Raw genomic sequence first — 54,540 nt, 5'->3', positions numbered from 1 at the left:
TCTCGCGCATGGCGGCGTTCCAATAGAGGTCGTGGGTCTCCCCGGCCGCGAGCTGCGCCTCGGAATAGGCGTGCGGGCGCGGATCCTTGGCATGCTCGGCCAGGGTCTTGCGCGCCCAGTCCGGGATCGCCTTGTCGTAGGCGTCGTAGCCCTCCGTGTAGAAGACGTGGTTCATCGCGAGTTCGCGCCGGACGATCAGTTCCTCCAGGTAGGCGCCGCGGTCGTCGGCGTCGCCGCTCCCGTTCTCGCGCACCGCGAGGGCGATCTCCACCGGCGAGATCTGCCCGAAATGCAGATAGGGGCTCATATGCGAGGCGGCGGCCGCCTCCGGCCTGTTGCGGCCGGCGCCGTAGCCCTCGAAGCCGTCCTTCAGGAACGCCGTCAGGCGCTTGCGCGCTTCGGTCTCGCCGCCGACGAAGCGCCGCACCGGCCCGACATCCCGGTCGAGGTGCATCCCGGCCAGCACCGCTTCGGGATCGGAGACGTCGATCGCGCTCTTCAGCTTGAGCGCACCGGCCGGGTGCTTCGGCTTGCGCGGCTTCAGCTCCGCGATGAACGGATCCCACAGCCGATTGAGCTTCGGCCGCAGGGTCCGGGCGGCATATTCGTGCTTCGGCGAGGCCCTCTCCACCGGAACCACCACGTCGCCCTCGACCTGGACGATCCGCGTGGTCACGGCCTCGACGATCTCCGCGTACCAGCCCTTCTGGATGGCGAGATAGCCGCGGTCGAGCACCAGGAGCGCGGCCTCTCCGGCGAGGTCGATGGCGACCCGCGCGGGGGAGCCTTTGCGCATCACGAAGCCGATCCCGCGCTTCTCCAGGCCGGCCTTCGCGTCCGCGAGACCCTGGAGCAGGAAGGCGTAGTGCCGGGCATTGGCCTCGGGGAAGCCGCTCGCGCCGTCGAGCAGGCCGAAGCAGGCGACCACCGGCACGCCGAGGTGGTTCGCCTCCTCGACGGCGAGTTCGAGGGCCGGATTGAACGTCGCCCGGTTGGCCTGCTGCAGGAGATACAGGACGTAACGCCCGTCCTCGCGCGGCGCGACATCGTTGAGGACCCGGACCCGCTCACCCTGAATCGCCATGCTCACCCTGACCCTTGCTGGACGCGTCGCGCCCGAGGCGTTCCCGTCGGCCTGGCCGGACAGCTAGAGCGGGCGATGCATTCGTCTCTGCGCCAAACGGCGTCGAGACGGCGCAGTCGAACGGCCCGGCGGGCAGTGATCCGATCGGGCAAAGACCTGCCTCTTCAGCCACTTGCACGGTGATAGACCGGGACTGAACAGGCCAAATCTGTCTTCGTCGGCCCTCCGGCCGCCTGCGACATTTTCAGCACAGCACCCGATCGATGCGTGTGCGGGCGCACAAAAGGACAGCCCTGCTGTCCTGACGGCCTTGAATTTTTCTCCCATGGGCGCAGATTGTGCAGCGCGGGATGGCGATGGCGTCGCGATCCCGCTGCCCTTCTTGGGCGTTTCCTCCCTAGACTTCGGGCCGCTCCTTCGGGAGTGGCCTTTTTTCTGTCCGGATCGTCGCCGGGCCGCCTCTGTCACCGAAGCGGGCCCGATCGGCTGGATCCCGCCCGGACCTGACGTCATGCTGTTGCCGAGCGCCGGGACAGGCGCCGGAGGACACGCCATGAGGATCCTTTCCACCGCGCTGCCGGCGCTCGCATGCCTGCTCGCCCTGGCGGGCCCGGCCCTGGCCGCAGAGGTCCCGCGCTTCGCGGTCGACCCCGCCTGGCCGAAGCCGCTCCCGAACGACTGGATTATGGGCCAGGCCTCCGGCGTCGCCGTGGACGCGCAGGACCATGTCTGGGTGATCCAGCGGCCGCGCACCCTCACCGACGACGAGAAGGCCGCGAGCCTCGATCCACCCCGGACCAAGTGCTGCAAGCCCGCCCCGCCGGTCCTGGAATTCGATCAGGCCGGCACCCTGCTGCGCAGTTGGGGCGGCCCCGGCGCCGGCTACGACTGGCCGACCAACGAGCACGGCATTCAGATCGACGGCCAGGGCTTCGTCTGGATCGCCGGCAACGGCGACGAGGATGGGCAGCTCTTGAAGTTCACCCCGGAGGGCCGATTCGTCCTGCAGATCGGCAAGTCCGGCCCGCAGACCGACAGCCGCGACACCAGCCGCCTCGGCAAGCCCGCCAACGTCGATTTCGACATGGCGGCCAACGAGGTCTACGTGGCGGACGGCTACTACAACCACCGGATCATCGTGTTCGACCGCGACACCGGGGCGTTCAAGCGGATGTGGGGCGCCTACGGCAAGCCGCCCACCGACGACAAGCTCGGTGCCTACGATCCGGCGGCAGATCCGCGCCGGCAATTCGCCAACCCGGTCCATTGCGTGCGCATCGCCCAGGACGGGCTGGTCTATGTCTGCGACCGCACCAACGACCGGATCCAGGTCTTCCACAAGGACGGCAGCTTCGTGAAGGAGTTCTTCGTCGAGACGGCGACCCGCGCCAACGGCTCGGTCTGGGAGCTGGCCCTGTGGCCGGACGCCGACCAGACCTACCTGCTCAACGCCGACGGGGCCAACAACGAGGTCCGCACCCTCGATCGCGCCACCGGCGCGGTGGTCGGGGCCTTCGGCCGGAACGGCCGCATGGCGGGCCAGTTCCACTGGGTCCACAACCTCGCGGTCGATTCCCAGGGCAACGTGTTCACCACCGAGGTGGACACCGGCAAGCGGGCGCAGAAATTCCTGGCCCTGGGGAATGTCGGGCTGCGCAAGCGGGTGCCGTGACCGCGCAGGCGCGCCACAGGTCGGATAGAGAGGGGCGGAATTCCGCACCGGCGCAGGTGGACTGATCGACCATGCCGGCCCGCCCCCTCGTCCTGTTCCCCGATCCCCGCCTCGCCCGCCCGGCCGCGCCGGTCGACGCGTTCGGGCCGCCCACGCAGGCCCTCATTGAGGATGTGTGGGACACCCTGCTGGCCGCGAGCGCCATCGGCCTGACGGCTCCGCATATCGGCGTGCCGGCCCGCGTGGTGGTGATCCGGATGTCTCCGGAGGAAGACCGGCGGATCTACCTGAACCCGACGATCCTCTGGGCCTCCCCCGAGACGGCGACCCACGAGGAGGGCAGCGTCAGCATGCCGGGGGTGCGCGAGCGGATCACCCGACCCGCCCGCATCCGGTTCGGCTACCGCGACCGCGACGGCGTGGCCCATGAAGAGGAGGCGGAGGGCTTTCTGGCCGCCGTCGTCCAACACGAGATCGATCAGCTCGACGGCGTCTTCTGGATCGACCGCCTGTCGCGCCTGAAGCGGGAGCGTCTCCTCAAGCGGTTCGACAAGCGGCGGTCGGCGTAGGGCATCGTCCCGAAAGCCGGCGCCAACGCGGGACGATGCCCTATCCTCGTGCCCGCGCCCGGATCATGAAGTTGTCGTAGGTGTATTCCGCCACCTGGAACCAGAGGTACTCCTCGTTCCGGAAGGTGCGCATCGCCTCGTAGACGCGGCGGAAATCGCCGTTCTTGGCGGCGATCTCGGCGTAGACGTCGTTGGCGTTCTTGAGGGCGGCCTCCATCACCTCCTGGGGGAACGGCCGCAGCTGCGCGCCGCCGGCGACGAGCCGGCGCAGGGCCTGGGGGTTGCGCGCGTCGTACTTGGCCTGCACCTCGGCGCCGACCTGGGCGGCGGCGGCCCGCAGGATCGCCTGGTAGGATTTCGGCAGCGCCTTCCACGCCTCGGCGTTGAACCAGAAATGCAGCATCGCGCCGCCCTCCCAGAAGCCGGGATAATGGTAGACCGGCGCGACCTTCTGCAGGCCGAGACGCTCGTCGTCGTAGGGGCCGATCCACTCCGCGGCGTCGATCTTCTTCGCTTCGAGGGCCGCGTAGATCTCGGCGCCGGGGAGCGTCTGCGGCTGGACGCCGAACTTGGCGAGCACCTGGCCGCCCATGCCGTCGATCCGGAACTTGAGACCCTGGAGATCGGCGAGGCCCTTGATCTCGCGCCGGAACCAGCCGCCCATCTGGGCGCCGGTGTTGCCCCCCGGCAGGCAGACGAGGCCGGCCTTCGCGAAGACCTCGGCGAACAGCTCGGCGGCGCCCCCCGCCTGCCACCACGCGGCGGCACCCCGGGCGTTGAGGCCGAAGGGCACCGCGGTGGCCAGAGCGAAGGTCGGGTCTTTGGCCATGGCCAGGGTCGCCGGCCCGTGGCCCATCTCGACGGTGCCCGCCGCGACGGCCTCCAGGAGACCCTCCGCGGGGACCGGCTCGCCGGGGCCGAGGACCTGAATCTGGAACCGCCCGTCGGTGGCCTCGGCGACGATCCGGCTGAGCGCCTCCGGGGCACCGAACAGGATGTCGAGGGTCTTGGCATAGGCCGAGGACAGGCGCCAGCGCAGCGCAGGGGCGCCCTCCGCCCGGGCCGGAGCGGCGAACGTGCCGGCGGCGGCGGCGCCGAGGCCAGCGGTCAGCACGGTCCTGCGCCGCGTTCCTGTCGTGCGCGTGATGAGGGTCTCGTCCAACGGCATCTCGTCCGAGCGTGTCCGATCCGTCCGGCGCGGAATCGCCGGCCGCAGCTAGCATGTCCGTGCCGGTTCCCGAAAGCCGCGGGCGGCGGGGGCAGTTCCGTCGCGGCGCGAGACGGCCGGTCCTCCCGGCCGGGGCCGCGTCCCGGATGGTGCCCACCGGCGCCCGGATCGGGACGATCTGTCTCGATGATCCGGGGCTTCGTCCCGGTTCCCATGGCCGGGACGATGCGCTAGGCGCCGGGGATGCGCTCCGAGCCCGCCGTCACCCTGCACACCGTCTGCGGCCTCGAGGAGCTGGCCGGCCACGGCGGGCGTGGCGTCAGCCACGTCCTGTCCCTGCTCGATCCGGGCACGCCGGAGCCGGAGGCCTTCACCGCCTACGGCGCCCATGCCCGCACGACCCTGCACTTCCACGACTGCCTCGGCCCCGGCGATGGCCTGGTGCCGCCGGAGCCCGAGCACGTCGCGGCGATCCTCGGGTTCGGGCGGCAGCTCGACGGGCCGGCCCACCTGCTGGTGCACTGCCATTACGGCCTGTCGCGCTCCACCGCGGCCCTCCTGATGCTGTTCGCGCAGGCCGAGCCGGAGACGCCGGCCGAAGCCCTGGTCGAGCGCCTTCATGCCCTGCGCGAGCCGGCCTGGCCCAATGCCCGGATGATCGGATTTGCGGATGCGATGCTCGGCCGGGACGGGCAGCTCAGCGCAGCGGTGTGCCGGCTCCATGCACTTCAGCTGCGGGTGCGGCCGCACCTCGCCGAGCTCCTGCGCGGGTTGGGGCGGGGCGCCGAGGTCGATGCGGCGCAGAACGGATAGGTTTTCTGCCGTTACGCTCGTTGCGCGGCAACGGACGCCGCTTCACTTCCCCGCGGGGGTGAAGCTCCCGTCCTTCCAGACGTACAGCACGTAGCCCTGGGCGGTGACGTCGCCCTTGGCGTCGAACCCGACCGTGCCCAGCACCAGATCGAACCGCTCCGTGTGCAGCCCCTGGGCGATCGGCCTCGGCTCGACCGAATGGGCGAAATTGCCGGCCGCCACCAGCGCCTGCATGGCCGCGTAGCCGTAGACCGTGGAGCCGGTGGGATCGACGCCCTCGGCCTTGAAGGCCTTCACCACGCCGCCGGCGGCGGGCTGCCGGCTCGGGTCGAGGTAAAAGGTCATCAGCACGCCGTTGCTCGCCGGACCGGCGATCTTGGCGAAGTCCGGCGTGGCGATGGCCGAAGTCCCGAACCATTGCGGGCGGAAGCCGCGGTCGGCCGAAATCTTCACGAGGCGGCCCATCTCGGCGGCATCGCCGCCGTAATAGACCACGTCGATCCCCGCACCCTTCAGGCGGTCCGCGAGGGCGGCATCGTCGCCGTCGGTCGGCGAGAACGACACCGACAGCGCCTCGTTCACGCCGATCCGGTTGAGGTTGTCCTTGGTGGCGGCGGCGAGCGTGCGGGCCGCGGGCGTCTGGTCCTGGATCAGCGCGATCTTGCGGTCCCGGAACCGCTCGGCCAGCACGGCGGCGGAGAGCCGGGCCTGATCGTCGTCGCGCCCACAGACGCGGAACACGGTCGGCAGACCCCGGTCGGTGAGCCGGGCCGCCACCGAGGCCGCGGTGATCATCACGACGCCGTTCTGGGCATAGATGTCGGAGGCGGCGATCGAGGCGTTCGAGCAAACATGCCCGACGACGAGTCGCACGTTCCCGCGCACGAAGTGGTTGGCCACCGCCGTCGCGGTGTTCGAGTCGCAGGCATCGTCCTGCACGTCGAGGGTCACGGGCTGGCCGTCGAGGCCGCCCATGGCGTTGGCATCCCGCGCCGCCGCCTCGACCCCGCGCAGCACCTGCTCGCCCACCGCCACGTAGGGTCCGGAGCGCGGGACCGCCACGCCGATCACGACGTCGGCCGCCGCCGGCATGGCCGACAGGAGCGCGACACACAGGCTCAGGGAGATCAGCGCGGGCCGGAACGGCCCGCTGGCGGGGACGACGCGTCCGATCTTCATCGGGCTCTTCTAGGCATCCTTGCGCGCGGCAGCCACAGGCGGAGGGCGTACGGCGTCCGCGCCGCATTCCCGCACCGCACCCGAAGGCCATACGCGAGGATGCGGACAAACGCGATTTTTTTCCGCCGTGCGTCCCGGCGTCGTCCCGCCTTTACTTCGCGTAGTAGTAGGCGGTTGCGACGGAGGAGACGGGTCCGGTGACGCCGCTGAAGGCGGAGAGGACCTTGGACAGTTCGGTGAAGGGGGCGTTGGACACGTAGACGAGGTCGCGGTTGCGCATGCGGAACGCCTGGGAGACGAACAGGCTGTTGGGGTCGCGCATGTCGATGCGGTAGACCACGGGCACGAGCGGCGTGGCCAGCAGCTTGGAGCCGGGGTTGAGCCGGCGCACGACGCTGGCGGGCTCGAACCGGAAGATGAAGGTGCCGGCCGGGTCGGCGGCGAAATCCGAGAGGCCGCGCGCCTTGGCCAGGGCCTGGGCCAGGGTGATGCCGTCGGCCTGGAACGGCAGCTCGGTGGCCTGGCCGAGCGCGCCCACCGCCAGGAAGGTCTGGGGATCGCGCACCAGGGTGAGCACGTCGTTGGGCCGCAGGTAGATGTTCTCCTTGGGGTTGGACACCACGGTGGTCAGGGGCACGGTGGCGGTGACCGGCCCGCGCGACAGGCGCACGAAGGTCTCCGAGACCGGCGAGCGGTTGCCGCCGGCGGCCGCGATGACGTCGAGGATGCGGTCGCCGTGGCCGGAGAGCGGCAGGCGGGCGCCGGCGGCGCCCTCGCCGGTGACGGTGACCGCCTGGGAGATCGGGCGGGTGACCGAGACCAGCACCTGCGGCTGGATGGCCTTGCCGGCGAGTTCGTTCTCGATCAGGGACTGGACGTCCTGGGGGCGGCGGCCGGCGACCTTGATCCGGCCGGCATAGGGCACCGAGATGGCGCCGTCGCGCCCGACCGGCTGCTCGGGGATGAGGGCGGATTTGGAGCCGGCGGAGAAGCGGTCGGCGACCAGCGGCCCGGAGAACAGGCCGCCGGAGCCGGCCTCCCAGACCGAGACCGAGACCATGTCGCCGATGCCGATGACCGGCTCGGCCGACGACCGGTGGTCGCCGAAGGAGGCGAGCAGGCTGTCCAGCGGCCGTCCGCGCAGGGCCTCGACCACCGCGGGGGTGACGTCGATGATCTCGTAGCGCGCCAGCATCCCGCCATCCGGGGTGGCCACCTCCGCGCCCGCCTGGATCGCGCTCGCCGTCGGACCCGCCGCGGGCAGGTACGTGCAGCCCGACATCGCCGTGACGGCGAGCAGGACGAGGGGAAGTGTTCGCATCCAGATGTTGCCCATCGGTAGTGCAGAGCCCGTGCCTAGCCCATGGCGGCCCGGGTGTCCGTAGCGGGTGAGCCACACTCCGCCGGGGACGGCCGAGCTCGCGGTTTCATCCTCGCTAAGCACAGCTTTTTCGGGGCAGACGCCCGGAATCGACCGCGACGGCCTGACCGATCCGGCCCCGCCCGCCCCGGGATGATGGTGCGGTGGCCCGGTTTCCGGACGTCTGCAAGGCCCGGAACCGCCCCCGTCCGGCTCGGCGGCGCGATACGCCCATTTCCGGACAGCGCCTGATCCCCGGCGGTTCGCCAGAAAGAGCGTTCAAGCCCCACGGAGCGCCAGGCCCCTTCCGTGCGGGCCGCCGGCATCATGCGTCGCAGTCGGACACCACCATCATGGGAACAGAAGGTTTTTCCCCTCCCCGCACGGGCTACGGGCGACGCAGGTCAAGGCACGCGGCTCATGACGCAGCGCGACAGCCCTCCTCCCGTGCGGGAGAGGGGACCCGAGTCCCGCCGGTCTGACCGGCGAGCTCGCTGAGCCCTCAAACCTGTGCCGCCCGTAACCGCGAGGGGGAGAAGAGAGTGTCTCGGCCCGCGATGTGTGAATATCTTAGCCTCTGCGGGAGAGAGCGCGCGTCGCGTCGGCTTCGAGGCGGCGATCACCACTCAACGGGGCGCACCTGGGCGAAGGTCGCGAACGATGCCCGCATGGGGACGCTAATTGGTCTGGCTCACCGCGGTGCTGATCTGGTTGTAGACCCCGCTCATCCGGGTCGCGTAGAGGCGCAGGCTTCCGGCGGCGACTAGGAAGATCAGGGAGCCGATCAGGGCATACTCGATCGCCGTCGAGCCGCGCAGGTCGCGGGCGAACTGCATCATCGCGACGGCGGCCGCACTGGCACGGCCGGAGGGGGGCATCGATCGTGCGGCGCGCTGCTCCGCCCCGCGGCAGTTCGGTTCATGCATGATTGAAACCGTCCCCCACCGCGCTCCGCCGCCCCCGAGGCAACGCGGCCGATCCCCGTATTTACCCGACCCGCTATTGCCGCTGTCTTAAACCAGTCTCCGAAAGCGTATCCTTTCGGCAGGTTACGCCCGATTCCAACCCGGGATGGCGCGTCCGAAGGATCGGACGCGCCCTGAACCGGATCAGGCGTGGCCCGCCTTGTGCCGGAGATCGTCGATCCGCTTGGAAGCCTCGGCCTTGTCGAGGTCGGGGTCGAACGCCTTCGGCTCCTTGGCCTCCTCCGACAAGGTCTTCAGGTACGAAGCCTGGGCCCCGGTCATCGGCTCGCCGCCGGTGGTCCACTGATCGGGGTCCTTGATCTGGTTCGAGACGTCCTTGGGATCGGTCTTGGGATTCGCATCCGACTTTTCGGCGTGCTGGTCGGTCTTCGAAGCGGACTTCGCGGTGGACTGGGCCATGGTTCTCTGTTCCTGCAATGTTCTAACTCCCCGGGATGAACGCGCGGGTCCCGGGCCGGTTCCGGCCGACCCGCGGACCGCGCGGTTTCATGCAGCGGCCTTTCCTTCCCCGCCCCCGATCCTATTCATGATCCCCGGCGCCGGGTCGGCGCCTCGGAGCCACGGGGATCCGGAAGATGTCCCAGAGGGTGCAGACGCGCGAGACCGGACCGGCGACCGTGGGCGCGCAGGTGCTCGTGGTCATGGGCGTCTCCGGGTCCGGGAAGAGCACCGTCGCGGCGCTGATCGCCGAACGACTCGGCTGGCTGTTCGTCGACGGCGACAGTTTCCACAGCCCGGAGCACGTCGCGAAGATGCAGGCCGGCCGCGCCCTCGACGATGTGGATCGCGCGCCCTGGCTGGCGCGGATCGCGGTCTGGGTCCGGCAGAGGCTGGAGGCCGGGGAATCGGGGGTGGTGGTGTGTTCGGCCCTGCGCCGGGCCTACCGGGACGTCCTGACGGGCGGAAGCCGGCGGGTGCGCCTCGTCTATCTGGAGGGGGACAGGGCCCTGATCGCCGGGCGCCTCGCCGGGCGCCATGGGCATTTCATGTCACCCCTCCTCCTCGACAGTCAGTTCGCCGCGCTGGAGGTCCCCGGCCGCGACGAGCACCCGATCACCGTCGGCATCGCCGAGCCGCCCGCGGTGATCGCGGAGCGTATCGTGGCGCGGCTCGCGATAGAGACCCGCCCGCGGGCGGACGGGGAGTGAGCCGATGATGATGGGATCCGACAAGGACCAGGGAAAAACCCAAGGGATCGCCCTGGTGATCTCCGACGTCGACGGCACCCTGGTGACCGGCGACAAGCGCCTCACCCCCGGGACCGTCGCGGCCGTGGCGCGGCTGCGCGCGGCGGGCATCGGCTTCAGCATCGCCTCGGCGCGACCGCCGATCGGGCTGCGCGGCCTCGTCGCCGAGCTCGGCCTCGACCTGCCGATGGGGGCGTTCAACGGCGCCAGCGTGGTGCGGCCGGACCTGTCGATCCTCGAGGAGCGGACGATCCCGGAGGCCGCCGCGCGGGCGGCCCTCGACCGGCTCCTGGCGGAGGGGCTCGACGTCTGGGTCTTCGCCGAGGGCGCGTGGTGCCTGCGCGACCCGGACGGCCCCTATACCGACCTGGAGCGCCGCACGATCGGCGCGGAGCCCCGGGTCGTGGCCGATCTCGGCACGCTCACGGGCACGGCGGCCAAGATCGTCGGCGTGAGCCGCGACCCTGTCCATCTGGCGGCGTGCGAGGCGCGGATCGGGACCGCCCTGGCCGGGCGGGCCACCGTCCACCGCTCCCAGGCCTATTACCTCGACGTCACGCCGCCCGATCTCGACAAGGGCCGGTTCGTCGCCTGGATGAGCGCGCATCTCGGCATCCCGCCGGAGCGGATCGCGACCTTCGGCGATGCCGGCAACGATCGTCCGATGTTCGCCAACAGCGGCTTCTCGGTGGCGATGGGCAATGCCGAGGACGCCGTGAAGGCGGCGGCGCACGCCGTCACCGACGGCAACGACGCGGACGGCTTCGCCCACGGCGTCGCGCGCTTCATCCTTCCTTAACGCCCCGTCCCGGACGGTGGCGCCCGCTCGGGACGATGCCGGCGATGGGCCGCAGGTGCCCCCGGCGAATGACGCCGCCTGTGTCCGCCAGGGCACAGGGCGCGCCCGTACCCCGGCCGCCCACAGCTTGCCGAAGCGGGGCCGCTTTCCGGCCTCATTTCCCCGCGACCTAGCTTGACCACAGAGCAAGCAAGACCGGGTCTCGGAATGCATCGCCTTCTCCTGGCCGCCCTCCTCGCGGTCGTGCCGGCCGCCGCCTTCGGGCAGGCGGCGCACGACAACATCGACGCGTTGATCGAGCAGCAGGCCAAGGCGAACGGCGTTCCGGCAAGCTTCGTGCACGCGGTGGTCAAGCGCGAGAGCAACTACAATCCGCACGCCAAGGGCGGCAGTGCCCTGGGCCTCATGCAGATCAAGCACGCGACCGCACGCAGCCTCGGCTATACCGGCGACGCCGCGGGGCTCCTCGACCCGGCCACCAACCTCCGCTACGGCGTGGCCTATCTGGCGGGCGCCTACCGCACCGCCCAGGGCAATCTCAGCCAAGCCTATCAGTACTACAACCGCGGCTACTATTTCGCGGCCAAGCGGCAGGGCATCTCCACTGAAGTCGCGTCTGTTGTCGCCCCCGTGGCCGCCTCGGCGAGCGCCCTGGCGAGCCTGTTCGGCGGCGGCGTCGCGGATGCGGGCGCCCCGGCCCTGGCCTACGCCCCGACCGTCGCGGCGGTCGCGGCGCCGACCGAGGCGGTCGAGGTGCCGCTGCCCCCGCGCCGTCCCACCGCCCTGACCGGCACGATCCAGTTCGCAAGTCTGTCCGTCGAACCGGCAGCTTCGGCCTCGGTGGAGCCGGCGGCGCAGGTCCAGGCCGTCGAGGTGCCGCTCCCGCCGCGCCGGCCCGCCGGCTTCGGCGCCGGGGCCGCCGCGCCGGCCGAGATGGCGGAGCTGCGTCTCTCGCCCCCGGCCGAGGCCGTTCCCGGCCCGGCCGCGACGCCGACCGCCGCCTCGGCCCCGGTCGGCGAGACCGTCGAGGTGCCGCTGCCCCCGCGGCGGCCGACCCTTCAGATGCTGGCCGCCGCCGGTCCGCGGCGCGCGCTGGCCGGCGCGGCCCTGCAGGAGGCCACCGCCCTGCCGGTCGAGTAGCGCCGCACCCCGCCCCCCCCGCCGGCGCGATCCCGGATCGGGCGCGGAGGCGCTGCGCTGCCCACACAAGGATCATGCTCAAGCCTTGACCATCGCGGCGTTCCGCAACAGATAGACCGCGCCAGCAACGTGGTTGGATCGGTACGGCACGCGCCGCTGCCGGGTCGCAGCGGCCGGATACAGGTCGCGCAAGACAGATCTTTTGGGCAGGAATACGCGGGTCTCCGCGCGCAAGGTCGGGCCGCCTTCGTCCGGGCCGCGGAGCGCGATCGATCTCGAAGCGGTAGACATGCAGGGCACGGACTCTGCTTCCAGGCTGGCAGGAAAGCGGACGGCGCCATGACCGGCGTGGTGGAACAGGAATCTCTCTTTCTCACGGACCTCGGGCGCCGCGTCAGGCACGCGCGCACCGTGCGCGGATTGTCGCGCAAGGTCCTGTCGCAGACCTCGGGCCTCTCCGAGCGCTACATCGCGCAGCTGGAGGGCGGCCAGGGCAACGTGTCGATCATCCTGCTGCGGCGGGTCGCCAACGCCATGGGCGTGCGGCTCGACGACCTGATCACCGGCAACGACGCCCTGCCCGACTGGCCGGTGGTGCGCGACCTCCTCGGCCAGGCGAGCCCGGCGCAGATCGCCGCCGCCAAACAGGCCCTGTCCGGGGGCAACCGGCCCGAGGCGGGGGACCGTCCGCGCGTGGCCCTGACCGGCCTGCGCGGCGCCGGCAAGTCGACGCTGGGCAAGCTCGCGGCCGAGCGCCTGGGCTGGACCTTCGTCGAGCTCAATGCCGAGATCGAGCGGGAGAACGCCCTCTCGGTGCAGGAGATCTTCGCGATCTACGGCCAGGAGGGATACCGGCGGCTGGAACAGGCGGCCCTGCGCCGACTCACCGAGCATCCCGGGCCGCTGATCCTGGCGACCAGCGGCGGCATCGTGGCCGAGCCCCTGACCTACGACCTACTGCTCCAGGCCTTCTACACGATCTGGCTGCGCGCCCGGCCGGAGGAGCATATGAGCCGCGTGCGCGAGCAGGGCCACCTCGCCACGACCGGCGACCACGCCTCGGCCATGCAGGAACTGCGCGCCGTGCTGGCGAGCCGGGAGCCGCTCTACGCCCGCGCGCCCGCCACCGTGGATACCTCCGACATCCCGGTCCAGACGATGCTCGACCGGCTGACCGCGGCCATCGAGGCGCGGTTCGGGCAGACGGTCGCGACGGTCGAGTGATCCGGGCCGCCGGTTTTCGATGACAGCCCCGCGGGCGACGCAGGCTCGGGATTGCCCCGGCCCTTGATCGCCGCGGTGCGGCGCACCACGCTAGAGCGTGCGCCACGATTTCGCGTATGGCGCGGCCGCCTGCCCCGCACGGACGGGGTCCGCACGCGCCGCCCGGCCAATTCGGAGTCCCGGACATGAGCATCCGCCCATGAGCGCCAGTCCCGCCCGCAATCCGGGGGCCCGCGACCTCGCAATCCTCGACCCGGTCTGGTCGCGTCTGCGCGCCGAGGCCGAGGAATTGCTGCACACCGAGCCGCAGCTCGCCTCCTTCATCGTGGCGACGATCCTGAACCACACCACGCTCGAAGGGGCGGTCGCCCATCGGGTCGCGGCCCGCCTGGGGCACCCGTCGCTGCCGGCCGAACTCATCGCCCACGCCTTCCACGAGGCGATCACGGTCGACCCCGCGATCGGACAGGCCTTCCGCGCCGATATCGGCGCGGTGATCGACCGCGATCCCGCGACCCTGCGGGCGCTCGAGCCGGTCCTGTACTTCAAGGGCTTCCACGCGCTCCAGGCCTATCGTCTCGCCCACCACGTCTGGAACCGCGGCCGGCGCGACCTCGCCCTCTACATCCAGAGCCGCGTCTCGGAGGTGTTCCAGTGCGACATCCATCCGGCCGCGCGGATCGGGCGGGGCGTGTTCCTCGACCACGCCACAGGGCTCGTGGTCGGCTCGACCGCGGTGATCGAGGACGACGTGTCGATCCTGCACGCCGTGACGCTCGGGGGCACCGGCAAGCAGCGCGGCGACCGGCATCCCAAGATCCGCCGCGGCGTGATGATCGGCGCCGGCGCCAAGATCCTGGGCAACATCGAGGTCGGGGCCTGTGCCCGGGTCGCCGCGGGGTCCGTGGTGCTCCGGCCGGTGCCGGCCAACACCACGGTGGTGGGCGTGCCCGCCCGCGTCGTCGGCACTGCGGGCTGTGACGATCCGGCCCGGGCCATGGATCAGCTGGTCGCGCTCGACCAGTTCATCCATCTGGGCGATGGGATCTGACGGGCGACCGCCGCGCTTGCCGCTCCGCCGAAGCCGTGGCAAGCCCACGGCCCATCCGCGGCGCCAGCGCTGCTGGAGCATCGACCCGGGAGCCGGACCCCGGGCGATGCGGCCGAGCCATGATATCGCATCCTCAACCCCGGATTCCGGCGATCACCGTTCGGGACGATGCGTGAGGGAGACCAGACAGCGTGACCAAAGCCGAGACCGCGAAGCTCCAGGACTACCTGCGCCGCAAGTTCGCCAACAACAACATCCGCCTGACGGCGATGAAGACCGGCGATTCCGCCGAGGTGTTCATCGGCGAGGAGTCGATCGGCGTGATCGCCGACGACAAGGAGGATGGCGACGATTCCTTCGTCTTCCGGATGGCGATCCTGGACATCGACCTCGAGGAGGACGCCTGAGACGCAACCGCCCCACCCCCCATGCGAGGCGGCCTCTGTCCGCGGCTACTTGTGCATGGGTTAACGCTACCCGCTGGTATTACTTAACAGGCGGTAAACGACGTGACTAAACTGCGCGCAACCTATACAGGAGCGCGAATAATGGTCCTCACGCCCGCCGCCCTCGACTCGATCCGGACGCTGTGCATCGGCCTCGCGCTGTCCGGGCTGATCGCCAGCGCGTTCGAGCTGTTCGCGGCGCGGCGGGCGAGCTTCAGCCTTCTGGAGCGCGGCGGCTTGCCGGCGGTGGCGGCCCTGCCCATGCTGGCCTTCTCGGCGCCGTTCATCATCCTGCGCAACACCGTGCGCGGCCGGCGGATCGAGGGGCGGCCGATCCCGTTCGTGATGCTCGCCACGGTGATCGCCTGCGGCTGGAGCCTGCTCTCGGGCCGGGTCGCCCTCGACCTCGCGGCGATGCTGGTCGGCGCCTGAGCCGCCACGGCATCGTCCCATCCTTCTCCGCTGAGAAGCTGCGCTACGGCTCCGCGGTCGCCACCTGGGCCGTGCCGTCCTTTCCCTCCAGGGAGACCCAGGCCGGGCCGTCCTGGCCGGCGCGCTTGATGAAGCTGTAGCCGGTGCGCCGCCAGGGGCGGATCGCGTCGGTCTTGTTGTCGAGGATGAAGTCGCCCCGATCGGTGCGCACGGTCAGCACCGCGTGGCCCTCGTTGGTCTCGTCGATCACCACGGTCATCAGCAGGACACGCCGCGGCAGGCCGCGCTCCACCAGCATCCGCCGCTTCAGGAGCTGATAGTCCTCGCAATCGCCCGATCCGTCGTCGGGGAAGTCCCAACGGTCGACCACGCCCCAATGCGCCTGATCGGTGAGCGGCCGGATACGGGCATTGACCCGGCGGTTCACGCTCAGCAGCGTCCGCCAGACCGCCACGGTGAGCGGGATCACGGGCGGTTCCGACGTGTCGAGGGTGCATTCCTCGGGCATGCGCGCGCAGAAATTGGTCCAGCCCGCGATGGCACGCACGGATCCGGTGGGCTCCGCCGGGGACGCTTCGCCCGGCAGGACGAGGCGCGCATGCGCGTGGGTCGTGGCGCCGCCCAGGGTCAGCAACGTCCCGACCAGGCCGAAGCTCGCGGCTTGGCGCGCCCGGCGCACCGCATCCGTCCAGCCCCGCCATCGCAGGAGCCCGAAGGTCTGGCACGTGAGTCCGCCATCCGCGTGCCGCATGGTCCAAGCCCCCGCCGCCCGATGATGACGGAAAGGTGACACGCCTTTCTGCGGCGCACAATGGGCTCGGAGGGAGACTATAACGGCCAAACCCCATTGCGGGTTCCGTTTCGCGGCGGCGTTGCATCCGCAGAACTCCGCAACCTCGCATGCAGTGCGGGAATGCCCGATCTGCGCGTCGCCCGAAGCCCTTGCTTCGCGGCCGCTTTGCCGGCTTGTCAAACCGTGCCCCCGCGCTGGATTCGCGGCGGGTCGATCGATCGTAGCAAGGCCCCGGCCAATTCCTCCGGGACGCGGGCCAGAAACAGGACACGGACATCGTGATGCAGCCCGCCATCCAGCAGGTGATCAGAGCGCTCGCCGAGGATGGTCGGGCCGGCGCGATCAACATCGCCGAACACGCGGTCGAGTCCTACCTCGCCGGCGCGCCGAGCGCGGGCGACCGGGCCCTGTCCCGGGACATCCTGGTGCGCGACCTCGCCAGCCTCCGGGGCGTCGCCCCCCACCTCGCCGGCTTCATCGGCCGGGTCGAAGCCTACGTCGCGAAGCTCGCGCCCGCCCCGCTCAGCCGCGCGGCCTGAACCGGCCCCCGCTCAGCGGTTCGCGGTCGTGACCGGGGAGGTGACGCCGCCGAGGGAGACCCAGGCGACGGCGTCCTGGCTCTCGCGCTTGATGAACACGTAGCCGGTCTTGTGCCAGGGCAGGATCGCGCTGGTCTTGTTGTCGAGCACGAGGTCGCCCCGGTCGGTGATCAGCGTGAGCACGGCGTGGCCCTCGCCCTTCTCGTCGATCACCACGGTCATGCGCATCGCCCGGCGCGGCAGGCCGGCCTCGGCCAGCAGATGGCGCTTGAGCAGCTGGAAATCCTCGCAGTCGCCGATGCCGTCCTCGGCCAAGTCCCAGCGGTCGGCCACGTGCAGGTGATCCTGGTCGGTCATCGGCTCGACCGCCTTGTTGACCCGCCGGTTCACCGACACGATCGTCGCCCAGGTCGAGGCCGTCAGGCTGATCCGCGCCGGCTCGCTCCGGTCCACCGCGCACTCCGCCCCGTAGCTCTGGCAGAACGTCACCCACGCCGCGATCGGCTTGGCATCGCCGAGCACCTGGGCGCCTACCTCCAAGGGCAAACTCGCCAGCATCTGGGCTACGGCGGTCGCCGCGAGGCCGAGCAGAACCAGCGCCCCGGCGAGGGTCACCCGAACCGTCCTGAGAAGCCCCGCAGCCATCGAACCCGTCCCCGTTGTCGAGGCCAGGATTGCGCCGCAGAGCCTCCGCGGCGCTGAAGCGGATGCGCGCAATTTTATCGATTCGCCGACGGCACCCGGCTCTCGCCCGACACCGTCGACGGGCGGCTTGAGAAGCGCCGCGAATGCGCCGCATCGGGTTTGGAGGGTGTAAACCTTGACCGTTCGGTCAGGGCTCGGGACGCTTCACGAAGGCCGCTCCGGCCCCGAAGAACGCGGCGCCGGCAGCCATCCCGGCAAGGCCTATCTGCCAGGGCGCGAGCGCACGGTCCCGCTCCAGCGTCGCCGCCGCGGCCATCCCCGCATCTTTGGTTCGGCGACGAACGTCGGTGACGCGTCCATCGCGCGGAACACCCGCGTGGGCGGCCCGGCGCGATCGAGCATCAGGCGTCGACCTCTCGGCCATCACCCCTGATGCTCGCGCGTCCCGATCGGCATGAGCTGAGATCTTCCCGGCACGCCGGCCAGGGATGCGCCCCTCACCCTGCGGTCTGGTCGAGCTTGCGCTCCGCCTCGCCCTTCAGCTCCGGGAAATCCGCCTGGGTGTAGGCCCGGCCCCGGTGCGGATCCTCGGTCACGCCGTCGTGCTCTAGGCGGCGCAGCTGCACCCGTCGGATCTTGCCCGAGATGGTCTTGGGCAGGTCGGCGACGAATTCGAGCCCGCGCAGGCGCTTGAAGGTGGCGAGCCGCGCGTTGGTGAAGCGGAAGATGTCGAGCGCCGTCTCCGGCCCGGGCGAGGCCCCCGCCACCAGGGAGACGTAGGCCTTCGGGATGGTATGGCGCATCGGGTCCGGGATCGGAACCACCGCGGCTTCCGCCACCGCCGGGTGCTCGAGCAGCACGCTCTCCAGCTCGAACGGGCTGATCCGGTAGCCCGAGGACTTGAACACGTCGTCGGCCCGGCCAACGAAGGTGTAGCAGCCCGCCCGGTCCACGAAGGCGACGTCGCCGGTCCGGTAGAGGCTGCCATCCGCCCCCGTGAGCTGGCCCTGGCCGTCGTCGTAGCCCTGCATCAGGCCGGCGGGGCGGTGCGCGCCGAGGTCCAGGCAGACCTCGCCCTCGGCGGCCGGCTCCCCGTCGGCGTCCAGCACGCGCACCCGGTAGCCCGGCAGGGGTCGTCCGAGGGCGCCCGGCACCACCGGCTGGCCCGGGCTGTTGGCCATCAGGGCCGTGGTCTCGGTCTGGCCGTAGCCGTCGCGGATCGTGAGGCCCCAGGCGCTCCGCACGCGCTCGATCACCTCCGGATTCAGCGGCTCGCCCGCCGCGCAGACCTCGCGGAGCGCGAGTTGCTTCCCGGTGAGATCCTCCTGGATGATCATCCGCCAGACGGTCGGCGGGGCGCAGAGGGTGGTGGCGCCGGTGCGCTCCAGCTGCATCAGCAGGGCGGCGGCGTTGAACGGCGCCTGATTGATCACCAGGATGGTCGCGCCGGCATTCCAGGGGGCGAAGAACGACGACCACGCGTGTTTGGCCCAGCCCGGCGAGGAGACGTTGCAATGTACGTCCCCCGGCTGGAGCCCGAGCCAGTACATGGTCGAGAGCGCCCCGACCGGATAGGACCGGTGGCTGTGGCGCACCAGCTTCGGCTTCGCCGTGGTGCCGGAGGTGAAGTAGAGGAGCAGCGGATCGTCGGCCCCGGTGGGCGCGTCGGGCGCGAAGGTTTCGGACGCGCCGTGGGCGTCGTCATAGGCGCCCCAGTCCCCCGTCGCGGGCCCGGTGACGAGGCGGATCGCGTCACCCGTGTCGAGGCCCGAGAACCGCGCGACCTGCTCCGGCCCGGCCACGATCGCCCGGGGGCGGCCGCGGGCGAGCCGGTCGGCGAGTTCGTCCGCGGTGAGCAAGGTGGTCGCCGGGATGACCACCGCGCCGAGCTTCATCGCCGCCAGCATGGTCTCCCACAGGGCCGGAACGTTGCCGAGCAGCAGGAGCAGGGGGTCGCCGCGCTTCAGGCCGAGCCCGCGCAGATGGTTGGCGACACGGTTGGACCGCGCCGCGAGTTCGCCGAAGGTGAAGCGCTGCTCGGCGCCGCTCCCGGCCTCGACGATCCGGAGCGCGTCGCGGTCGCGGCTCTCAGGGCCGGCGAGTTCGGCGTCGAACCAGTCGAGCGCCCAGTTGAACGGCACCGGATCCGGCCAGGCGAAGGCCGAGACTGCGGCGGCATAATCGGTGCGGTGGGCCAGCAAAAGATCGCGGGCCTCCCGGAAGCTGGGCATGGTCGTTCCCCCGTCGAAGTCTTGTTCGATCTGTCAGCCTTTCCCCCGCCCGCCCCGAAGCGGCAAGGCCACGGTCAGATATTCTCGAACCGGGGCGGCCGCTTCTCCACGAAGGCGGCCATGCCCTCCTTCTGGTCCCGGGTGGCGAACATGGCATGGAACACCCGCCGTTCGAAGCGGAGGCCCTCCGCGAGCGTGGTCTCGTAGGCGCGGTTGACCGCCTCCTTGGTCATCATGGCGATCGGCAGCGACATCGACGCGATGGTCTCGGCCGCCGTCATCGCCTCGTCGAGGAGCCGGTCGGCCGGGATCACCCGGGAGACGAGGCCCGAACGCTCGGCCTCGGCGGCGTCCATCATCCGGCCGGTCAGGCACATCTCCATGGCCTTGGCCTTGCCGACGAAGCGGGTGAGCCGCTGGCTGCCGCCGATTCCCGGCATGACCCCGAGCTTGATCTCCGGCTGGCCGAACTGCGCCGTGTCGGCCGCCAGGATGATGTCGCACATCATGGCGAGCTCGCAGCCGCCGCCGAGGGCGTAGCCCGCCACCGCGGCGAGGATCGGCTTGCGCACGGCGGTGAACCGCTCCCAGTCGCCGAACCGGTCGCCCGCGTACATCTCGGCGTAGGTGGCGTGCTGCATCTCCTTGATGTCGGCGCCGGCCGCGAAGGCCTTGGCTGAGCCAGTGAGGACGAGGCAGCCGATCCCCGGATCGGCATCCGCCGCGGTCGCCGCGCGGATCACCTCGGCGGTGAGCTGGGCGTTGATGGCGTTGAGCGCCTTGGGGCGGTTGAGGGTGATCAGCAGCACCCGTCCGCGCCGCTCCGTCAGGATCGTCTCGTAGGACTCGGTCACGACTCACCTCCCTGTCCGCGCAGCATATGGATGATCGCGGAAAAGTCCTCGCCGCCGTGGCCGAGACCCTCGAACAGCCCATAGATCTGGGCGGCTTCGGCGCCGAGCGGCGTCGCCGCCCCGGAGGCGAGGGCGGCGGCCTGGGCGAGCCGGAGGTCCTTGAGCATCAGCGCGGCGGCGAAGCCCGGCTTGTAGCCGCTGTTGGCCGGCGAGGTCGGCACCGGGCCCGGCACCGGGCAATAGGTGGTCAGCGACCAGCACTGGCCCGAGGAGACCGAGGCCACGTCGTAGAGCGCCTGGTGCGACAGGCCGAGTTTCTCGCCCAGGGCGAAGGCCTCGCTGACGCCGATCATCGAGATGCCGAGGATCATGTTGTTGCAGATCTTGGCCGCCTGCCCGGCGCCGGCGGCGCCGCAATGGAACACGTTCTTGCCCATCGCCTTCAGAAGCGGCTCGGCCTTGGCGAAGGCCGCCGCGGCGCCCCCGGCCATGAAGGTCAGGGTCCCGGCCTTCGCGCCGCCGGTCCCGCCGGAGACCGGCGCGTCCACGGACAGGCAGCCGCGGGCCTCGGCGAGGCCATGGGCCTTGCGAGAACTCTCGACATCCACCGTGGAGGAATCGATCAGCAGGGTGCCGGCGGGCAGGGAGTCGGCGAGCTGCGTCCAGACCTCGACCACGTGCCGCCCGGCGGGCAGCATAGTGACCACGGCATCCGCGCCCTCGGCGGCCGCCAGGGCCGAGCCTGCGACCGCGATCCCCTCGGCCCGCGCCGCCTCGAGGGAGGCCGGCGCCAGGTCGAACCCGCGGACCCTATGCCCCGCCTTCACGAGGTTGGCCGCCATGGGCCCGCCCATGTTGCCGAGACCGATGAACCCGATGGTCTGTGCCATCCCGTCCTCCCTGCGTTGTTGATCGCCGTTCCCACCCGCGCCCTCATCCTGAAAGCGGACCGGATCCCCCATGCGCCGTCCCTCCCCCCTCTGCGGGGGGAGGGACGGCGCGGTTGGGAAACGAGCGGCGCGTCATCACGCCGGCCCCGTCCGCGACCCCGGAAAAACCGGCTCCGCCCGCGTCTCCAGCCACCGGGCGATCCGGGCGGGATCGACCGCGTCGAGGCTCGCGGGGTTCCAGCGGGGGGTCTTGTCCTTGTCGATCACTGCCGCGCGGATCCCCTCGCGGAAATCGCCCTCCGCCAGGACCGCCAATGAGGCGTGGAACTCGCGCTCCAGGCAGGCCTCCAGGTTCGGGGCGGCGCGGCCGAGGCGCAGCAGGCGCAGCGTCAGGACGAGGCTCGACGGCGCCTTGGTCAGCAGAGTCTTCCGGGTCGCCGCCGCGAAGTCCGCGCCATCCGCCGCCAGGGCCGACAGGATCTCGTCCACGCTGTCGAAGGCGAAGCAGCGGTCGATCACCGCCCGGTGGGCCGCGAGCGGCGCCGGGCCCGGATCTCGGGCGAGGCGCGCGATCACGTCCCGCACGCCCGCGTGCCCGGCATTGGGCCGCAATGCGGACAGCGCGTCGATCAGGTCGGGGAGCGCCCGCGTGGGCACTATCGCGTCGGCGAACCCACACGGAATCGCGTCGGCTGCCCCGACCGCCGCGCCGGTCAGGCCGAGATAGGTGCCGAGTTCGCCCGGCGCCCGGGGCAGCAGCCAGGTGCCGCCGACATCCGGCAGGTAGCCGATGCCGGTCTCCGGCATGGCGACCCGGGAGCGCTCGGTGACGACCCGGTGGGCGGCGTGTCCCGCGAGGCCGACGCCGCCGCCCATGGTGATGCCGTCCATCACGGCGACGAACGGTTTTTCGTAAGCCGCGATGCGGGCGTCGAGGCGGTACTCGTCCCGCCAGAACGCTTCCGCGAAGGCGGTGCCGGGGTTGTCGTACAGGCTGCGCAGGTCGCCACCCGCGCAGAGGCCGCGCTCGCCCTCCCCGGTCAGCAGCACCGCAGCGAGGCCGGGATCGGCGGAGAACTGGTTCAGGGCGGCGTCGATCTCGAGGACCATGCCGTGGGTGAGCGCGTTGAGCGCCTTCGGCCGGTCGAGGCGCAGGCGCCCGAGCGCGCCGACCCGCTCGACGATCACGTCACTCATCGCCGTCCCCCGGTCAGCGCGCGGGCGATGATCACCCGCATGATCTCGTTGGTGCCTTCGAGGATCTGGTGCACGCGCAGGTCCCGGACGATCTTTTCCACCCCGTATTCGGCGAGGTAGCCGTAGCCGCCGTGGAGCTGGAGCGCCTGGTTGGCAACCTCGAAGGCGGCATCCGTCACGTGGCGCTTGGCCATGGCGCAGAGCTGCGTCGCCGCGGGATCCTTGGCGTCGAGCGCGGAGGCCGCGTGGCGCAGGAAGGTGCGCGACACCTCCAGGCTGGTCGCCATGTCGGCGAGCCGGAACTGCAACGCCTGGAAGTCCGTGAGCTTCGCCCCGAAGGCCCGGCGGTCGCCCATATAGGCGAGCGCCTTGTCGAGGGCCGCCTGCGCGCCGCCGAGGGAGCAGGCGGCGATGTTGAGGCGCCCGCCGTCGAGCCCGCTCATGGCGATGCGGAACCCCTGGCCCTCCGCGCCGAGGCGGTTGGCCACCGGCACCCGGCAGCCGTCGAAGCGCACCGCGCAGGTCGGCTGGGCGTTCCAGCCCATTTTCCGTTCTTCCGCGCCGAAGGACAGGCCCGGCGTGCCCTTCTCGACGACCAGCGCCGAGATGCCCGCGGGTCCGGCCTCGCCGGTGCGGACCATGCAGACGTAGAGGTCGCTGACGCCGGCGCCGGAGATGAACTGCTTCTCGCCGGTGAGCACGTAATGGTCGCCGTCCCGCGCGGCGCGGGTGCGGAGCGCGGCCGCATCGGAGCCGGAGCCGGGCTCGGTGAGGCAGTAGCTCGCGATCGTCTCCATGCCCATCAGGGACGGGAGCCAGCGCCGGCGCTGGGTGTCGTCGCCGCAGGCGTCGATCATCCAGGCGCACATGTTGTGGATCGACAGGAACGCGGCGACCGTCGGGCAGCCGGTGCTGAGCGCCTCGAAAATCAGGGTGGCGTCGAGGCGCGAGAGGCCGGAGCCGCCGACATCCTCACGGACGTAGATGCCCGCCATGCCGAGGGCAGCCGCCGCCCGCAGGGTCTCGACCGGAAAGGTCTTGTCCCGGTCCCAGTCGAGGGCGTGCGGCGCGATGTGCTCGGCCGCGAAGCCCTGCGCCATCTCGCGGATCGCGGTCCGGTCCTCGTCGAGCCCGAAACTCATGGGCGTGGCTCCAACAGGTCACACGGGCAATCCCCCCCCTCTGCGGGGGAGGGTGGCCCCCGAGGGGGGTCGGGAGAGGGGAACCCGGCTTCAGGATGGGGCGGAGCGGATGTGAAGGCCAGCGCCCCGTCCTGCACCGTCGCTCCCCTCTCCCGCCCCGCATCCGCAGGGCACCCTCCCCCGCAGGGGGGGGAGGGTCTTTCGCCTACCGCATCGTCGGGATGGAGAACTCCGCCCCGCTCTTGATGCCGCTCGGCCAGCGCTGCGTCACGGTCTTGGTCTTGGTGTAGAACCGGATCGAGTCCGGCCCGTGCTGGTTCAGGTCGCCGAAGCCCGAGCGTTTCCAGCCGCCGAAGGTGTGGTAGGCGATCGGGACCGGGATCGGCACGTTGACGCCGACCATGCCGACGTTCACCCGGGCGGTGAAGTCCCGGGCCGCGTCGCCGTCCTGGGTGAAGATCGCAACGCCGTTGCCGTACTGATGGGTCGAGGGCAGCGCCAGCGCCTCCTCGTAATCCCTGGCCCGGACCACCGAGAGGACGGGGCCGAAGATCTCCTCCTTGTAGATCGTCATGTCGGGCGTCACGCGGTCGAACAGCGAGCCGCCCATGTAGAATCCGTTCTCGTAGCCCTGGAGCTTGAAGCCGCGGCCATCGACGGCGAGTTCGGCGCCCTCGGCCACGCCCTTGTCGATGTAGCTCGCGACCTTCTGCACCGCCTCCGCGGTGACCAGCGGGCCGTAATCGGCCGAGCCGTCGTGCGACGGGCCGATCTTGAGCGACTCGACCCGCGGGATCAGCCGCTCCATCAGGCGGTCGGCGGTCTTCTCGCCCACCGGCACCGCCACCGAGATCGCCATGCAGCGCTCGCCGGCCGAGCCGTAACCGGCGCCGATCAGCGCGTCGACCGCCTGGCCCATATCGGCGTCCGGCATGATGATCATATGGTTCTTGGCACCGCCGAAGCACTGGGCGCGCTTCCCCGTCTGGGCCGAGCGCACGTAGATGTATTCGGCGATGTGTGAGGAGCCGACGAAGCCCACCGCCTTGATGTCTTCGTCATCCAGGATGGCGTCGACGGCTTCCTTGTCGCCGTTGACGACGTTGAGGATGCCCGGCGGCAAGCCCGCCTCCAGAAAGATCTCGGCGATGCGGAGCGGCACGCTCGGGTCGCGCTCGGACGGCTTGAGGATGAAGGCGTTGCCGCAGGCGATGGCGGGGGCGCATTTCCACAGGGGGATCATGGCCGGGAAGTTGAACGGCGTGATGCCGGCGACCACGCCCAGCGGCTGGCGCAGGGAGTAGACATCGATCCCGGGCCCCGCGCCCTCCGTGTACTCGCCCTTGAGAAGGTGGGGGATGCCGCAGGCGAACTCCACCACCTCGACGCCGCGCTGGATGTCGCCCTTGGCGTCCGGCACGGTCTTGCCGTGCTCGGAGGCGAGCAGCTCGGCGAGCGAATCATGCTCCGCGCGCATCAGCTCAAGGAAGCGCATCATCACCCGGGCGCGCTTCTGCGGGTTGGTGGCGGCCCAGGCGGGCTGTGCTGCCGCCGCGTTCTCCACCGCGGCGCGCAGCTCGGCCTTGCTGGCGAGCGCCACCTGGGCCTGAACCTCGCCGGTCGAGGGATGGAATACGTCGGCGAACCGCCCGCTCTCGCCGGCGACGGTCCGGCCGCCGATGAAGTGCCCGATCGTGCGCATGCGCGCCTCCCTGTGGGGTTTGATTTTGCGGCACCCTATCAGGATCGCTTGAGCGATAAAGCCGGATGCGCTTACAGCCGCTGTGCATCGATGCACAGCCGGAGTGCGACCATGGCCAGGGCGGGGCCCAACTGGGACGACCTGCGCTTCTTCCTGGCGGTGGCGCGGACCGGGACCCTGAGCGGCGCGGGGGCGCGCACCGGCACCGAGCACACCACGGTCGGCCGCCGGATCCGCGCCCTGGAAGAGGGGCTGGGCGCCCGCCTGTTCCACCGGAGCAACCTCGGCTACGCGCTCACCGAGGACGGGGCCAGCCTGCTCGGCGTCGCCGAGGCCATGGAGAGCGCCTTCCTGTCGGCGAGCGCCGCGACGGAGGCGGCCCAGACGGTCTCCGGCACGGTGCGGATCGGCGCGCCGGACGGGTTCGGCAGCGTCTTCCTCGCCCCCCGGATGCACCGGCTGACGGCGCGCCATCCGGGACTGGAGGTCGAGATCATGGCGACCGCCCGGATCTTCAGCCTGTCCAAGCGCGAGGCCGACATCGTGATCGGCCTGTCCGGCCCGCAGCAGGCCCGGGTGGTGGCGCGCCGGCTCACCGATTACCGGCTGTTCGTCTACGCGGCCGAAGCCTACCGCGCCACGGCGGCGCCGATCGCCGCGGTCACGGATCTCTCGGACCATCCCTTCGTCGGCTATATCGAGGACATGCTGTTCGCCCGCGAGCTGAACTACCTCGGCGCCCTGGGGCCCGCGGTGACGGCGCGCCTGCGCTCCACCAACCTCCTGGCCCAGGTCCACGCGACGCTCGGCGGCGCCGGCCTCTGCGTGCTGCCGGCCTTCATCGCGGCGGCCCATCCCGGGCTGGTGCCGGTGTTGCCTGGGGCGGTCTCGCTGACGCGCTCGTTCCACATGCACATCCACGAGGATCACCGGAAGGCGGCCCATATCCGCGCCGTGGCGGGCTTCATCGCCGCCGAGGTCGAGGCCGCGGGGGCGCTGTTCGCCGGGACGTCCGTGTCAGCGGCGGCGGTTTCGCCCGATCCTGCGGCGCCCTAAGATCGGCCGCCCCGGCAGGCCAGGACACGCGCCGGGTGGAAGGAGCAACACATGGTCGCCTCGATCGCCCTGCCCCGGCTGATGCGCGTCGGCGCCGGCGCCTCGCGGCTCCTGCCGGAGGTGCTCGGCCAGCTCGGCCTGTCGCGGCCCTTCGTGGTCACCGACCCCTACCTCGCCGGCAGCGGCCGCGTGGAGGCGCTGCTCGAACGGCTGGCCAGCGCCGGCACAAGGGCGACGGTGTTCGCCGACACGGTGCCCGATCCGACGGTCGCCTCCGTGGCGGCGGCGCTCGCCGCCCTGCAGACGGGGGATTTCGACTGCGTGGTCGGGTTCGGCGGCGGCAGCCCGATGGACACCGCCAAGGCGGTGGCGGTGCTCGCCCGCCACGGCGGCCACATGCGCGACTACAAGGCGCCCCGCCAGCAGGACGAGCCCGGCCTGCCGATCGTGGCAATCCCGACCACCGCCGGCACCGGCTCCGAGGCGACCCGCTTCACCATCGTCACCGACGAGGCCTCGGACGAGAAGATGCTCTGCATCGGGCTCGCCTACCTGCCGGTGGCGGCGCTCGTCGATTACGAGCTGACGCTGACCAAGCCCAAGCGGCTCACCGCCGATACCGGGATCGACGCGCTGACCCACGCCATCGAGGCCTACGTCTCGCGCAAGTCGAACCTGTTCTCGGACGGGCTGGCGCTCCAGGCGATGCGGCTGATCGCGCCGAACCTGCGCCGGGTCTGGACCGATCCCGGCGACCGGGCGGCGCGCGAGGCGATGATGCTCGGGGCGACGCAGGCCGGCATCGCCTTCTCGAACGCGTCCGTGGCCCTGGTCCACGGCATGAGCCGGCCGATCGGCGCGCATTTCCACGTGGCGCACGGGCTCTCGAACGCCATGCTGCTGCCGGCGGTCACGGCCTTCTCGGCGCCGGCCGCCGTCGACCGCTACGCCGCCTGCGCCCGAGCCATCGGGATCGCCGGCCCGGAGAGCGACGACCGGTCAGCGGTGTCGGCCCTGGTGACGGAGCTCGAGGCGCTCAACGACGACCTCGACGTGCCGGGCCCCCGGGAATACGGGATCGATTCGGCCCGCTGGGAGGCGCTGCTCCCGACCATGGCGGCCCAGGCACTGGCCTCCGGCTCTCCCGCCAACAACCCGGTGGAGCCCAGCGCCGACGAGATCGTGGCGCTGTATCGGCGGGTCTGGGCGGGGTGAGCGTGACAGGGCGCAACCGCGCGTCTTTCCCTCCCCCCTTTGCGGGGGAGGGTGGCCCCCGAAGGGGGTCGGGAGAGGGGAGCGACGGTGCAGGACGAAGCTCTGTGCTGTGTGAAGGTCGCGCCCTTTCCTGAAGCCGCGCTCCCCTCTCCCGACCCCTGCTGACGCAGGGGCCACCCTCCCCCGCAGAGGGGGGAGGGAGGGCGCGGTGTCCTCGGATCCGAATTGTCCCGAGACCAAGCCCCGTCGGGTCCACCCCTACTTCGCCGCTGCCGTCAGCGGGCAGCCGCTCTCGGCGGGCGACGCGTAGGCCTCCCGGCCGGGGATGGTCGAGATCTGCCGGTAGAGGTCCCACTCGCCCTTCGACTCGGCCGGCTTCTTGACCTCGAACAGGTACATGTCGTGCACCATGCGGCCGTTCGGCTGCACGACCCCGCCATGGGCGAAGACGTCGTCGATGGGCAGCGCCTTGAGCTTGGCGTTGACCGCCTCGGTCTCGTCGGTGCCCGCCGCCTTCACCGCCTTCAGGTAGGACAGGACCGCCGAGTAGGTGCCCGCCTGGATCATGTTGGGCATCCGGCCGGTGCGCTTCATGAAGCGCGCGCCGAAGGCCCGGGTCTCGTCGTTGGCGTCCCAGTACCAGCCCTCGGTCAGCGTCAGGCCCTGGGCGACCTTGAGGCCGAGCCCGTGCACCTCCGACAGGGTGAACAGCAGGGCCGCGAGCTTCTGGCCGCCCTCGACGATGCCGTACTCGGCCGCCTGCTTGATCGCGTTCGAGGTGTCGAGCCCGGCATTGGCGAGCCCGATGACCTTGGCCTTCGAGCCCTGCGCCTGCAGCAGGAACGAGGAGAAGTCCTGGTTCGAGAGCGGGTGCCGGACGCTGCCCAGGACCTTGCCGTTGTTGGCGGTCACAACCCGGCTGGTGTCGGCCTCCAGCGCCGAGCCGAAGGCGTAGTCGGCCGTGAGGAAGAACCACGTGTCGCCGCCCGCCCGGGTCAGCGCGCCGCCGGTGCCCACCGCCAGGGCCCGCGTGTCGTAGGCCCAATGGTAGCCGTAGGGTGTGCAGGCCTTGCCGGTGAGGTCGCTGGAGGCCGCCCCGGTGGTGATCGTGATCCGCTTCTTCTCCTTCGACAGGCCCTGGACCGCCAGGGCCACCGAGGAGGTGGTCAGTTCCATGATCGCGTCGACGCCGTCGCGGTCGTACCATTGCCGGGCGATCGCCGAGGCGATGTCGGGCTTGTTCTGGTGGTCGGCCGTGAGGATCTCGATCGGCACGCCGCCGACCGTGCCGCCCATATCCGCCACCGCCAACCGGGCGGCCTCCACCGAACCCTGACCGCCGAACTCGGCATAGAGGCCGGATTGGTCGTTGAGGATGCCGATGCGCACCGCGCCGCCCGAGAAGCCGCCTTGCGCCGCGGCCGCGCTGAGCGTCGCGCCCGCGCAGGCCGCCGCCAGCAGCGCGCCGCCGATTGTCCTGATCATGGTCTCCCCCCGGGTTGGTCCGAGTTCCGCTTCTGAGGCGGTTGCGGCGGCAGGATAGGTCGCGAACCCGTGATGAGCCATGGCCCCGGTCGACCGGAGGCTGAAGGATCGCGCCGATTGTGACGCGCCGCCGGCGGCCGGCCCGTTTCCGGACCGACCTTGTCCGGCTCAGTTACAATAGCTTAACCATAAGTACACGAATCCCCGCGCAAGTTCCGGTCATGGACGGCAATTCGGCCGTCTCCGGCGCGTGGCGATGCGATGAATCCAGCCCGTCTCGCCGTCCTCGGCATCGCCCTCGCGGCGGGCAGCGGGGCGGCCTTCCTGATGAGCGGCGGCGATCCACCGCCGCCCCCGCCGCCGCAGCCGAAGGCCGAGGCGCCGCCGACGCCGATGACCGACGTTCTGGTCGCCGCCATCGACCTGCCCATGGGGCAGGTGCTGCGCCCGGCGGACCTGCGCTGGCAATCCTGGCCGGACGGCGCCGTGAGCGCCGGCTTCATGACCCGCAAGATCGACCCGAAGGCCCTCGACGAGACCGTGGGCGCCTCCGTCCGCTCGGCATTCCTGGCGGGCGAGCCGATCCGCGCGCAGAAGCTGGTGCGCCCGGAGAGCGGGTTCATGGCGGCGATCCTGCCGCCGGGCCTACGCGCGGTCGCGATCACCACGGACAGCCGCGGCACGAACTCCGCGGGCGGTTTCATCCTGCCCAATGACCGCGTCGACGTGATCCGAACCCTCCGCGACGAGACCAACGGGCGCGGCGCCGCCGAGGCCCAGCTCGCCCAGACGATCCTGACCGACATCCGCGTCCTGGCGATCGGCCAGCTGATCCAGGAGAAGAACGGCACCAACGTCGTCACCGGCGAGACCGCGACCCTTGCCGTCACCCCCGCCCAGGCCGAGACCCTGACGCTGGCCCAGAAGGTCGGCGCCCTGTCGCTGTCGCTGCGCAGTCTCGCCGATGCCGGGCATCCGCCCGAAGACACCCCTCTGGCCGAAACGCCCCAGGCGCAGATGCCCGAACCCGCCTTGACCGTGGTGCGCTTCGGCGTCGCGCGGCAGCAGACGCCGTGACCGCCATGATCGCTCCGCTGCCTCCCCTGCGCCCGGCGCGGCGCCCCGACCGCCATGCGGCCAGCATCCTCGCCGTCCTCGCCGCCCTGACGGCGCCGGCCCCCGCGCAGGAGCGTCCGATCCTCGGCCCCGCGCCGGTCCTGACGGTCGGCTCCGCGGAGGCCGCCTCGACCCGCCGGGTCGAGCTGACCGCCGGCCGCTCCGTGATCGTGGATCTGCCGCGGGACGCCAAGGAGGTCTTCGTCGCGAATCCGGCGGTGGCCAACGCCGTGGTCCGCTCGACCCGCAAGGTGTTCGTGATCGGCATGGCCGACGGCGCGACCTCGATCTTCATCATGGACGCCGAGGGCCGCCAGATCGCCGCCCTCGACGTGACGGTGGCCCGGGATCTCAATCTCGGGACCCTGCGTGAATTGCTCAACCAGAGCATCCCGGGCGGGCGGTTCGACGTGCGCTCCTCCGGGGCCTCGGTGCTGCTGTCGGGCTCGGTAAACGCGTCGGCGGATGCCCAGCAGGCGATCGACATCGCCAACGCCTTCGTGGGGCTCGGGAGCACGGGCGCCGCATCGGGGGCACCGAGCGGCGGCGTCGCGGCCGGCGCCCGGGGCGCTGTGATCAACAACCTCACCATCCGCAACAAGGACCAGGTGATGCTGCGCGTCACCGTGGTGGAGGTGTCGCGCAACGTCCTGAAGCAGTTCGGCATCAACCTGAACGGCAACTGGTCGGCGCTGAACCCCCTCGGCAACGCCACCACGTCCCCCGCGCTGAGCAATGCGCTGCCGTTCCCGATCACCGGCGGGACGACGCCCACCGGCAACCAGATCCAGGCCTCGATCAAGGGCGCAGGCTTCTCGCTCCAGGCGACGCTGAAGGCCTTCGAGCAGGCGGGGGTCTCGCGGGTCCTGGCGGAGCCGACGCTGACGGCGATCTCCGGCGAGGCCGCCAAGTTCCTGGCCGGCGGCGAGTTTCCGGTGCCGTCGGCCGCGTCGAGCTGCGTCGGCGGCCTCTGCTCGGCCCCCGGCATCACCTTCAAGCCCTACGGCGTCGCCCTGAGCTTCACGCCCGTGGTGCTGGCCGACAACCGCATCTCCATCCGCGTCGCCACCGACGTGACCGAGATCGATCCCCAGACCAGCTTCAACTACACGAATGACGGCGTCACCACCGCCATCCCGGGCACCCGGGTCCGCCGCTCCGAGACCACGGTCGAGCTCCCCTCCGGCGGCGTGATGATGACCGCCGGCCTGATCCAGCAGGTCAACAAGCAGGCGATCTCCGGCCTGCCCGGCCTGATCAACCTGCCGGTGCTCGGCGCCCTGTTCCGCTCCCGGGACTACCAGCGGATGGAGACCGAGCTGATGATCATGGTCACCCCCTTCATCGCCCGGGTCATGGAGCCGAAGCAGGTCAGCCGGCCCGACGACAACTTCGTCGATGCCAGCGACGGCCAGGCGGTGCTGCTCGGCCAGATCAACCGCCTGTACGGCAAGGTCGCCCCCGCCGCCGCGGCCCCGCTCGGGCAGACCTATCGCGGCCGCGTCGGCTTCATCGTCGAGTAGCGAGCAGGATCGGACCATGACCGCACGTCATCCGCCCGCCCAGGGCCTCCGCCTCGGCAGCCTCCTCGCCGCCTGCGCCCTCGGCGCCCTGGCGACCGCCTGCAAGAGCGATCCGACCACCTCCACCGGCGCGATCGAGGTGTCGGATTACCGCGCGCGTCATCCGATCGTTCTGACGGACGGCACCCGCAGCCTCGACGTGTTCCCCACGGGGGTCGGCCACCTCGATCCCCGCCAGACCAGCGATGTCGACGCGTTCATGCTGGAATACCGCCGCTACGGGCGCGGCGTCCTCCTGATGGAAGTCCCCCGGGGGGTTCCGCCCGCCCAGGCGGACGCCGTCGCGCGCACGGCGGCCACGCTGAGTCGGCTCGGCGCGCAGGACCGGGTCGGTGCCCGCGAGATCGCCGTCACCGGCTACGTGGTGACGGCGCCGAGCCTCGCCGCGCCGATCCGGCTGAGCTTCCAGCGCATGCAGGCCAAGGTCTCCGACACCTGCGGCCTCTGGCCCCAGGATACCGGGACCAGCGACTTCGCCTTCGACTACAGCAACCGGCCCAGCTGGAATCTCGGCTGCTCGATGCAGGCGACCGTGGCCGCCCAGACGGCGGACCCGATCGACCTGGTGCGCGGCCGGCCCGAGGGCCGCATCGACACGGTCAAGCGGGTCCGGGATATCGGCCAGCTGCGCGACGGCAAGGATCCATCAACCACATGGCGGCAAGATGGGCAGACCGACGTCAAGTCCCAGGTCGGCCAATAGCCCCCTCGGCCAAGAGTCCCACGCCCGAACCCGACGCCGCCTCCCGAACGCGAACCTGAAAGCGCCGTCATGGCAGACCAGTCCGAGACAGCCGAGCGCACGATCGCCCCGGTGCCCCGGATCACCATCCAGGCGTTCTGCGAGACGAGCGAGACCGCCGCGATGATCGAGGGGGCGGCCCTCGACCGGCGCATGCAGAAGGCGCAGGTCAAGGTCCGGATGGGCGGCGGTGCCGCCGCCATCGAGGCCTACCGGCACGCGCCGACCCCCAACGTCATCCTGATCGAGACGCAGGGACCGCGCTCGAAGCCGGTCGAATGCCTCGACGCGCTGGCCGAGGTCTGCGACGAGGGCACCCGCGTCCTGGTGATCGGCCATCTCAACGACGTGACGCTCTACCGGCAGCTGATCCAGCGCGGGGTGTCCGATTACCTCATGGCGCCGGTCGAGCCGCTGACCCTGATCGCCGCGCTGTCCGACCTGTTCACCGCCCCGGGGGTCAAGCCGGTGGGCCGCACGGTGGCGGTCTACGGCGTGAAGGGCGGCATCGGCGCCTCGACGGTGGCGCACAACTTCGCCTGGGCGCTGGCCCGCGGCCAGGGCGTCCAGACGGTGATCGCCGATCTCGACATCGCCTTCGGCACCGCCTCGCTCAACTTCAACCAGGATCCGCCCCAGGGCATCGCCGAGGCGGTGTTCGCCCCGGAGCGCCTGGATTCCGCCCTGGTGGAGCGGCTGCTATCGAAGTGCAGCGACAATCTGAGCCTGCTCTCGGCGCCCGCGAGCCTCGACCGCACCATCGACCTGTCGGAGCCTGCCTTCGACGCCCTGATCGAGTATCTGCGGGCGAGCGTGCCCTGCGTGGTGCTCGACGTGCCGCACCAGTGGAACGCGTGGTCGAAGCGCGTCCTCACGGCGGCCGACGAGATCCTGATCGTGGCGGGCCCCGACCTCGCCAGCCTGCGCAACGCCAAGAACCTCCTCGGCGCGCTCAAGCACGGACGCCCGAACGACGCGCCGCCGCGGATCCTGCTCAACGGGGTCGGCGTGCCCAAGCGCCCCGAGATCGGCGCCGCCGAGTTCGCCAAGACCCTGGAGGCGCCGGTCGCGCTGACGATCCCCTTCGAGCCGACGCTGTTCGGCACCGCCGCCAACAACGGCCAGATGATCGCCGAGATCCAGGCCGGATCGAAGGTGGCGGAGCTGTTCAACGACCTCGCGGCCGTGATCCTGGGGCGGGCCGAGACCCGGCGCAGCGGGCGTGCGAGCCTGCTGGAGCCGCTGCTCGCCCGGTTCGCCGGGACCAAGCTCGGCGGCACCAAGCTCGCCGGCGGGAAGGCCTCGTAATGCGGCAGGACCGCCCCCCGGAGCCGGCCCATGTTCGGTAGGCGTCACACCGGCGGCGCTTCGGCCGCCCCCACGCCGCTCCCGAAATCGTCGGCCGCCGCTCCGGCGGCTTCGGCCCCGCGCGAGGCCGCGCCGGCGCCCAAGCGGCCCGAGCCGGTCGTCCCCGTGGTCGTCGAGGCCGCGCGGTCCGAGGATTACTACCGGACCAAGAGCCTGATCTTCGGCGCCCTGATTGAGGCGATCGACCTCACGCAGCTCTCGCGCCTCGACGCCGAGACCGCCCGGGAGGAGATCCGCGACATCGTCACGGAGATCATCGGGCTCAAGAACATCGTGCTGTCGATCGCCGAGCAGGAGGAGCTGCTCGACGACATCTGCAACGACGTGCTCGGCTACGGCCCGCTCGAGCCCCTGCTCGCCCGCGACGACATCGCCGACATCATGGTCAACGGCGCCAACCGGACCTTCATCGAGGTCAGCGGCAAGATCCAGCTGACCAGCGTCCGGTTCCGCGACAACCAGCAGCTGATGAACATCTGCCAGCGGATCGTCAGCCAGGTCGGCCGCCGGGTCGACGACGCCTCGCCGATCTGCGACGCGCGCCTGCCGGACGGGTCCCGCGTCAACGTGATCGCGCCGCCGCTCGCCATCGACGGCCCGGCGCTGACCATCCGCAAGTTCAAGAAGGACAAGCTGACCCTGGAGCAGCTCGTGCGCTTCGGGGCGATCTCGCCGGAGGGCGCGGAGGTCCTGAAGATCATCGGGCAGGCGCGCTGCAACGTCGTCATCTCGGGGGGCACCGGCTCGGGCAAGACGACGCTGCTCAACTGCCTGACCGCCTTCATCGAGCACGACGAGCGGGTCGTCACCTGCGAGGACGCGGCCGAGCTGCAGCTCCAGCAGCCGCACGTGGTCCGCCTCGAGACGCGCCCCCCCAACATGGAGGGCCAGGGCCAGGTCACCATGCGCGACCTCGTCAAGAACTGCCTGCGCATGCGGCCCGAGCGGATCATCGTCGGCGAGGTCCGCGGACCCGAGGCCTTCGACCTGCTCCAGGCGATGAACACCGGCCACGACGGCTCGATGGGCACGCTCCACGCCAACAGCCCGCGGGAATGCCTGTCGCGCATCGAGTCGATGATCTCGATGGGCGGCTTCACGCTGCCCTCGAAGACCCTGCGCGAGATGATCTGCGGCTCGATCGACGTGGTGATCCAGGCCACGCGCCTGCGCGACGGATCCCGGCGGATCACCCACATCACCGAGGTGCTCGGCATGGAGGGCGACGTGATCACCACGCAGGATGTCTTCCTCTACGACATCCTCGGGGAGGACGCGAACGGCAAGCTGATCGGGCGCCACCGCTCGACCGGCATCGGCCGGCCCAAATTCTGGGAGCGCGCCCGCTACTACGGCCTGGAACGCCGGCTCGGCGAGGCGCTCGACGCCGCCGACGTTGTGGACCGGAGCTGACGCGGATGCCGGATCTGCCCGCCGCCGCCGCGTCGAACCTTCCGATCGCCGCCGGCCTCATCGGCATCGCGGTGGCGGCGGTCGCCTACGTGGCGGTCCTGCCCCTGCTCGGCGGCGAGCGCCGGGCGAGCAAGCGCCTCAAGGCGATCAGCACCTCCGCCTCCGGGGCGGCGCTGCGGGGCGTTGCGGTCAACCGGCGCGAGCAGGTCGCCAAGACGCTCAGCGAGATCGAGGCGAAGGCCAAGGGGGCGTCCAAGGCCTCGGTGGAGCTGAAGCTCGCCCGGGCCGGCCTCGATTGGACGAAGCGGACCTTCTACACGGTCTCGGGCGTCAGCGGCGTGATCTTCGGCCTGCTGCTGTTCGTGGTCACCGACAGCCCGCTGGCCGGGGTCGGGGCCGCCTTCGCCGGGGGCCTCGGCCTGCCGGCCCTGCTGCTGCGCCGTCTGCGGCTCCGGCGGATCGCCAAGTTCAACGCGGAACTGCCCAACGCGGTCGACGTGGTGGTCCGCGGTATCCGAACGGGCATCCCGGTCGGGGATTGCTTCCGCATGGTCTCGCGGGAGGCCGAGGAGCCGGTCCGCAGCGAGTTCAAGAACGTCGTGGAGACCCAGACGCTCGGCCTGTCGCTGGGCGAGGCGGTCATGCGCCTGTTCGAGCGGGTGCCCACCCCCGAGGTCAATTTCTTCGTGATCGTGATCAACATCCAGCAGCAATCGGGCGGCAACCTGTCGGAGGCCCTGAACAACCTCTCCGTGGTGCTGCGCGACCGGGCCAAGATGCGCGGCAAGATCCAGGCGATGAGCATGGAGGCCAAGGCCTCGGCCTCGATCATCGCCTGCCTGCCCTTCGCGGTGGCGGGCATCACCACCCTCACCAGCCCCGACTACATCTCGCTGCTGTGGACGACCGATATCGGCAAGATCGCTCTGGTGGGCGCGGCGATCTGGATGTCGATCGGGATCTTCACGATCAAGAAGATGATCGCCTTCGACTTCTGAGACCCGCCCGATCCCGTCCTGTCCCTCGGAGACGGTCACGACCGACGGATCGGAAGACATCCCCCGCCGGCCGATCCGCGAAGCCCGGCGCGCCCCCCCCCGGAGCCCGTCCCATGATCGACGACATCGCCGCGAAGCTGTTCGATCCCCGGTTCATGGGCACGCTGCTGACCGCCATCGCGGTGGCCGCGACCGCCTTCGCGGTGGCGCAGCCGTTCTTCGAAACCGACAAGCTCGCCAAGCGGATGAAGCTCGTGGGCGACGAACGCGAGCAGATCCGCCGGCGCGAGCGCGCGCAGGGGAGCCGGACCACGACCCGGGCCACGCTGCGCGTCGAGCCAAAGGCCTACATGAAGTCGATCGTCGAGCGGTACCAGCTGCAGCGCTGGCTCGCCACCGACACGGCCAAGCGCAAGCTGATGCAGGCCGGCTATCGCGGCCAGGGGGCGGAGACCGCGTTCCTGTTCTTCCGCCTCGTCGTGCCCGTCGCCTCGGTGATCGGCGCGCTGTTCTACCTGTTCGTCCTGGAGGCGCTCGACGTCTCCTACCTCATGCGGTTCGGGCTGGTCATCGGGGCCGCCTACGCGGGCATCAAGGCGCCGGAGCTGTTCCTCGTCAACGCCGCCAAGAAGCGCCAGGCGGAGATCCGCAAGGCGTGGCCGGACGCCCTCGATCTCACCCTGATCTGCGTGGAATCGGGGATGGCGATCGAGCACGCCTTCCGGAAGGTGAGCACCGAGATCGCGACCTCCTCGGTGGTGCTGGCCGAGGAACTCGCGCTGATGACCGCCGAGATGTCGTTCCTGCCGGACCGCCGCCAGGCCTACGAGAACCTCGTCCTGCGCACCGGGCTCGATCCGGTGAAGGCGGTGGCGACCGCCCTGAGCCAGGCCGAGCGCTACGGTACGCCGATCGGTCAGGCGCTCCGGGTCCTCGCCCAGGAGAGCCGCGACCAGCGCATGACCGAAGCCGAGAAGAAGGCAGCCGGACTGCCGCCCAAGCTCACCGTGCCGATGATCCTGTTCTTCCTGCCGGTGCTGTTCGTGGTCATCATCACCCCGGCCATCATCCAGATCATGCGGGCGCAGTGACGGGCCGGGGGACGGCCCGTCAGCGCATGCGGCCCGGGCGGGTCGGCTCGAACACGATCCGGCGGTGGTAGGCACACCAGCTCTTGCCGTCGGCCGCCGGCGCGCCGCAGCAGATGGCGCGGTCGTTCGGCTCGCCGATGATGTACTTGCACACGAAGGCACCCGACTGTGCGAAGGGCACGCGCAGGTCGGCGGACGGCTCCTGGACAGTCTCGGCATCGCCGATCTGGGACATGCGGACGAGTTGATTCATGGTGTCGATCGGCTCAAGGTGCATCCTGCTCGGTGGGTGCAGGCCCCGGCTGGGGGGAGGGTGGAACGCCTTTCTTCCGGCAGCGACCCCGTCTCGCGTTCGTTGAAGCCATGTCCGGGGTTGCCCGCGCGATGCCGGCCTTGGTGACCGGCGCGAACGGCGTCATCATGTTGTCGTAACTGGGGTTACGGCAACTTAAAACAAGACCAACCTGCACGCGCTGCATCGGAGCACGGTGCGGGAAGCGTAGCTCCCATGGGCCGGCACCGGTTCGATTGGCATTCGCCAGGCTGACAATCGGCCCGAACGCTCCGGCTCAGGACTGGCCCGGGCGTGCAAGCCGCTGCGACCTGTGGTTTGCTGTGCGCCCTCGCGAACAGAGCCGGACCCGCCGACCATGGCCCACGCGCCCCTCGTGTCACCCGACTGGCTGCACGACCGCCTCGCCGCCCCCGACATCGTGATCCTCGATGCCTCCTGGTACCTGCCGGCCGCCGGCCGCGACCCCGAGGCCGAGTTCCGCGCGGCCCACATCCCCGGTGCCCGGCGCTTCGACCTCGACGCCATGAGCGACACCGAGTCGAGCCTCCCGCACATGCTGCCCCGTCCCGAGGTCTTCGCGGCGCGGATGCGGGCACTCGGCGTCGGCGACGGCCAGCAAATCGTGGTCTACGACGGCCAGGGCCTGTTCGCGGCGCCGCGGGTCTGGTGGATGCTCAAGGCCTACGGGGTGCGCGACGCCCTGGTGCTGGACGGCGGCCTGCCGGCCTGGATCGCCGCGGGCTATCCCACCGAGGACGGCACGCCGCATCCGCCCGCGCGCCGGCACTTCACGGCCCGCCTCGACCACGGGGCCGTGGCGGATGCGGACGACGTCGCCCGCGCCCTGGAGACCGGCTCGGCCCAGGTGGTCGATGCCCGCTCGGCGACGCGGTTCCGCGGCGAGGAGCCGGAGCCCCGCCCGGGCGTCCGCCCCGGACACATGCCCGGCGCCTGCAACCTGCATTACGCGGCGCTCCAGCGCGACGGCCACATGAAGAGCCCGGAGGAGCTGGCAACGGTCTTCGCGGCGAACGGCGTCGATCCGGACCGGCCGATCGTGACCACCTGCGGCTCGGGGGTGACCGCGGCGATCATCGCCCTGGCGCTGGAGACGATGGGCCGCCCCGCCCGCGGCCTCTACGACGGCTCCTGGTCGGAATGGGGCGCCGATCCGGCCCGCGCCGTCGCGACCGGCGCCTGAGAGCCGGGCCGAACGCGGGTCCCGGGAGAGGGACGCTCCGAGCCACTCCCTCATCCTGAGGCGCCCCGCGCCATCGGCCCCCGGAGGAGCCCTCCCGGATCGCGCGGCAGGCTGGAGACCGCGTTCGAGGCGGCTGCGCCGCACCTCAGGATGAGGGGGACGGCTGCCGCTGGCTCGCTGGACGTTCTGATCGATCGCCGGATTTGACGCGGGACCGCGGCGCACCGGTCCGCAGCCTGCCAGGCCCCCGACGCCGCCTCGACCAGGGAGCACCTGCGCGGACCGGCCAAGCGGCACCTCTGGCCGACCGGTCAAGCTCGCAGCGCGGGGCTTTGGGAACACCCCTTGACCATCGCGCGATCGATTTCGATATATCGGTTGCGCCTGCGGTTGGGCGCTCCACGGAGAAAATCATGCCGCTTCACGACACCACCGCCCTCTCGGGCACCATCCAGCACGTCTTCGCCCATCGCTTCACCATCGAGGCGGATGGCGAGACCCACCTGGCCGATCTCGGTCCGAAGGGCGCGGATGCGTTCGCACCCGTGACCGGGCTGCACGTGACCCTGGAGGGCGAGCGTCGCCCTTCGGAGATCAAGGTTACGCGGATCTCGGCCGAGGGCCGGGACCCGGTGGAGATCCACCACAAGAAGCCCCATCACGCCCCCGGCCCCAAGAAGGCGGATCCGCGGCCGGACATGGCGGCGGATCCCGATCGGGCCCGCGCGGCGGCGATATCCGCCGGCTGGACGGTCGTCGATGGGCCGCGCCGCAAGCCCAAGCACTTCGAGGTCCTGGCGCGCCGGGGCGACGGGGCGGCGACGGAACTGCACGTCGATTTCGCCGGCGCGATCTATAAGGAGAAGCCGGCCGACCCTGAGAAATGGGCTCCGCTGGCCTGAGAGCCGTCTCCGGGGGCGCTGCCCCCGGGTCCCGGCTTGCCCAACAACGAGGTCCGAGCCGCCGGGCGGCCCGGACCTTTCGCGTCTCAGGCCGCCTGCACGGCGCGGCGCTTGTCGACGGCACTCCACTGCATCAGCCCGACCATGACGGCGATGGTGGCGACGTAGACGAGCCCCTGCAGGGCGGTCGGCCGGTCGGTGTAGCCGACGAGCGCGTGCAGGATGCGGCCCGGCCAGGACGTTTCGGCGATCAGCCCGGAACTGTTCCAGAGGGTGTGGCCGAGGATGTCGACCACACCGGCATTCGCCAGGAACTGGGCGGCCTGTGCGGCGAGCCCGGCCGCGAGGAAGACGATCAGCACGCTGGTCACCGAGAACACGTAGCGGCTCGGGATCGAGGCGAGGCCGAGATAGGTCACCGCCGAGAGGAGGATCCCCGCCCCGATGCCGGCAAAGGCGCCGAACTGGATGTCGGCCCCCGAGGTACCCGAGGCGACGAGGCCGTAGAGGAACAGCACCAGCTCGGCGCCCTCGCGCAGGATCGCCGCGCCGATCACGATCGACAGGGCCGCAGCCTCGCGCTCGCCCGAGCGCACCGCCGCGCCGGCCGCGCGCAATTCGCCGGCGAGTTCCTTGCCGTGCTTGCTCATCCAGGTGTTGTGCCAGATCAGCAGCAGCACCGCGACGATCAGCACCGCCGCGTTCAGGATGTCTTGCCCGCTGCCCTCGAAGGCGTTGGAGATCCGCTCCGCGAACAGGGCGACGAGACCGGCCCCCGCCAGCCCCCCGGCGACACCGAGCAGGACCCAGCGCATGCGGCCCGGAATGCCGCGGGTCGCCGCCAGCACGATCGAGATGATGAGGCCGGCCTCGATGACTTCGCGGAAGGCGATGACGAAGGCGCCGATCATGGCGGTCTCCCAACGTTGCGGAATGTTGCCGTGCGGCGCGCGGACCGCGCTACCAGATCCAGAACATGAGCACCCAATTGACCACCGACAGGGCGGCCGCCCCGGCGATGCAGGCCGCGGCCCCGGCCTGCCGGAGGCCGCCGGCGCTGAGGCCGGCGACGCGCCAGGCGAGCCAGACGCTCCACAGGCTCGCCCCGGCCAGCAGGCCGGCGCGCATCTCAGTCACGTAGGGGATCACGATGCCGTCGCCCCGCAGGAACGTGACGGTGAGCGCCGACAGGCCCAGGAAGACGCCGCAGCCCGCCACCGGGATCAGCGTCTGCGTCAGGTGGTGGAAGCGCCGGGTCGACCAGCCCCCGAGGGCCAGGGTCGCCAGCGCCACGATCCCCGACAGGGCCAGCCCGAGGATCACCGTAGCGGCGCCGATATAGGCCAGGAGCAGCCCGCCATCGAGGAGCGTCATGACGTCGCTGCGGTCGGGATAGTTCGTCAGCACGAACCAGGGCGCGGAGGTTTCCAGCGGCCAGGTCACCCCCCGGTCGATGAGCCAGGTGGCGGCCCATTGCTTGGCCGCGACGTACCAGGGGCTCGCCGACCACTGGAAGGCCCCGACCGCCAGCGCCAGCATGCCGAACAGGATCAGCACGGTCTGGTCGAGATCCGGCTCGGTGCCGGCCACGTGCACGATCTCGTGGTTGGGCGAGCGCAGGGCGAGGCGCACCGCCCCGCGATGGCCGCTGCAGCGGGCGCACATGTGGCAGGCCCCTGCCCCGCGCATCGTCCGGACGGGCACGAGCGGCGCGCAGTTGAACGCCGCCCCGCCCCGGACCGGCTTGGGCGAGACCGCCCAGGCGGCCCGGTCGACCTGGAAGCTGATCGGGGCGAGCTTCGAGAGCACCGCGAAGACCCCGTTGACCGGGCAGAGATAGCGGCACCACACCCGCTTGTTGCGCCCGTAGAGCAGCCCGACCACGATCGCCGCCAGGGTCGAGCCGCCCAGCACCGCGAGCACCGGTTTCGGATAGCCGTACACGCTGGTCATCTGGCCGTAGACGGTGGTGCCGGCGAAGGCCAGGAACGGCCAGCCCTGCCAGGTGATCCAGCGCGGCACCGCGTAGCCGCGGCTCCAGTGGCTGGCGAACTCGCTGAGCGCCCCCTCCGGACAGAGCACCCCGCACCAGGCGCGGCCGACAAGCACCATGCTGAGGAGCACGAACGGCCACCAGATCCCCCAGAAGGCGAACTGCGCGGCCAGCGTCAGGTTGGTCCAGATATGGGCGGCGTTGCCGGGGAGCGGCAGCAGGGCCGGCACGATCACCAGAACCGCGTAGACCGCGATGATCACCCATTGCACCGCCCGGATGGCCCAGCCGTAGCGGCGCAGCCCGTCCCCCAGGCGGGCGAGCCGCGCGTCGACGGCGGCGCGGCGCGGCCCGGCCGGGGTGAGGTCGAGCGAGGAGGCCGCGGCGGTCGACGCGCTCATCTGGCCACCAGGGTCGCCTTGGCGTCCGGGTGGAAGTCGTCGAACACCTGGTAGGTGCCGGGATCGAGGGTGCGGAACACGATCGCCGAGGTCGAGCCTGCGGCGAGCGCCTTCTCGCGCTTCAGCTCCGCGCTCTCGAACTCCACGGGACTTTGGCCGGTATTGGCGATCTCCAGCTTGAACCGGGTGTTGGCCGGCACCTCGATCACCGCCGGGAGGATCAGGCCGTCACGCATCTCGACCTTGATCACCGGCATGTCGTCCGCGCGCGCGGCCGTCATCGCCCAGGCGGTGGCGAGCAGGGCGGCGGCGGCGATGCGGGCAGGACGCGGCGGACGAGACACGTGGATTCCCCGGGATTTCAGTAGGCGCCCTTCTTGCCGACGCCCGCGAAGGTGAAGTCCTGAACGACGTCGAAGGGCTCGAACCACGGCCCGACGCCCGTCTCCTTGTCCACGTGCCGGCCGAAATGGCTGTCCTTGCCGGGCGGCGCGACGGTCACCGTGAGGCGATAGCGGCCGGGACCGGACAGCTTGACGTTGTCACCGTAATGCGGCCCGTCATTGGCCACCATCGGCATCAGCATCCCGGACACCTTCTTGTCCGTGGGCTTGTCGCCGTCGAGCTTCACCGCCTCGAAATGCACCTCCAGCGCCGGCACCCAGTCGCCCTCGGCGAAGCCGTTGCGGTTGTCCTTGGCGGCGCGGATGTCGGTCTCGAGGTGGAGGTCCGATTGCGCGGCGTCGCGCATCATGCCGGCGGGCTCCATCTCGATCGGCTGCAGGTAGACGGCGGCGACCTCCAGGCCGTTCCGGGTCACGTGCGGGCCGATCGGTACCTCCTTGGCCGCGGCAGCCCCGGCGAGGAGGCAAATCACGGCCAAGCCGCCGCAAATCGGAAACCGGAGGTTCGGAAAGAGGTTCGGCGCGCGCATGACCCTGCACATAATCCGTCGCGCGCGAAGTTCAAACAGAAATTACGCCGCTCTTAAATGATAACAATTCTAATCTAAAGCCTTTCTCCGACAGGAGGTTATGTTGTTCTGGTATTCAATCGAGAAACAAGGGGTATCCTTTCGCAGGGGAAGACAATTCACTGCCGTGTGACCGGTATGATCTTGACCGCACCCGAACGACGGCGGATCGTCATGCCACTGCCATGCGGGGGCCGGACAATGGGCGCGGGTCGGGAAGAGCGATGCGGTCTCCGCTCGGTCGAGTTCCCGCGCCGACGGGCAGGGCTTGCGCGGTGGCGGGACACGACTTAGCCAGTGCTATACCTTGCTGCAGAGCCGATGCGTACCCGTTCCGTGATTCCGGCCCGCACCGCGGCCTTCCTGCTGTTCATAGGCCTGACCGCATCCGTGCGCGCGGCGGACTTCGCCGCACCGCGGCCCGCGGCGCAGGGCGCCGCCTATGCCGATTGGTCGGGGGGCTATCTGGGCCTCGAGGGCAGCGCGAGCGGCTCCTACGGCGCCTACGCTTTCGGGCCGACGACGATCGGCGGCCGTCCCGTGGCGGCCTTCAGGAGCGGTGATTCCACAGGCCGGAGCGACCAGGGGCGGAACGCCACCACGGCGGTGGGCGGCCTCTTCGGCGGCTGGACCTGGCAGACCGGACCGTGGGTCTACGGGGTCGAGGCCAACCTCGACGCGGCGAATCTGAACCGGCCGGTCGCCTCGACCCTCGCGGGCTTCGGCTACGCGGACGTGGACCCGGCCTTCACCATCGTGCGTGCCCGGACCGACCTGTACGGCTCGCTCCGGGCGCGCATGGGCTACAGCTTCGACCGGTACCTGATCTACGGCGCCTTCGGACTCACGGGGGCCAACGCGCGCTTCCAGGCGACCTATCCGGATCTCGACACGGGTGGCCAGAACACGGCGCGGCGGGAACTCGGCTATGTCGGCTTCACCCTCGGCGCGGGGGTGCAATACGCCATCACCGACCATCTCGCCCTGAGCATCGACTACCGCTACGTCGATCTCGGCGGCAGCCGGCGCTTCGCGCTGGGCGTCGTGCCCGGGGATACGGGCGGCCCGGTCACGACCCGGGCGAGCTTCACCTCGAATCAGGTCTTCGCCCGGCTGATGTGGTTCCCGGACGGGCTGAGGGTGCCGCCGGATCCCGACGAGACCGCCCCGCACGACCCCGACAACGGCGATACCGGCCGCTTCTCGCTCCACGGGCAGACGACGCTCATCGCGCAGGGCACGCCGGGCTTCCGCTCGCCCTATGTGGGCGCGCAGAGCCTGATTCCGAACCAGGCCCGGCAGACCACCACGGCCACGATCTTCCTCGGGTTCAGGCTGACCGACACGACCGAGGTCTATTACAACCCCGAATTCAGCCAGGGCTTCGGCCTGTCCCGGACGCTCGGCGTCGCCGGCTTCGTCAACGGCGAGGCCCAGAAGGCCGGCGCCCCGTTCCCGAAGCTGCGCTCGAACCGCTACTACGTGAAGCAGACGATCAACCTCGGCGGCGAGACCGTCGATGTGCCGGACGGACCCAACCAGGTCGCCACCCGCTACGATTCCGAGCGGATCACGCTGATCGCCGGCAAGTTCGCCCTGGGCGACTTCTTCGACGGCAACGTCTACGCCCACGATCCGCGGGTCGACTTCTTCAACTGGTCGCTGTGGGGCTCCTCGGCCTGGGACTTCCCGGCGAACCTGCCTGGCTTCACCCAGGGCGTCTACGCCGAGTACAACCGGCCGGAATTCGCCATCCGCGCCGCCTACACGCAGGTGCCCAAGGAACCGTCGAGCGACGTGCTCGACCCGCGGGTGTTCCGGCGCGCCGGGCTCAACGCCGAGTTCGAGCAGCGCTACGTCCTGCCGGGGCTGGACCAGCCGGGCAAGCTGCGCTTCGGGCTGTTCTCGAATGTCGGCGTCTCCGCCAACAACCGGGAGGTGGTGACCCTCACCCAGCTCGGCGCCTTCGATGACATCAACGACGCGGCCGCGGCGACCCGGCGTCCCCGCCGCAAGACCGGCGGCTACGTCAACCTGGAACAGGCGCTGACACCCGAACTTGGCCTGTTCGCCCGGGCCAGCCTGAACGACGGGCGGACGGAGAACATCTCCTTCACCGACATCGACCAGAGCTTCTCGGGGGGCCTGTCGCTGAAGGGCAAGGCCTGGGACCGGCCGGACGACACGGTCGGGATCGGGGCGGCGATGAACGGGCTCTCGCCCTCGCACCGGGCCGCCTTCGCGGCGGGCTTCTACGGGCTGCTGATCGGCGACGGCCGGCTCAACTACGGCACCGAGCGGGCGCTGGAGACCTACTACGCCCTGAACCTCACCAAGTTCGTGACCCTGACCTTCGACTACCAGTTCATCGACAATCCCGGTTACAACCGCGACCGCGGCCCGGCCCACTTCTTCGCCTCGCGGCTCCACGCGGATTTCTGAGCGGGCCGGCGATAGGGTCTTCGGCGGAAGGACCGGTGGCCCAACCGTCCTCGCGAGCGGAGCGAAGCGATCCAGGCGGCGCCACGATCGCCGGCGTCATGCGGCCCTGGGTCACTTCCTACGCGCATGACGACGGATGGCCCGCCTGAACCGAATGCCGTAACCGGCCGCCGTATCAGTCCATCCCCTCGATCACCGTCGCGCCGAAAATATCCTCGAACGCGGCCCGCAGCTGCATGTCGACTTCGGCCAAGCTCACCGGCAGGCCGAGATCGACGAGGCTCGTCACCCCGTGCTCCCGGACGCCGCAGGGGACGATCCCGTCGAAATGCGACAGGTCCGGCTCGACGTTCAGGCTGATGCCGTGGAAGCTCACCCAGCGGCGCACCCGGATGCCGATCGCCGCGATCTTGTCCTCGACGCCCGGCCCCTTCTCGGGGCGGCGCACCCAGACGCCGACCCGATCCTCCCGACGCTCGGCGCGGACGTTGAAGGCGGCGAGCGTCGCGATCAGCCACGCCTCCAGGCTCGCCACGTAGGCGCGCAGGTCGCGGCTGCGCCGGTCGAGGTCGAGCATCACGTAGGCCACGCGCTGGCCGGGGCCGTGATAGGTGTACTGGCCGCCCCGTCCCGTGGCGTGGACCGGGAACCGGCCCGGCGCCACGAGATCCTCCGGCCGGGCCGAGGTGCCGGCCGTGTAGAGCGGCGGGTGCTCCAGCAGCCAGACGCATTCGGGCGCCGTCCCGCGGGCGATGGCCTCGGCGCGGGCCTCCATCCAGGCCACCGCCGCATCGTAGTCCACGGACGCATCGCTCACGCGCCAGCCCACGGGCTCCGCGACCGGACCGGAGCCGGCCCGCTTCGGGAAGGCGTGGGGACTGACCGTGAGGCGGGGCGTGTTTACCAAGGCTTCACCATCCTGCGTCGATGGTCGAAGCCTTCAACATCCGCGGCCTGCGGTTGCAAGGTTTCGGCCGCGAGAGGGATGGCGGGTTGTGGCGGTCTTCGAGACCCTGAAGGTCGATCTGACGGTGGTGCTCGGCCGCACGCGCATGCCGCTGCACATGCTGCTGCGCATGGGCCGCGGCGCCGTGATCGAGCTCGACGCCAGCGACAGCGACATGGTCGAGATCCTGGCCAACGGCCATCCGATCGCCCGCGGGCAGATCGTGGTGACCGGCGACCGCATCTCCGTCGAGGTGACGGAGCTGATCCGCAAGGCGGCCTCGATCGTCGAGCCCGGCGCCAGCATCGGCGAGGGCGCGGCCGCGCTGCTGGAGAGCGGCTTCGCCGCCGCGTGAGCGAAGCGCTTGTCGGCGGCGGGGCGATCTGTTATCCGCTGCGCCGCGCGACACGACGGCGGCTTCGGGTTCTCCCGCGGCTGCACCGGTCGAGCGAACGGGCGGGTCTTCGCGTCCGATGCGGCCATGGCGGAATTGGTAGACGCGCTAGCTTGAGGTGCTAGTCCCGCGAGGGGTGGAGGTTCGAGTCCTCTTGGCCGCACCAATCGTTTCTCTCCCGATGAGAAGAGATTCGGTGCAGAACGATTGACGATGGCGACCGGTCCCCGGGGAGCAGTCGCCGCATATCATTCCCAGAATCGCTAGGCGCGGGACGGACCCTGATGGCAGGGATCGGTCGTCGGCGCCCGCATGATGTCCATCCCGATCGGGCCTCCGAGGGCAACCGTCGCGCCGAGCCGCAAGAGAGTGCGGTCCCGCGAGACGGCAGCCGGGGATCGACCCTGCTCCGGCTCAGCGGCCCGCTGGCGTGCCGGAATTGCCGTGCTGGAATCCCGAGGCGTTCGGCGGGCCCTTCATCTTGCCGTCCTGGCTGGGTGTGCTGTCCGGCGTGTTCGCGCCGGCGGTCCCGGTGGTCTCCGCCTTGCCGAAGCCCGCGGCGTTGGGCGAACCCTGCATACGGGGCGTGTTCCCGGACGTACCGGTGGCGCCGGCCGTCTCCGCGGCCAAGCTGGCGGTCCCCATCGACACCAGGCCGACGGCCGCGATCAGTGCGGTCATGCGCATGACAGATTCCTCGAGCGTTCCACGATCACGTCTCGCGCGTGACCGGGGCATCAACGTCCGCGCGCGACGCCTGTTCACGGCCGACGCTCACGGAAGACGGCCGCCCCCCCGACTGGCTTGGCCGCTCACTGGCGCATCATCCCGAAAGGGGGCGGCCGGTTTTCGGGAAAGAGAGGATGCGGAAGCAAGGATCGCCAGGGCTATCGGACGGTGATCGCGCTCCTGATGGTATCGTAATCGGCACGTTTCAGGACACGGCGCGTCAGGAGTTCATCGGGCGAGGCGTAGGGGCGGAACTCGATGATCCTCCGACCGATCATGCCCGCGCCGAGCCCGTTCAACTGCTCGACGGACGCCGTGTTGAGATCGACGCCCTCACCGGGCGGCACGGAGGGTTCGTGCGCCTCTCCCGGGGGCGTCTCCGTTCTCAGACCCGTCGTGGACGTGCCGTCGGATTGCCGGGCGGGAGAACCCCGATCGGCCGACGAACCGGGGGCCGCCGACGGGTTGGCCGGAGCAGCCGCGGACGGGGATGAGGCCGGGGGCGCCGTCGCGGCCATCCTCGGATCGGACGGCGATGCCGGCGCGATGGTCCGGATCGCTTGCCCCTTCGCATCCACGGGGGATCGCTGCTGTTGCGACAATGGAATGCCGGCGGAGGCCCGCTTGTCCGGGCCGCCCTGAGGGCGTGGGCCAAACCCGACCCACAGGGAAGCCAGAACGACCGCGATCACCGCCAGACCGGCGCTCACCGTCAGAACAGATCGGGTCATTCTTCCCCCTCTTTGGCTGGCCCCATGATGGTGCGGAGCCGCGACATTGTCCGTGCTTCCTCACGGATCACGCCGGGCGATTCAAGGTTCGTCCGAGCCGCGCCCGGGCGTGTCCATGCCGGGCGCCGCCGTTGCCCGGCATCGGACCCGGTCTTTCTATCGAGCCGTGCGCCGGCGGGGGCGGTGCCATGCGCCGGGATGCGCCGTGCTGCATTGACTTCGCAGCCGCACACCCGCATATCGGCGATGCAGCGTCAGCGGCCGTCATGGCCCGCTTGAGGGGGCTGCGTGACGGATCGGGCGCCACCCGGCGTGATCCGGCCCCCCTCTTCATAACGTGCATGCACCCGGGCCGCCCCATCACGCGGGCTGCCCCCTGCCAACGGACCGACTCGATCACGGCTCTGCTCGCTCATCACGCGAGGCGCCCGGCCGGTCCTGCTGCATCGGATACATCCTTGACCCAATTCACCGATTTCGGCCTTGCCCAGCCCGTGCTGCGGGCGCTCGGCGAGGCTGGCTACGTCACGCCGACCCCAATCCAGGCCCAGGCGATCCCGCCGGCCATGGAGGGCCGCGACCTCTGCGGCATCGCCCAGACCGGCACCGGCAAGACCGCGGCCTTCGCGCTGCCGATCCTGCACCGCCTCTCGCTCTCGGACCGCCGCGCCCCGCGCCGCGGCTGCCGGGTGCTGGTGCTCTCGCCGACCCGCGAGCTCGCCAACCAGATCGCCGAATCGTTCTGCGATTACGGCCGCCACCTGTCCTACACCACCACCGTGGTGTTCGGCGGCGTCACCATCAGCCGCCAGGAGCGGGCGCTGGCTCCGGGCGTCGACGTCTTGGTCGCCACCCCCGGCCGGCTGATCGATCTGATCGAGCGCCGGTCGCTGACGCTCGAGGGGGTCGAGATCCTGGTCCTCGACGAGGCCGACCAGATGCTCGACCTCGGCTTCATCCACGCCCTCAAGCGCATCGTGAAGATGCTGCCGGAGAAGCGCCAGAGTCTGTTCTTCTCGGCGACCATGCCGAAGAACATCGCCGGCCTCGCGAGCCAGTTTCTGAAGGATCCGGTGCAGGTCGCGGTCACCCCGGTCGCCACCACGGCCGAGCGCGTCGAGCAGCAGGTGATCTTCGTCCATACCGGCGCCAAGCAGGCGCTGCTCGGCCACATCCTGCGCGATCCGGCGATCGAGCGCGTCCTGGTCTTCACCCGCACCAAGCACGGGGCGGACCGGGTCGTGCGCGGCCTCGACAAGGTCGGCATCGCGGCGGCGGCGATCCACGGCAACAAGAGCCAGCCTCAGCGCGAGCGGGCGCTGGCCGCCTTCAAGGACGGCGCCTCCCGGGTCCTGGTCGCCACGGACATCGCGGCCCGCGGCATCGACGTCGATGGCGTGAGCCACGTGGTCAATTTCGACCTGCCGAACGTGCCGGAGAGCTACGTCCACCGCATCGGGCGCACCGCCCGGGCGGGGGCGGACGGGCTCGCCATCTCGTTCTGCAACGACGAGGAGAAGGCCTACCTGCGCGACATCGAGCGCATCACCCGCCAGAAGGTGCCGGTGGGGGGCTTCCCCGAGGGCTTCACGCCGCCGTCCCGCCAGGAAGCGGCCGAGATCGCCCGCGAGGAGGAGCGCCGGCCCGAGCGGCAGCAGCAGCGTCCGGGCGGCGGCCGTCCGGGCCAGCGGCCCCGGCCCCAGCAGGGGCGCCCGGAGGGTGGACGCGGCTTCGGCGGCCAGGGCGCGCCCCGGCAGGCCCGGCCCCAGGACGGACGGGTCGATGCCCGTGGCGACGGCCGCGGCCAGGCCGTGCAGGGTCGCGATGCCCGCGCGGACCGGCCCGCCCGGCCGCAGGGTGAGCAGCGCCCGAGCCAGCAGGCCCGCCCCAGCCGGGACGGCCGGCCCCAGCGGGCCGATGCCCGCCCGCGCAGCGGCGGTGGCGGCGGCGAGGGCCGCAACATCGGCTGGCTGGAGCGGGCGCCCCGCTCCTGAACCTGACCGCACCGTAGATATCTGAACAACCGCCCGGGACGGGATCGTCCCGGGCGGTTTTTTGTCAGAGACCCCCACGGGCGGGTGGCCGGGACCGGGGTCACTGATCCACGTCCTCGGCGGCACAACGCCGGGGGTGCCGCGTCTCGTCGTTCGGCACCGCGCAGCGTCCCATCGGCCCCTCCGGGCCTGGCATCGGCGCGCTCACACATCCGCGAAAGCGGGGCCGCTCGTCTCGTAACGGCTCCCTGGCGCGCTAGGTGATTGACCGGCCTTCAAGGCCGATAACCGTCAATCGTCAGGGGAAACGCCGAATGTTCAGGGTTTTCGTACCGGCTGCCGCAATCATCGTGGCGTCGCTCTCTTCGGCTCAGGCCCTCGAAGTCACGAAATCGGTCGACATCACCGCGGCGCCGGAGACGGTCTGGAAGACCGTCGGCGGGTTCTGCGGGATCGGCGACTGGCACCCCGTGATCGAGAAATGCGCCCTGTCCAAGAAGGGCGGCAAGGACGTCCGCACGCTCAGCCTGAAGGGCGGCGGAACGATCGTCGAGGAAGAGGAAGCGCGCAGCGACAAGAAGATGGATTACACCTACACGATCCTGGAGGGTCCGCTGCCCGTGACCGACTACCATTCGACGATCATGGTCGCGAAGGCCGGCACCGGCTCGAAGGTGACGTGGACGGGCACGTTCAAGGCGAAGGGGGCTCCGGACGACAAGGCCAAGGAGGCCATCGCCGGCGTCTACGAGGCCGGACTGAAGGGCCTCGCCAACAAGGCGCACTGACAGGGCCATCGGTTCGGTGCGGGAAAACGGGTCCCCGTTTTCCCGCCACCCGCGCACCCGGAGCCTCGGGCCCCATTTGTGCGGGCGCGGCCAGCGCGTGGTGGACGCCTTCCCTTCCGGGCCCGGCAACCCATCTCATCCGGCGGATGATCAGGGAGTCGGTACCATGCGGTTCGAACTCTATCGGGATGCCAAGGGCGAGTGGCGCTGGCGCCTGCGGGCGCGCAACGGCGAGGTCATCGCCGATTCGGGCGAAGGCTACGTCCGCCGCGAGGATTGCGAGCACGGCATCGCCCTGGTGCGACAATGCGCCGAGGCCCGGATCGAGGACATGACCACCAAGATCGCCTGAGGCCGCGGCCCTCAACCCACCGTCAACCCTGTCCGACACGTCGCAGCGGTTACGCTGCAACGCTTCGCTTCGCCCATGCGTTGCAGCGGTTCGGACCGGGCGGTGGGTTCTCGCTTCCCGTGCGGTTCGTCGTCCGAGACGCAATCACACGAAGGGAGTCGACACCGTGCTGAGGAAATTCCTGCTCGCGGCCCTGCTGGTGCTGGGTTTCGCGGCCGCGGCGCCGGAGGGAGCGTCCGCCGCGCCCGTCGGTCCGGGGCTCGCCCTGCCGGCCAATGCCGCCCCGGCGATGACCGAGAAGGCCCAGTACTACTACCGTCGCCGCTTCTACGGCCCGCGGCCCTACTACCGCCGGCCCTATTTCCGTCGCCGGTTCTATGGACCGCGGCCCTACTGGCGCCGGCCCTACTACCGCCGCCGGTTCTACTACTAAGCGATCGCTGACAGGATTGGTCCGGCGGCTCCCCCGAGCCGCCGGACCTTTCGGTTATCGTCCTGGCCGGTGATCGGCCGCCTTCGGGCCATGCGCTGCGTCCGGGAGGAGCGATACGGCGCTCCGGCCCCAAGATCCGGGACGAGGCATGCCGATCCCGATTCGGGATGCACCCGCGGCGTCCATGCGGTATGATGCAGGGAACGGGACCGGCGACGACAGATCGGCCGGCCCGGGAGGACGCCTGATGAACGATCTTGCGCAGCGCGCCGAGCCGGCGGCGGCGACGCCGGACCTCTGGCAATTGATCCCGCTCGAATGCATCCTGAGCACGGCCGCCATCCTGCTGGCGGCGGGGCTCAAGCTCGCCGGCCTGCTTCCCTGACGGCGCGCGACGGACGGATGGACGGCATGCAGCACGTCGGACTCGCGCAGGCCGCCAGCGTCCCGCCGCCGCCGGAGGTCGATCTGCCCCGGGGCGACCTGACCGTGCGCACCATCGCCATGCCGGCCGATACCAACGCTAACGGCGACATCTTCGGCGGCTGGGTGCTGTCGCAGATGGATCAGGCCGGCGGGATCGCGGGGGTCGACCGGGCGCAGGGCCGGGTCGTCACCGTGGCGCTGGACGCCATGACCTTCATCCGCCCGGTCCGGGTCGGCGACGTGCTGTGCGTCTACACCCGGGTCTCGCATGTGGGCCGGACCTCGATGAAGATCGAGGTCGAGGCCTGGGCGCGGCGGTTCTGCACCCAGGTGCGCGAGCGGGTCACGCAGGCGACCTTCACCTTCGTGGCCATCGACGAGGCCGGCCGCCCGCGGCCGATCCCGGCAGCGATGCCGTCGCCCCAGGCGGCGACCTAGCGCAACGCCCCGCGTTCGATCGCTCGCGGCCTGACATGCCGGCGCGTCCAGCGGGCAATGGGGGTCGGACGAGGACACCGGCCGGACTGCAGGCGCGTCCCCCTCCCCCCTCCGCGCGCTACCGGATGCGCACATCGTAGTCTGACACGCGCGACGTGCTCTCCTCCCCCTTGCGGCTACGGGCGACACCGGTTCGAAGCACGCGGCTCATGACCCAGCGCGACAGGCCCCCTCTCCCGTGCGCGAGAGAGGAACCGAGCCCCGCCGATCTGACCGGCGAGCTCGCTGAGACCTCAAACTTCTGTAGCCTGTAGCCGCAAGGGGGAGGGGTTGGAGGTGGGGGTGGTGCAGGATGAAGCGGGGCGGTGCCTTCTGCACCACCCCCACCCCTAACCCCTCCCCGCAAGGGGGAGGGAAAAGCGCCTTCCTTTCGGAAGGTTAGAGTCAGACCGAGACGTGTAAGTCCGGTCGCCTCTGTGTGGGAGGGCGCGTGTCAGCGCCGGAACCGTCTCCCTTTCCGGAAACACCCATTCGGGGCGTGCGCCGTGAATGGGTGTGCCCGAGGGGCGGAGGCGTCTCGAACCTCGTGCCGCGACGCCGACACCGCCGTCACGGACCGTGCCTCGAACCGGCCCGACCGTCTATTTGATCACCGCGCAGGCGACCCGGTCGCCGGCGCCGCCGATCGGCTGTGTGGTGTGGTCGTCCTCGTTGGCATGGATGATCAGGGCCGAGCCGTCCCCGTCCTTGAGACCGCCCTCGCCGTTGAGCGGCGTCTCGCTCCAGACCTCGGCGTTGGCCGAGCCGTCCTGCGCCACGTAGAGGTTCGGCAGGTCGCCCTCGTCGGGGCCGTCCGGGTTGAGCAGGCCGTGCTTGCTCTGATCGTGGTTCACATGCGCCTTCGAATTGAGGAACTTCGGATCCGAGCAGTCGCCGACGGCGTGGAAATGCAGGCCGTGCCAGCCGGGCGGCAGGGCGCCGGCCTGGAGGGCGACGCGCAGCACCAGGGCGTTGGCGCCGTCGCGGATCGCCAGCGTGCCGATCGTGTCGCCCTTGGCGTTCTTGATCGGCGCCGTGAAGGTCTCGACCGGCTTGGCCGCCTCCTTCGGGGGTTCTTGGGCGTGGGCGCCGCCCGCGGCGAGAGTCCCGAGCAATGCGAGCAGCGGCAGGGTACGGGTCATGCGGTGGCTCTCCTGTGCGGTCCGGTCTAGTTAGGGAGCGCGCCGGCCCGCGACAGGGCCGCGCGTCCAGACCTCTGCCGCAGATCTGCCCGGACCGCACGAAGCCCTGATGACCCGAGACCGGCCCCTCCCGGACCGCGCCCCGCCCGCGGACGATCGCCCGGGCGCCCGGCGGGCCGACCTGTTCCTGGTGGAGCACGGCCATTTCGAGAGCCGGGCCCGGGCGCAGGCGGCGATCCGGGCCGGGCGGGTCAGCGTCGACGGCCGGCCGCTGGCGCGGGCCTCGGAGCCGATCGCCCCCGGGGCGCGGATCGAGGCCGGCCCTGAGCATCCCTACGCCTCCCGCGGCGGCCTCAAGCTGGCGGCGGCCCTGGACGCGTTCCATCTGGATCCGGCCGGCCGCACCGCCCTCGACGTCGGCGCCTCGACCGGCGGCTTCACTGACGTGCTGCTCGCCCGGGGTGCGCGGCATGTCCACGCGGTCGATGTCGGCCGGGGGCAGCTCCATCCGCGGCTCGCCGCCGATCCCCGCGTCACGAACCTGGAGGGCACCGACATCCGCAGCCTCGACCCGGCCAGGCTGACGCCGCCCCCGGACTTCGCCAGCGTCGACGTGAGCTTCATCGGCCTGCGCCTCGTCCTCCCGACCCTCCCGGGGCTGCTGGCGCCGGGCTCGGCGATCGTGGCGCTGATCAAGCCGCAATTCGAGGCCGGGCGCGCCCGGATCGGCCGCGGCGGCCTGGTCCGCGAT

56 protein-coding genes and 1 tRNA gene (2 of these 57 only partly in view) are annotated in these 54,540 nt (G+C 70.9%); 32 read left to right on the top strand and 25 right to left on the bottom strand.

The genetic code is table 11. From position 1 onward, the window contains the following. Nucleotides 1-1,084, bottom strand: the 5' portion of a protein-coding gene (locus tag AC3IF3_RS14485; RefSeq protein WP_489229323.1) for a deoxyribodipyrimidine photo-lyase. Its footprint begins 305 nt before the window's first position; the window shows 1,084 of its 1,389 coding nt (coding positions 1-1,084); the start codon lies at nt 1,082-1,084; its stop codon lies off the left edge, out of view. 553 nt (nt 1,085-1,637) lie between these two features. Between AC3IF3_RS14485 and AC3IF3_RS14480 the strand changes: the two genes are divergently transcribed. Next, complete coding sequence (locus tag AC3IF3_RS14480) at nt 1,638-2,756, top strand: NHL repeat-containing protein (RefSeq protein WP_489229322.1); 1,119 nt, start codon at nt 1,638-1,640, stop codon at nt 2,754-2,756. A gap of 71 nt (nt 2,757-2,827) precedes the next feature. Then, on the top strand, nt 2,828-3,325 hold the full coding sequence (locus tag AC3IF3_RS14475) for a peptide deformylase (RefSeq protein WP_489229321.1): 498 nt from the start codon (nt 2,828-2,830) through the stop codon (nt 3,323-3,325). Between the two features lie 40 nt (nt 3,326-3,365). On the opposite strand, the gene AC3IF3_RS14470 is transcribed toward AC3IF3_RS14475, so the two are convergent. Next, nucleotides 3,366-4,493, bottom strand: a complete 1,128-nt coding sequence (locus tag AC3IF3_RS14470; protein ID WP_489229320.1) for a TRAP transporter substrate-binding protein — start codon at nt 4,491-4,493, stop codon at nt 3,366-3,368. A 243-nt stretch (nt 4,494-4,736) separates the two neighbouring features. Between AC3IF3_RS14470 and AC3IF3_RS14465 the strand changes: the two genes are divergently transcribed. After that, on the top strand, nt 4,737-5,306 hold the full coding sequence (locus tag AC3IF3_RS14465; protein ID WP_489229319.1) for a tyrosine phosphatase family protein: 570 nt from the start codon (nt 4,737-4,739) through the stop codon (nt 5,304-5,306). Nucleotides 5,307-5,348: 42 nt separating this feature from the next. Here AC3IF3_RS14465 and AC3IF3_RS14460 read toward each other — a convergent pair whose 3' ends face one another. From AC3IF3_RS14460 to AC3IF3_RS14445, 4 genes are all read right to left on the bottom strand, one after another. Further along, nucleotides 5,349-6,485 (bottom strand): branched-chain amino acid ABC transporter substrate-binding protein, encoded by a 1,137-nt coding sequence (locus tag AC3IF3_RS14460; RefSeq protein WP_489229318.1) that lies wholly within the window; start codon nt 6,483-6,485, stop codon nt 5,349-5,351. A 151-nt stretch (nt 6,486-6,636) separates the two neighbouring features. Further along, a complete protein-coding gene (locus tag AC3IF3_RS14455) occupies nt 6,637-7,806 on the bottom strand; it encodes a polysaccharide biosynthesis/export family protein (RefSeq protein ID WP_489216788.1) in 1,170 nt (389 codons plus the stop codon). Between the two features lie 716 nt (nt 7,807-8,522). Continuing rightward, entirely contained in the window at nt 8,523-8,771 is a 249-nt protein-coding gene (locus tag AC3IF3_RS14450) for a Flp family type IVb pilin (protein WP_489229317.1), read from the bottom strand. A 183-nt stretch (nt 8,772-8,954) separates the two neighbouring features. After that, nucleotides 8,955-9,230, bottom strand: coding sequence for a DUF3072 domain-containing protein (locus AC3IF3_RS14445; RefSeq protein WP_243968132.1), 276 nt, complete (start codon nt 9,228-9,230; stop codon nt 8,955-8,957). Nucleotides 9,231-9,406: 176 nt separating this feature from the next. On the opposite strand from AC3IF3_RS14445, the gene AC3IF3_RS14440 reads away from it, so the two are divergent. The 7 genes from AC3IF3_RS14440 to AC3IF3_RS14410 all read left to right on the top strand — a co-directional run bounded on the left by AC3IF3_RS14440 (nt 9,407) and on the right by AC3IF3_RS14410 (nt 15,110). Beyond that, a complete protein-coding gene (locus tag AC3IF3_RS14440) occupies nt 9,407-9,979 on the top strand; it encodes a gluconokinase (RefSeq protein ID WP_243968133.1) in 573 nt (190 codons plus the stop codon). Nucleotides 9,980-9,983: 4 nt separating this feature from the next. Then, a complete protein-coding gene (locus AC3IF3_RS14435; protein WP_243968134.1) occupies nt 9,984-10,817 on the top strand; it encodes a Cof-type HAD-IIB family hydrolase in 834 nt (277 codons plus the stop codon). Between the two features lie 207 nt (nt 10,818-11,024). After that, complete coding sequence (locus AC3IF3_RS14430; protein ID WP_243968135.1) at nt 11,025-11,957, top strand: transglycosylase SLT domain-containing protein; 933 nt, start codon at nt 11,025-11,027, stop codon at nt 11,955-11,957. Nucleotides 11,958-12,296: 339 nt separating this feature from the next. After that, complete coding sequence (locus tag AC3IF3_RS14425) at nt 12,297-13,181, top strand: helix-turn-helix transcriptional regulator (protein ID WP_243968136.1); 885 nt, start codon at nt 12,297-12,299, stop codon at nt 13,179-13,181. Nucleotides 13,182-13,380: 199 nt separating this feature from the next. Then, on the top strand, nt 13,381-14,232 hold the full coding sequence (gene cysE, locus AC3IF3_RS14420; RefSeq protein ID WP_243968138.1) for a serine O-acetyltransferase: 852 nt from the start codon (nt 13,381-13,383) through the stop codon (nt 14,230-14,232). 191 nt (nt 14,233-14,423) lie between these two features. Beyond that, nucleotides 14,424-14,639 carry a DUF3126 family protein gene (locus tag AC3IF3_RS14415; RefSeq protein WP_091721446.1) on the top strand — a complete coding sequence of 72 codons (216 nt, stop codon included), beginning with the start codon at nt 14,424-14,426 and terminating at the stop codon, nt 14,637-14,639. Between the two features lie 141 nt (nt 14,640-14,780). Beyond that, on the top strand, nt 14,781-15,110 hold the full coding sequence (locus AC3IF3_RS14410; protein ID WP_243968139.1) for a DUF6949 family protein: 330 nt from the start codon (nt 14,781-14,783) through the stop codon (nt 15,108-15,110). Between the two features lie 43 nt (nt 15,111-15,153). Here AC3IF3_RS14410 and AC3IF3_RS14405 read toward each other — a convergent pair whose 3' ends face one another. After that, complete coding sequence (locus AC3IF3_RS14405) at nt 15,154-15,861, bottom strand: transglutaminase-like cysteine peptidase (RefSeq protein WP_489229316.1); 708 nt, start codon at nt 15,859-15,861, stop codon at nt 15,154-15,156. 323 nt (nt 15,862-16,184) lie between these two features. Here AC3IF3_RS14405 and AC3IF3_RS14400 point away from each other — a divergent pair, with 323 nt between their 5' ends. Then, the gene (locus AC3IF3_RS14400; protein ID WP_489231299.1) at nt 16,185-16,442 is read left to right on the top strand and encodes a hypothetical protein; all 258 of its coding nucleotides are present in this window, start codon (nt 16,185-16,187) and stop codon (nt 16,440-16,442) included. Nucleotides 16,443-16,454: 12 nt separating this feature from the next. On the opposite strand, the gene AC3IF3_RS14395 is transcribed toward AC3IF3_RS14400, so the two are convergent. The 8 genes from AC3IF3_RS14395 to AC3IF3_RS14360 all read right to left on the bottom strand — a co-directional run bounded on the left by AC3IF3_RS14395 (nt 16,455) and on the right by AC3IF3_RS14360 (nt 25,103). Continuing rightward, nucleotides 16,455-17,087, bottom strand: a complete 633-nt coding sequence (locus AC3IF3_RS14395; protein ID WP_489229315.1) for a transglutaminase-like cysteine peptidase — start codon at nt 17,085-17,087, stop codon at nt 16,455-16,457. A 187-nt stretch (nt 17,088-17,274) separates the two neighbouring features. Beyond that, nucleotides 17,275-17,403 (bottom strand): hypothetical protein, encoded by a 129-nt coding sequence (locus AC3IF3_RS14390; RefSeq protein WP_489229314.1) that lies wholly within the window; start codon nt 17,401-17,403, stop codon nt 17,275-17,277. A gap of 181 nt (nt 17,404-17,584) precedes the next feature. Further along, on the bottom strand, nt 17,585-19,318 hold the full coding sequence (locus tag AC3IF3_RS14385; protein ID WP_489229313.1) for an AMP-binding protein: 1,734 nt from the start codon (nt 19,316-19,318) through the stop codon (nt 17,585-17,587). Between the two features lie 74 nt (nt 19,319-19,392). After that, nucleotides 19,393-20,172: an enoyl-CoA hydratase gene (locus AC3IF3_RS14380; RefSeq protein WP_243967332.1), complete on the bottom strand. Its 780-nt coding sequence runs from the start codon at nt 20,170-20,172 to the stop codon at nt 19,393-19,395. Then, a complete protein-coding gene (mmsB, locus tag AC3IF3_RS14375) occupies nt 20,169-21,062 on the bottom strand; it encodes a 3-hydroxyisobutyrate dehydrogenase (protein ID WP_489229312.1) in 894 nt (297 codons plus the stop codon). Before mmsB ends, AC3IF3_RS14380 begins: the two co-directional genes overlap by 4 nt. A gap of 135 nt (nt 21,063-21,197) precedes the next feature. Continuing rightward, nucleotides 21,198-22,259, bottom strand: coding sequence for an enoyl-CoA hydratase/isomerase family protein (locus AC3IF3_RS14370; RefSeq protein ID WP_489229311.1), 1,062 nt, complete (start codon nt 22,257-22,259; stop codon nt 21,198-21,200). After that, nucleotides 22,256-23,401 (bottom strand): acyl-CoA dehydrogenase family protein, encoded by a 1,146-nt coding sequence (locus AC3IF3_RS14365; protein WP_489229310.1) that lies wholly within the window; start codon nt 23,399-23,401, stop codon nt 22,256-22,258. Before AC3IF3_RS14365 ends, AC3IF3_RS14370 begins: the two co-directional genes overlap by 4 nt. Nucleotides 23,402-23,606: 205 nt before the next feature. Further along, a complete protein-coding gene (locus tag AC3IF3_RS14360) occupies nt 23,607-25,103 on the bottom strand; it encodes a CoA-acylating methylmalonate-semialdehyde dehydrogenase (protein WP_489229309.1) in 1,497 nt (498 codons plus the stop codon). 111 nt (nt 25,104-25,214) lie between these two features. On the opposite strand from AC3IF3_RS14360, the gene AC3IF3_RS14355 reads away from it, so the two are divergent. Both AC3IF3_RS14355 and AC3IF3_RS14350 read left to right on the top strand, forming a co-directional pair. Next, a complete protein-coding gene (locus tag AC3IF3_RS14355) occupies nt 25,215-26,159 on the top strand; it encodes a LysR family transcriptional regulator (protein WP_489229308.1) in 945 nt (314 codons plus the stop codon). Between the two features lie 51 nt (nt 26,160-26,210). Next, a complete protein-coding gene (locus AC3IF3_RS14350; RefSeq protein WP_489229307.1) occupies nt 26,211-27,374 on the top strand; it encodes an iron-containing alcohol dehydrogenase in 1,164 nt (387 codons plus the stop codon). Nucleotides 27,375-27,632: 258 nt separating this feature from the next. Here AC3IF3_RS14350 and AC3IF3_RS14345 read toward each other — a convergent pair whose 3' ends face one another. Continuing rightward, nucleotides 27,633-28,859: an ABC transporter substrate-binding protein gene (locus tag AC3IF3_RS14345; RefSeq protein WP_489216756.1), complete on the bottom strand. Its 1,227-nt coding sequence runs from the start codon at nt 28,857-28,859 to the stop codon at nt 27,633-27,635. A gap of 261 nt (nt 28,860-29,120) precedes the next feature. Here AC3IF3_RS14345 and cpaB point away from each other — a divergent pair, with 261 nt between their 5' ends. The 7 genes from cpaB (at nt 29,121) to AC3IF3_RS14310 (ending at nt 37,170) form a co-directional block, all read left to right on the top strand. Then, nucleotides 29,121-29,936: a Flp pilus assembly protein CpaB gene (gene cpaB / locus AC3IF3_RS14340; RefSeq protein ID WP_243969949.1), complete on the top strand. Its 816-nt coding sequence runs from the start codon at nt 29,121-29,123 to the stop codon at nt 29,934-29,936. A gap of 5 nt (nt 29,937-29,941) precedes the next feature. Then, the gene (locus AC3IF3_RS14335) at nt 29,942-31,498 is read left to right on the top strand and encodes a type II and III secretion system protein family protein (protein WP_489229306.1); all 1,557 of its coding nucleotides are present in this window, start codon (nt 29,942-29,944) and stop codon (nt 31,496-31,498) included. A 16-nt stretch (nt 31,499-31,514) separates the two neighbouring features. After that, nucleotides 31,515-32,261: a CpaD family pilus assembly protein gene (locus AC3IF3_RS14330; RefSeq protein ID WP_489229305.1), complete on the top strand. Its 747-nt coding sequence runs from the start codon at nt 31,515-31,517 to the stop codon at nt 32,259-32,261. Between the two features lie 69 nt (nt 32,262-32,330). Further along, on the top strand, nt 32,331-33,608 hold the full coding sequence (locus AC3IF3_RS14325; RefSeq protein ID WP_243969945.1) for a CpaE/TadZ family protein: 1,278 nt from the start codon (nt 32,331-32,333) through the stop codon (nt 33,606-33,608). Nucleotides 33,609-33,638: 30 nt separating this feature from the next. Then, a complete protein-coding gene (locus AC3IF3_RS14320; RefSeq protein ID WP_243969944.1) occupies nt 33,639-35,081 on the top strand; it encodes a TadA family conjugal transfer-associated ATPase in 1,443 nt (480 codons plus the stop codon). A 5-nt stretch (nt 35,082-35,086) separates the two neighbouring features. Then, nucleotides 35,087-36,079 (top strand): type II secretion system F family protein, encoded by a 993-nt coding sequence (locus tag AC3IF3_RS14315; RefSeq protein ID WP_489216748.1) that lies wholly within the window; start codon nt 35,087-35,089, stop codon nt 36,077-36,079. A 113-nt stretch (nt 36,080-36,192) separates the two neighbouring features. Further along, nucleotides 36,193-37,170 carry a type II secretion system F family protein gene (locus tag AC3IF3_RS14310; RefSeq protein WP_489229304.1) on the top strand — a complete coding sequence of 326 codons (978 nt, stop codon included), beginning with the start codon at nt 36,193-36,195 and terminating at the stop codon, nt 37,168-37,170. A 19-nt stretch (nt 37,171-37,189) separates the two neighbouring features. Here the strand turns inward: AC3IF3_RS14310 and AC3IF3_RS14305 are convergent, their stop codons facing one another. Beyond that, a complete protein-coding gene (locus tag AC3IF3_RS14305; protein WP_243969938.1) occupies nt 37,190-37,423 on the bottom strand; it encodes a GcrA family cell cycle regulator in 234 nt (77 codons plus the stop codon). Between the two features lie 397 nt (nt 37,424-37,820). Here AC3IF3_RS14305 and sseA point away from each other — a divergent pair, with 397 nt between their 5' ends. Together sseA and AC3IF3_RS14295 are read left to right on the top strand one after the other, a co-directional pair. Then, the gene (gene sseA / locus AC3IF3_RS14300; protein ID WP_489229303.1) at nt 37,821-38,666 is read left to right on the top strand and encodes a 3-mercaptopyruvate sulfurtransferase; all 846 of its coding nucleotides are present in this window, start codon (nt 37,821-37,823) and stop codon (nt 38,664-38,666) included. 413 nt (nt 38,667-39,079) lie between these two features. After that, nucleotides 39,080-39,568, top strand: a complete 489-nt coding sequence (locus tag AC3IF3_RS14295) for a hypothetical protein (protein WP_489216742.1) — start codon at nt 39,080-39,082, stop codon at nt 39,566-39,568. A gap of 86 nt (nt 39,569-39,654) precedes the next feature. Here AC3IF3_RS14295 and AC3IF3_RS14290 read toward each other — a convergent pair whose 3' ends face one another. Genes AC3IF3_RS14290 through AC3IF3_RS14275 form a run of 4 tightly spaced genes read right to left on the bottom strand, consistent with a single transcriptional unit; the run spans nt 39,655 to nt 42,908 of the window. Continuing rightward, the gene (locus AC3IF3_RS14290) at nt 39,655-40,479 is read right to left on the bottom strand and encodes an FTR1 family iron permease (RefSeq protein WP_243969933.1); all 825 of its coding nucleotides are present in this window, start codon (nt 40,477-40,479) and stop codon (nt 39,655-39,657) included. A 49-nt stretch (nt 40,480-40,528) separates the two neighbouring features. Beyond that, on the bottom strand, nt 40,529-41,962 hold the full coding sequence (locus tag AC3IF3_RS14285) for a 4Fe-4S binding protein (RefSeq protein ID WP_489229302.1): 1,434 nt from the start codon (nt 41,960-41,962) through the stop codon (nt 40,529-40,531). Further along, nucleotides 41,959-42,306 carry a cupredoxin domain-containing protein gene (locus AC3IF3_RS14280; RefSeq protein WP_243969929.1) on the bottom strand — a complete coding sequence of 116 codons (348 nt, stop codon included), beginning with the start codon at nt 42,304-42,306 and terminating at the stop codon, nt 41,959-41,961. Before AC3IF3_RS14280 ends, AC3IF3_RS14285 begins: the two co-directional genes overlap by 4 nt. A gap of 17 nt (nt 42,307-42,323) precedes the next feature. Next, complete coding sequence (locus AC3IF3_RS14275) at nt 42,324-42,908, bottom strand: iron transporter (RefSeq protein ID WP_489216737.1); 585 nt, start codon at nt 42,906-42,908, stop codon at nt 42,324-42,326. Nucleotides 42,909-43,256: 348 nt separating this feature from the next. On the opposite strand from AC3IF3_RS14275, the gene AC3IF3_RS14270 reads away from it, so the two are divergent. Continuing rightward, nucleotides 43,257-45,377, top strand: coding sequence for a carbohydrate porin (locus AC3IF3_RS14270; protein WP_489229301.1), 2,121 nt, complete (start codon nt 43,257-43,259; stop codon nt 45,375-45,377). 175 nt (nt 45,378-45,552) lie between these two features. Here AC3IF3_RS14270 and lipB read toward each other — a convergent pair whose 3' ends face one another. Then, on the bottom strand, nt 45,553-46,284 hold the full coding sequence (gene lipB, locus AC3IF3_RS14265) for a lipoyl(octanoyl) transferase LipB (protein WP_489229300.1): 732 nt from the start codon (nt 46,282-46,284) through the stop codon (nt 45,553-45,555). An 88-nt stretch (nt 46,285-46,372) separates the two neighbouring features. Here lipB and AC3IF3_RS14260 point away from each other — a divergent pair, with 88 nt between their 5' ends. Beyond that, on the top strand, nt 46,373-46,678 hold the full coding sequence (locus tag AC3IF3_RS14260; protein ID WP_243969920.1) for a FliM/FliN family flagellar motor switch protein: 306 nt from the start codon (nt 46,373-46,375) through the stop codon (nt 46,676-46,678). 120 nt (nt 46,679-46,798) lie between these two features. After that, a tRNA-Leu gene (locus tag AC3IF3_RS14255) sits at nt 46,799-46,883 on the top strand. A 248-nt stretch (nt 46,884-47,131) separates the two neighbouring features. On the opposite strand, the gene AC3IF3_RS14250 is transcribed toward AC3IF3_RS14255, so the two are convergent. Both AC3IF3_RS14250 and AC3IF3_RS14245 read right to left on the bottom strand, forming a co-directional pair. Further along, the gene (locus AC3IF3_RS14250; RefSeq protein ID WP_243969918.1) at nt 47,132-47,404 is read right to left on the bottom strand and encodes a hypothetical protein; all 273 of its coding nucleotides are present in this window, start codon (nt 47,402-47,404) and stop codon (nt 47,132-47,134) included. A 200-nt stretch (nt 47,405-47,604) separates the two neighbouring features. Then, complete coding sequence (locus AC3IF3_RS14245; protein WP_489229299.1) at nt 47,605-48,156, bottom strand: helix-hairpin-helix domain-containing protein; 552 nt, start codon at nt 48,154-48,156, stop codon at nt 47,605-47,607. Nucleotides 48,157-48,635: 479 nt separating this feature from the next. Here AC3IF3_RS14245 and AC3IF3_RS14240 point away from each other — a divergent pair, with 479 nt between their 5' ends. The 6 genes from AC3IF3_RS14240 to AC3IF3_RS14215 all read left to right on the top strand — a co-directional run bounded on the left by AC3IF3_RS14240 (nt 48,636) and on the right by AC3IF3_RS14215 (nt 52,608). Beyond that, nucleotides 48,636-50,171 carry a DEAD/DEAH box helicase gene (locus AC3IF3_RS14240; RefSeq protein WP_489229298.1) on the top strand — a complete coding sequence of 512 codons (1,536 nt, stop codon included), beginning with the start codon at nt 48,636-48,638 and terminating at the stop codon, nt 50,169-50,171. Nucleotides 50,172-50,485: 314 nt separating this feature from the next. Further along, nucleotides 50,486-50,959, top strand: coding sequence for an SRPBCC family protein (locus AC3IF3_RS14235; RefSeq protein ID WP_489229297.1), 474 nt, complete (start codon nt 50,486-50,488; stop codon nt 50,957-50,959). A 166-nt stretch (nt 50,960-51,125) separates the two neighbouring features. Beyond that, complete coding sequence (locus AC3IF3_RS14230) at nt 51,126-51,311, top strand: YegP family protein (protein ID WP_243969910.1); 186 nt, start codon at nt 51,126-51,128, stop codon at nt 51,309-51,311. A 166-nt stretch (nt 51,312-51,477) separates the two neighbouring features. Then, nucleotides 51,478-51,744: a hypothetical protein gene (locus tag AC3IF3_RS14225; protein WP_243969909.1), complete on the top strand. Its 267-nt coding sequence runs from the start codon at nt 51,478-51,480 to the stop codon at nt 51,742-51,744. A 247-nt stretch (nt 51,745-51,991) separates the two neighbouring features. Then, complete coding sequence (locus AC3IF3_RS14220) at nt 51,992-52,129, top strand: hypothetical protein (RefSeq protein ID WP_489229296.1); 138 nt, start codon at nt 51,992-51,994, stop codon at nt 52,127-52,129. A gap of 26 nt (nt 52,130-52,155) precedes the next feature. Continuing rightward, the gene (locus tag AC3IF3_RS14215; RefSeq protein ID WP_243969905.1) at nt 52,156-52,608 is read left to right on the top strand and encodes an acyl-CoA thioesterase; all 453 of its coding nucleotides are present in this window, start codon (nt 52,156-52,158) and stop codon (nt 52,606-52,608) included. Between the two features lie 641 nt (nt 52,609-53,249). Here the strand turns inward: AC3IF3_RS14215 and AC3IF3_RS14210 are convergent. Then, nucleotides 53,250-53,789: a superoxide dismutase family protein gene (locus AC3IF3_RS14210; RefSeq protein ID WP_243969903.1), complete on the bottom strand. Its 540-nt coding sequence runs from the start codon at nt 53,787-53,789 to the stop codon at nt 53,250-53,252. A 109-nt stretch (nt 53,790-53,898) separates the two neighbouring features. Here AC3IF3_RS14210 and AC3IF3_RS14205 point away from each other — a divergent pair, with 109 nt between their 5' ends. After that, nucleotides 53,899-54,540: the 5' portion of a TlyA family RNA methyltransferase gene (locus AC3IF3_RS14205; RefSeq protein WP_489229294.1), read on the top strand. Its footprint extends 141 nt past the window's final position; only the first 642 of its 783 coding nucleotides appear in the window; the start codon lies at nt 53,899-53,901; its stop codon lies beyond the right edge, outside the window.

The organism is Methylobacterium sp. J-118, assembly GCF_057836565.1.
The sequence above is the reverse complement of the archived record's forward strand: the minus strand, read 5'-3'. Positions and strand labels throughout refer to the sequence as shown.

Bases quoted from the DNA above. Each gene is read 5' to 3' on its own strand.
- mmsB (WP_489229312.1), bottom strand. From the start codon at position 21,062: ATGGCACAGACCATCGGGTTCATCGGTCTCGGCAACATGGGCGGGCCC.
- AC3IF3_RS14465 (WP_489229319.1), top strand. From the start codon at position 4,737: ATGCGCTCCGAGCCCGCCGTCACCCTGCACACCGTCTGCGGCCTCGAG.
- AC3IF3_RS14285 (WP_489229302.1), bottom strand. From the start codon at position 41,962: ATGAGCGCGTCGACCGCCGCGGCCTCCTCGCTCGACCTCACCCCGGCC.
- AC3IF3_RS14295 (WP_489216742.1), top strand. From the start codon at position 39,080: ATGCCGCTTCACGACACCACCGCCCTCTCGGGCACCATCCAGCACGTC.
- AC3IF3_RS14440 (WP_243968133.1), top strand. From the start codon at position 9,407: ATGTCCCAGAGGGTGCAGACGCGCGAGACCGGACCGGCGACCGTGGGC.
- AC3IF3_RS14460 (WP_489229318.1), bottom strand. From the start codon at position 6,485: ATGAAGATCGGACGCGTCGTCCCCGCCAGCGGGCCGTTCCGGCCCGCG.
- AC3IF3_RS14355 (WP_489229308.1), top strand. From the start codon at position 25,215: ATGGCCAGGGCGGGGCCCAACTGGGACGACCTGCGCTTCTTCCTGGCG.
- AC3IF3_RS14385 (WP_489229313.1), bottom strand. From the start codon at position 19,318: ATGCCCAGCTTCCGGGAGGCCCGCGATCTTTTGCTGGCCCACCGCACC.
- sseA (WP_489229303.1), top strand. From the start codon at position 37,821: ATGGCCCACGCGCCCCTCGTGTCACCCGACTGGCTGCACGACCGCCTC.
- AC3IF3_RS14395 (WP_489229315.1), bottom strand. From the start codon at position 17,087: ATGGCTGCGGGGCTTCTCAGGACGGTTCGGGTGACCCTCGCCGGGGCG.
- cysE (WP_243968138.1), top strand. From the start codon at position 13,381: ATGAGCGCCAGTCCCGCCCGCAATCCGGGGGCCCGCGACCTCGCAATC.
- AC3IF3_RS14235 (WP_489229297.1), top strand. From the start codon at position 50,486: ATGTTCAGGGTTTTCGTACCGGCTGCCGCAATCATCGTGGCGTCGCTC.
- AC3IF3_RS14455 (WP_489216788.1), bottom strand. From the start codon at position 7,806: ATGCGAACACTTCCCCTCGTCCTGCTCGCCGTCACGGCGATGTCGGGC.
- AC3IF3_RS14325 (WP_243969945.1), top strand. From the start codon at position 32,331: ATGGCAGACCAGTCCGAGACAGCCGAGCGCACGATCGCCCCGGTGCCC.
- AC3IF3_RS14215 (WP_243969905.1), top strand. From the start codon at position 52,156: ATGCAGCACGTCGGACTCGCGCAGGCCGCCAGCGTCCCGCCGCCGCCG.
- AC3IF3_RS14335 (WP_489229306.1), top strand. From the start codon at position 29,942: ATGATCGCTCCGCTGCCTCCCCTGCGCCCGGCGCGGCGCCCCGACCGC.
- AC3IF3_RS14315 (WP_489216748.1), top strand. From the start codon at position 35,087: ATGCCGGATCTGCCCGCCGCCGCCGCGTCGAACCTTCCGATCGCCGCC.
- AC3IF3_RS14450 (WP_489229317.1), bottom strand. From the start codon at position 8,771: ATGCATGAACCGAACTGCCGCGGGGCGGAGCAGCGCGCCGCACGATCG.
- AC3IF3_RS14405 (WP_489229316.1), bottom strand. From the start codon at position 15,861: ATGCGGCACGCGGATGGCGGACTCACGTGCCAGACCTTCGGGCTCCTG.
- AC3IF3_RS14290 (WP_243969933.1), bottom strand. From the start codon at position 40,479: ATGATCGGCGCCTTCGTCATCGCCTTCCGCGAAGTCATCGAGGCCGGC.
- AC3IF3_RS14480 (WP_489229322.1), top strand. From the start codon at position 1,638: ATGAGGATCCTTTCCACCGCGCTGCCGGCGCTCGCATGCCTGCTCGCC.
- AC3IF3_RS14230 (WP_243969910.1), top strand. From the start codon at position 51,126: ATGCGGTTCGAACTCTATCGGGATGCCAAGGGCGAGTGGCGCTGGCGC.
- AC3IF3_RS14365 (WP_489229310.1), bottom strand. From the start codon at position 23,401: ATGAGTTTCGGGCTCGACGAGGACCGGACCGCGATCCGCGAGATGGCG.
- AC3IF3_RS14410 (WP_243968139.1), top strand. From the start codon at position 14,781: ATGGTCCTCACGCCCGCCGCCCTCGACTCGATCCGGACGCTGTGCATC.
- AC3IF3_RS14475 (WP_489229321.1), top strand. From the start codon at position 2,828: ATGCCGGCCCGCCCCCTCGTCCTGTTCCCCGATCCCCGCCTCGCCCGC.
- AC3IF3_RS14330 (WP_489229305.1), top strand. From the start codon at position 31,515: ATGACCGCACGTCATCCGCCCGCCCAGGGCCTCCGCCTCGGCAGCCTC.
- AC3IF3_RS14390 (WP_489229314.1), bottom strand. From the start codon at position 17,403: ATGGCCGCGGCGGCGACGCTGGAGCGGGACCGTGCGCTCGCGCCCTGG.
- AC3IF3_RS14305 (WP_243969938.1), bottom strand. From the start codon at position 37,423: ATGAATCAACTCGTCCGCATGTCCCAGATCGGCGATGCCGAGACTGTC.
- AC3IF3_RS14310 (WP_489229304.1), top strand. From the start codon at position 36,193: ATGATCGACGACATCGCCGCGAAGCTGTTCGATCCCCGGTTCATGGGC.
- AC3IF3_RS14370 (WP_489229311.1), bottom strand. From the start codon at position 22,259: ATGAGTGACGTGATCGTCGAGCGGGTCGGCGCGCTCGGGCGCCTGCGC.
- AC3IF3_RS14470 (WP_489229320.1), bottom strand. From the start codon at position 4,493: ATGCCGTTGGACGAGACCCTCATCACGCGCACGACAGGAACGCGGCGC.
- AC3IF3_RS14400 (WP_489231299.1), top strand. From the start codon at position 16,185: ATGCAGCCCGCCATCCAGCAGGTGATCAGAGCGCTCGCCGAGGATGGT.
- AC3IF3_RS14345 (WP_489216756.1), bottom strand. From the start codon at position 28,859: ATGATCAGGACAATCGGCGGCGCGCTGCTGGCGGCGGCCTGCGCGGGC.
- AC3IF3_RS14220 (WP_489229296.1), top strand. From the start codon at position 51,992: ATGAACGATCTTGCGCAGCGCGCCGAGCCGGCGGCGGCGACGCCGGAC.
- AC3IF3_RS14250 (WP_243969918.1), bottom strand. From the start codon at position 47,404: ATGCGCATGACCGCACTGATCGCGGCCGTCGGCCTGGTGTCGATGGGG.
- AC3IF3_RS14320 (WP_243969944.1), top strand. From the start codon at position 33,639: ATGTTCGGTAGGCGTCACACCGGCGGCGCTTCGGCCGCCCCCACGCCG.
- AC3IF3_RS14350 (WP_489229307.1), top strand. From the start codon at position 26,211: ATGGTCGCCTCGATCGCCCTGCCCCGGCTGATGCGCGTCGGCGCCGGC.
- AC3IF3_RS14210 (WP_243969903.1), bottom strand. From the start codon at position 53,789: ATGACCCGTACCCTGCCGCTGCTCGCATTGCTCGGGACTCTCGCCGCG.
- cpaB (WP_243969949.1), top strand. From the start codon at position 29,121: ATGAATCCAGCCCGTCTCGCCGTCCTCGGCATCGCCCTCGCGGCGGGC.
- AC3IF3_RS14425 (WP_243968136.1), top strand. From the start codon at position 12,297: ATGACCGGCGTGGTGGAACAGGAATCTCTCTTTCTCACGGACCTCGGG.
- AC3IF3_RS14435 (WP_243968134.1), top strand. From the start codon at position 9,984: ATGATGATGGGATCCGACAAGGACCAGGGAAAAACCCAAGGGATCGCC.
- AC3IF3_RS14430 (WP_243968135.1), top strand. From the start codon at position 11,025: ATGCATCGCCTTCTCCTGGCCGCCCTCCTCGCGGTCGTGCCGGCCGCC.
- AC3IF3_RS14360 (WP_489229309.1), bottom strand. From the start codon at position 25,103: ATGCGCACGATCGGGCACTTCATCGGCGGCCGGACCGTCGCCGGCGAG.
- AC3IF3_RS14275 (WP_489216737.1), bottom strand. From the start codon at position 42,908: ATGTGCAGGGTCATGCGCGCGCCGAACCTCTTTCCGAACCTCCGGTTT.
- AC3IF3_RS14445 (WP_243968132.1), bottom strand. From the start codon at position 9,230: ATGGCCCAGTCCACCGCGAAGTCCGCTTCGAAGACCGACCAGCACGCC.
- AC3IF3_RS14270 (WP_489229301.1), top strand. From the start codon at position 43,257: ATGCGTACCCGTTCCGTGATTCCGGCCCGCACCGCGGCCTTCCTGCTG.